We start from the raw sequence: 57456 nt of genomic DNA, 5'->3' as shown, positions 1-57456 counted from the left end.
ACCGGGCCGTGCGCGACTGGTTCGGCGCACCAGTGTTGACCGGCCGACTCGGCGCAGTGGAGGGGTTCTCGTGGCGAAGCAGGAACGCGCCGTCAGGACGCGCAGAGCGATCCTGGAAGCCGCCGGAGCGGTTTTCGACGAGCACGGATACACGTCCACCACCATCGCGATGGTGCTGGAGCGCGCCGATGTCACCAAGGGCGCCCTGTACTTCCACTTCCCGTCGAAGGAGTGCCTCGCCCAGGCGGTGCTGGACGAGCAGGTGCCGTTCGGGACGGTGCCGTCGCAGCCGAGCAAGCTGCAGGAGATCATCGACACCACGTTCGTCGTGGCCCACCGGCTCCTCGGCAACGCCCTGCTCCGCGGCAGTGTCCGGCTGACGGTCGACCAGTGCGCGCCTCCCGGAGTCGACCACACCGGGCCGTTCCTGCAGTGGGCCGAGCACCTCATGACCCTGATGGGAAAGGCCCGGGAGCAGGGCGAGTTGCTGCCCACCGTGGAACCGCGCGACACCGTGGAACTGCTGGTCGGCGCCTTCGCCGGGATCCAGCTGATGTCCCGGGCGCTGACCGGGCGGGACGACCTCGGGCACCGCGTCTCGGTGCTGTGGGGCCACATTCTGCCGGGTGTCGCGGTGCCGGGCCTGATCGGCGGCTTGGACGCCGCGCCCGACCGGGGGGCCCGCGTCCTGGCCACCATGGACGCGGACGGCCACTGACCCGTGATCCTGCTGACCGGAGGCACCGGCACGGTCGGACGGCTGGTCTCACGCCGGCTGTCCGGCACCGCACCGCTGCGGCTGCTGACCCGGGACCCCTCCCGTGTCGCACCCGGCCCCCGACTCGACGTCGTGGGCGGCGACTTCGCGGATCCGGCCGGCCTGGAACGGGCACTGACCGGGGTGCGCACGGCGCTGCTGGTCACCGCGGATCCGCTCGCCCCCGCCCATGACGAGAACTTCCTGACGGCCGCGCGGCGGGCCGGGGTCCGCCACGTGGTCAAGCTGTCGGCGCTGGCCGTGACGGACCCCGCCGCGGACGACCTGATCACCCGCTGGCAGCGCGGCAACGAGCGGCTCCTGCGCGCGTCGGGCATGTCGTGGACCCTGCTGCGCCCGCGTGCCTTCATGTCCAACACCCTGAGCTGGGCACGCTCGGTCCGCGAGGAGGGCGTGGTGCGGGCGCTCGGCGGCTCCACGGCCGGCGCGACGGTCGACCCCGGCGACATCGCCGAGGTGGCGGCGGCCGCGCTGCTGGACCCGGACGGGCATGCGGGGCGGACCCACGCGCTGACCGGCCCGGAGCCGATCAGCCCCACCGCGCAGACGGCGACACTGGCCCGGCTGCTCGGACGCCCCGTGGAGTTCGTGGAGTTGACCGTGGCGGAGGCTCGGGTCGCGCTGCGCTCCCGGTACCCGGCCCCCCTGGCCGACGCGCTGCTGGCGAGCGCGGAGCGCGGGCGGGCGGGGGCGAAGACCGACGTGCATCCCACGGTGCCGGCGCTGCTCGGCCGGCCCGCGCGCAGCTACCGGGACTGGGCGGCGGACCACCTGGCGGCGTTCGGCGGCTGAACCCGCACCGGGCCGCCGCGTCCGGGAAAGAGCGTATGGCGCCGTTTTGCGCCTCCCCGCACGATGCGGAGCAGGCGACCGGCCGTGCCCCGAAAAGACCGACGAGGAACTCGCGGACAAGTGACGCCACCCGGCAACAATGCCTCACCAAACCACGGAACGGGTGACTCGCATCACAGCACAACTGTCCGGCATATGCATACGCGTTCGGGCGCCGGGGTATGCAGGGCTCGCGATTATTCTGTGATCTTTCGAGAAGGAGTTGCCTTGGGTTCCCCCGTGACCGCCCCCATCGACCGACGCACGCTGGTGTCGCTGTTCGCCCGGCTGCGGACCGGCGGCGGCCAGGCGAACCCGCTTCCCGCCTACGACCGTCTCATGGCGATGGGCGAGGTCGTTCCGGCACCGTGGGGCGGACACCTGGTGACCTCCTACCGACTGTGCCGCCGCATTCTGGCGGACAAGTCGTGGAGGGTGCCGGATCACCAGTGGCGCAACAGCCGGAATGACGCGGCCCGATGGAGGACGCCCGCGTCGCAGCAGATAGGAAATTCCCTTCCGATGCTCAATGCGCCTCTGCACACACGTGTGCGGGGATCGGTGGGAAATCTCTTCCATCCGAATTCCATAGCAGCGCTGGAACCCTCCATAGAAAACACGGTCGAGACCTTACTCGATCAGTTCGCCGGCCAATTGCGCCAGGGGCCGGCGGATTTCTGCGCGCTCGTCAGTGAAGAACTCCCGGTCGTCACGATCGGCCGGTGGATGGGACTGCCCCCGTCCGACTACGCGCTCCTGCGCGACCTCACCCACGATCAGGTGCACACGCAGGAGCTCTTTCCCACCACCAGCCAGCTGGCACTCTCCGACGCCGCGACGGCCCGTCTCCGCCGGTACTTCTCCGACCTGATCCGGGAACGCCGGAGGAGGCCGGGGAACGACCCGGTCTCGATCTGGCTCCGCACGTGGGACGACCTGGAACCGGACCGCTCCGTCGCGGACGCGGCCGTCCACGCCCTCGCCCTCTTCATGATCCTGGCCGCGCTGGAGACGACCTCGCACGTCCTGTCGGACGCCGTGCGCCTGCTGCTGGAGAGCCCCGGTCAACTGGAGCTGCTCCGGAGGGACCCCGGCCTCGTCCCCGACGCGATCGAGGAGGTCCTGCGCTACGACGCGCCCATCCACATGATCAGCCGCGTGGCGGGCGCGGACACCGAACTCGGCGGGGTGTTCGTGCCGGCGGGTGAGATGGTGCAACTCATGGCCGGCGCGGCGCACCATGATCCGGCCCAGTACGCCGACCCCCACCGCTTCGACGTCCGGCGCCGGGCTCCCCACCTGAGCTTCGGTGCGGGCGCGCACTACTGCCTGGGCAGTGTCCTGGCCCGGCTGGAGGCGAAGGTGCTGCTCACCTCGCTGATCCGGCGCGGCATGCACCTGCGCATCAGCACTCCCCCGCAGTGGGCCCCGCGCGTCGCCTTCAGGCGCCTGGTGTCCCTGCACCTGACTCCTGCCTGACCCTCCCGGGCGCCTGAGAAACGAGACGGAACGCGACATGGCCAGTGACTACAAGACTCTTCGTGTCATCGACGAAGGGCCCCTGCTCAGAGTGGAGTTGAACCGGCCGGAGACCGGCAACGCCATATCCGGCGAGGTCCTCGGTGAGCTGCTCGACGTCCTGACCGCCCTGGAGGACGACGGCACCGTCCGCGTGATGGTGCTGTCCGGCGCGGGGGACCACTTCTGCCAGGGCGGGGATCGCAGCGAGTTCCCGGCGCTGCTCGCCGAGGACCCCTCCGGCGCCGCGCTGCGCGCGCTGGCCCACCGGGCCCAGCGTGTCTGCGAGGCGCTCTCGAGGCTGGGGGTGGTGACGATCGCGCGGCTGCAGGGCGACGTCATCGGGGCCGGCCTGGGGCTGGCCGTCTTCTGCGACCTGCGCGTCGGCGCGGACACCTGCCGCTTCCGGATGCCGGAGGTCGGCCTCGGGGTCCCGCCCGCCTGGGGCGGGGTGCTGCCCCGCCTCGTCGAGGAGGCGGGGCAGGCCCGGGTGCGCAGGCTGCTGCTGACGGCCGAGCAGTTCGACGCGGCCACGGCGGAGAGTCTGTCCCTCCTGCACGAGGTCGTCCCGCCGGACGGGCTCGACGCGGCCGTGACGCGCTGGGTGAAGCCGATGCTCCGCCGCGACCCCACCACCCTGCGCATCACGAAGACCATGCTGAACGCCCGGGCCAACGCGGCCCAGCTCTCGGTCGGTTCCTACTTCGACGCGGAACTGCTGACGTCGGCGGCCACCAGGAGGGAACTGACGCGCAAGCGGTGACGCCGCGCCAGGCCGGGCCGCCCGGGTCTCAGTTGACCGAGACGGGTGCGCCCGCATCGGTCACGGGGGCGTACCGGGCGGTGAAGTAGCCGGCGGCGAAGCACAGCGACGACCCGGACACCTTGGTGAACTGCTGGTTGGTGAAGGCGATGCTGCTGTCGGCGTTGTCGGCCCGGCCGGTCAGGCCGGGGGCCTGGTAGACGCAGGTGATGCTGCCCAGCAGGGTGCGCAGTCTGACCGTGGTCTGGACGGTGGAGCCGCTCGCCGGGGCCACCGCGAGGGTGCCGTCGGAGGCCACGGTGGCGGTGTACGGGAGGTGGTCGACGGTGATGCCGCTGACGCCGAGGACGCCCGTGACGTTGCTGGTGCAGTGGGTGCTGTCGAAGGTGTGCGCGGTGACCGCCTCGGTCGCGGTGCCGGGCGCGCCCGGGTTCGCGGTGACGGCGGCGGTGAACCGGGACGCGGTGCAGGAGACGCCGCTGGTACCGCTCGCGCTGGAGTAGAGGGTGGCCGTGGTGCCGCCGGCCAGCGGTGCGGTGAGCACGTCACCGGCCGCCACGGCGCTGCCGCCGGGCCCGCCGGTGGTCAGCACGGCGCCGTCGGCGACGGCGGTGCCGGCCGCGGGGAGCGTGAGGGCGGCGACCGCGGCGGCGAGGACGAGGAGGGAACGCGTAGGCATACGGGGGTACCTCGTTTCCGAAGGTGGGGGGTCGGGTGCTGCGGGCGGCGTCCGCCGGCGCCGGCCCGGCACGCCTTCTCCGTACGTGGCGGGCCGGCGACGACGGTCGGCCGGTGACCGGCCGGAGGCCCGGGGGAAGACCTCCGGCCGGGCCGGGCGGGACGGGCGCGCGACGCGGACCGGCCGAGGGGGCGGGGCGTTCCGTGCCGTACGCCCCGAGGGGGCGGGACAGGAGTGGGCTGCGTGCAGCGCACGCCGGAGCGGGACTGCACATGGGAGCGCGGGCGGTGCCGCGCGGCGGATCCGGCGCCACGGATCCGGGAGTGGTCAGGCAGAGTTGTAGCCCCGGGGTGCATCAACGTCAAGTAAATGAACGGGAGTTGACCGGAAGGTTCGGCCTTCGAGCGGCCATGCGCCGCCGTGACGACACTCGCACACCGGGACGGGCACGCATCGGCCGCACACCGTCGTCACCGTTCTTTCACACAAGCCTTGACCCGCGTTGTAACCATCGGTAACTTCCTCGGCGACTGCTGCGGCAGCACCGTAAGGCCCGTGCCCCCGCCGGCAAGACGGCGCCGGGGCACGCACCCGCAGCCGCCGTCCGCGCCAGGACGCACACGCTCTGACCTCCGACCGCACTGACCATGCCCACAGGAGCAGACCATGGCCTCGTCCCCGGACCCCACCCCCCACACGGACGGCACGCCCGCACGACCGGACAGCGGTTCCGCCGCCGGCACCCCGCAGGACGCCGCGGCGCCGGAGGGCGGGGAGCGGCGCGGCCGTGTCCGGCTGCGCCGTGCCGCCGTCCTGGCGGTGCCCGCCGCCCTGGTCGCCGCGGGCCTGGCGGTCCTCACCGCACAGGGCGCGTTGGGCGTGCAGTTCGCGATCTCCGGCATGCCGTTCACGGTGACCGCGACCGAGCTGGACGGCACCGGCTTCGAGCAGTTCGGCGGACTCGACGACATGGCCGAGGGCAGCCCCAACGCGGGGGACACCGGCGGGCAGGTCCTGGTGGTGACCTCCGCCATCAGGAACGCCACCCTGACCCGGCTGTGCCAGAGCGTCGACCTCGGCGGCACCAACCTGCTCATCACTGCGGGCTCCGGCACGGACAAGGTGTCCGCGACCGACCTGACGACCGACTCCAGCGAGCTGTCCGGCGACGCGGCCTTCCGGCACATCGAGATCGGCAACGACGCGAGCACGCTCACCGAGGCGGGCGTGCAGGGACCGAAGGGCGTCTTCAGCCAGCAGGCGGACACGGTCCGCATCGCCCATCTGCGGCAGACCAACTACGCCACCACCGCAGCCGTGTTCAGGCTTCCGGGGCTCAAGCTCCGGTTCAGCGGATCGGGTTGCTGAACCGGTGGCGGACGACGCGCCGCCGGGGACGCCGGACGGGCCCGCCCCGCGGGCGCCGCGAGCGGCGGTCCGGCGGCCGGGAGCGCGGCGGGCCCTCGGCCGCTGGCGGGGGCGCCGCCCCTTCTGGGGCGGGGTGCTGCTGACGCTGGGCGGGGCGGAGACCCTGCTCACCGAGAAGGCGTCCCTGAAGGTCGTCCTGCACATCGGCATGCAGGGACTGGCCGGGTACCTGCTGCCGGTGCTGATGGCACTGTGCGGCCTGCTGATCCTCTTCCACCCCGCCCAGCGCCTCTTCTACTCCCTGGTCGGCGTCCTCGTCTCCCTGGGCAGCTGGCTCACCTCGAACCTCGGCGGCTTCCTCGTCGGCCTGCTCCTCGGCGTGACCGGCAGCTGCCTCGCCTTCGGCTGGCTGCCGGACCAGGAGCCGCGCCGCCGCCACCGGCCGGGGGGACGGGTCCGGGAGCGGGACCCGGCCCCGGCGCCCACCTCGACTCCCCCACCGGCTCCCCCGGCCTCGGCGGGCTGACGCCCGCGGTCAGCCCGCGGTCAGCCCGCGGCGGCCGGCGGCTCCGCCGCGGCGCGGGGCTGCGACGTGTCGGCGGCGGTGCGCACGGCCGTCGGCTCGACCGGCGGCGTCGCGCCGTCGCCCTCGTCCTTCATGGCCTTGGCCTCGCTCTTCAGGATGCGCATCGACTTGCCCAGCGCCCGCGCGCTGTCCGGCAGCTTCTTCGAGCCGAACAGCACGATGACCACGATGGCCAGGACCAGCAGGTGCCAGGGTTCGAGTCCGTTGCGGAGCATGGCCCGCCCTCCCTTTCCTCACGTTCTTCGGCGTGCTTCCCTGCCGGCCCGAGCGGCGACAGTTGCTACCTTGCGCAACTGTACAACCCGCTTCGGGGCACCCGAAGACGCCGTACGGCGGCGACCAGGGCGAGGGCGTACGCGCCGAGGACCGCGGCGAGCAGCACGTAGTACGGCAGCGGCAGCGCGGTCATGCCGAGCGGTGGGCCCAGCGGGCCGACCGGCAGGAGCAGCCCGACGACGGCGAGGGCGGCGGCCGCCCACCCGACCGGCCCGGGCCCGCGCCGCCCCGCCCCGCCGCGCCCGGTGCGCAGCAGGACCATCACCAGGGCCTGGGTGAGCAGGTTCTCGGTGAACCACGCCGAGTGGAAGACGACCTCGTCGTTCAGGGCGTCGGGGCCGCGCAGCGCGGCGGCCAGGACGGCGAAGGTGGCGAGGTCGGCGACCGCGTTCAGCGCGCCGAAGCCGGCGATGAAGCGCAGGAAGGCGCGGGGCCGCAGCACCGTGGGGCGGCGCAGGGCCGCTCCGTCGGGACGGTCGGCGGCGAAGGCCGACTGGGCCGCGTCGAAGCAGAGGTTCTGCACGAGCACCTGCGCCGGGAGCATCGGCAGGAAGGGCAGCAGCAGGCCGGCGGCGAGCATCGCGATGACGTTGCCCAGGTTGGAGGAGAGGGTGACGCGCAGGTACGAGGCGATGTTGCCGCTGGCGTGCCGGCCCGCCGCGACGGCGTGCCCGATGGCGGTCAGGTCCTTGTCGGCGAGGACGACGTCGGCGGCCTCGCGGGCCACGTCGCGGGCGTCCCGCGGTGCGATGCCGACGTCGGCCGCGCGCAGGGCGGCCACGTCGTTGGCGCCGTCGCCGAGGAAGCCGACGGTGTGCCCGGCGTCCCGCAGGGCGGTGACGATGCGCGCCTTGTCCTCCGGGGTGCACCGGGCGAAGACGGTGGCCCGGAGAGCGGCCTCGCCCGGGCCGCCCTCGCCGTGGTGGCCCCGGCCCGCTCGGTGGGACTCGTCCTCGCGGGCCGCGCTCGTCCGTCCGTCCCCGTTTTCGTCCCCGTCCCCGGTGCCGGCCGCGCGGCCCATGACGTGCACCGCTCCGAAGGCGCCGGTCCCGGCGGCCACCGTCATCGGCACGCCGCTCGGAACCGACACGTCCGCGCCCGCGCCGGCCGGACGGGTCCCCGCGGCCTCGGTCCGGTCCGGACCGGCCGCCTCCCGGCCGTCACCGCCGGGCCCCGCCCCCCGGCCCTCTCCCGGCCCCGGGTCGAGGCCGAGGCCCAGATCGCGGCAGGCGCGGGCCGCCGTGCCCGGGTGGTCGCCGGTGAGGACCTTCACCGTGACGCCCGCGTCGGCCAGCCGGCGCAGCGCCTCCGCCGCCGTGGGCGCCAGAGCGTCCCGGAAGGTGACGAGGCCCCGGAAGGCGAGGCCGCGCTCGTCGGCCGGGGTGTAGGCGCCGGTGCGGGCCGGGCGCTCGGCGGTGGCGAGGGCGAGCACCCGCAGCCCGGCGTCCGCCTCGCGCGCGGCGAGCGCCCGCAGCCGCTCCCGCTGCGCCTCCTCCAGCACGCAGCGCTCCAGGACGTCCTCGACGGCGCCGCGCACCACGAGGAGGTGGGTGCCGACGCCGTCGCGCATCACGGCGGTGGCGAGCCGCCTGACCGGGTCGAAGGGCACGGCGTCGACCCCGTCGTACTCCTCACCGGCCCGGCCGGCCGCCTCCAGGAGCGCCTCGTCGAGCGCGTCGGGCGCGGGCAGTTCGGCGAGCTGGAGGGTCCACCAGGCGCCCGCGGCGGCCCGGCGCAGCACGTCGGGGTCGTCCCGGCCGTCCGCGTCGAGGGCGCGTTCCACCACGGGCCGGTCCTGGGTGAGGGTGCCGGTCTTGTCGACGCACAGCACGTCGACGGCGCCCAGGTCGTGCAGGGCGGGCAGCCGCTTCACGATGACGCCGTACGTCCGGGCCAGGTGCCGGGCCCCGCGGGCGAGCGAGGTGGTCACGAGGACGGGGAGCATCTCGGGGGTGAGGCCGACCGCGACCGCCACGGCGAACGGCAGGGTCTCCAGGCCGCGGCCACGCAGCGCCGCGTTCGCCATCAGCACCAGCGGCGGCGTCAGCAGCATGAACCGGATCAGCACCCAGGAGATGCCGTGCACCGACCGGTCGAAGGCGCTGGGTCCGGCACGCCCGGCCGCCCTGGACCGTCCGGCCGCCGGGCCGTGCGCGGCGGCGAGCCGGGTCCGCGCGCCGGTCGCGACCACGACCGCCGTGGCCGTGCCCGTGGCGACGGCGCTGCCCTGGAAGCACAGGTGGGGCTGGGCGAAGGGGCCCGGTGCGGGCCCGTCGGGCACCTCCGCGGCCGTCTTGGGGACGGGGGCGGACTCACCGGTGAGGGCGGCCTGGTGCACCGTCAGACCGCGGGCGCGCAGCAGCCGTACGTCCGCGGGGACGAGGTCGCCGGGGCCGAGCCGGAGGACGTCGCCGGGCACCAGCTCGGCGACCGGGACCTCGCGTTCCCGCGGCCGTTCCGGCCCGGTGGTGCGGCGGAGCACGGTGGCGGTGCCGGAGACCAGTTCGCGCAGCGCGGCCGAGGACCGGTCGGCGCGGTACTCGCCGGCGGCCCGCAGCACGCAGCTGACGGCGACCAGGCTGAGGATCACCGCGGCCGTCGCCCAGGAGGCGACGAGCGTGGAGACGCCGCCGAGGCAGAGCAGTACGGCGGTGAAGGGGTCGCGCAGGCCGTGGACGCAGCGGGCGGCCCAGGAGACGGTGCGGACCTCGGGGACGGTGTTGTCGCCGACCGCGGCGAGCCGTGCCTCGGCGTCGGCGTCGGTGAGCCCGCGCGGGCTGCTGTCGAGCTCGCGGAGCACCTGCAGGGGTGTGCCGTCGGGTGCGGCCGGGCGGGCCGCCGCGACCTCAGATGCCATGGAGGCGGCGCGCCGGGGCGTCGGCCCGCGCGGCGCGGTCGGTGAGCCGGGCGAGGGCGAGCCGGACGACGTCGACCACGTCGGGGTCGTCGACGAAGTAGACCTGGCGGCGGCCCTCGCGGCGGGAGCGGACGAGTCCGGCGAGCTTCAGCTTGGTCAGGTGCTGGCTGACGGCGGGCAGCGCGCCGCCGACCCGCTCCGCGAGTCCGGTCACGTCGCTCTCGCCGCCGGCCAGCGTCCACACGAGGTGCAGCCGGGCGGGCGAGGCGAGCAGGCCGAAGGCCGCGGCCGCGTCCGCGAGCACCTCGGCGGACGGTTCCTCGAAGCCACTGCCGGCTGTCGCCACCGTCGTCCTCCCTCTGCCTCTCCCCGCGGGTCCGCCGCCCGCCCGGGAACGCACCAGTCTAGGTCCTCCGGGCCGCCCGGCAGGGACCCTGGAGCGGTCCGGGGAAGGCCGCCCGGGCCGCCCCGGGGCCCGCGGAACTTGTCCGCGGGCCCGTGAGTTCCCACGGTGCTGCAGAGCGAATCCGGATCGCTCCGGCAACCGGCGACGACCGCCAGACACTTGGAGTGCACATGGCCCTGTGGGACCGCATCAGGGAATCCGCGTCGCAGATGCAGACCCAGCTCGTCGCCAGGAAGAACGACCTGAAGAGCGGCGCCTTCCGCGACGCGAGCATGGCCGTGTGCGCGCTCGTGGCCGCCGCCGACGGGACGGTCGACCCCTCGGAGCGGCAGCGTGTCGCCCAGCTGATCGCCACCAACGAGGTGTTGCAGAACTTCCCGGCCGACGACCTGCGCCGCCGCTTCGAGGAGAACCTCGGCCGGCTCACCACCGACTTCGGCTTCGGGAAGGTGAGCGTGCTGCAGGAGATCGCCAAGGCGAAGAAGAAGCCGGCCGAGGCCCGTGCCGTGATCCAGATCGGCATCGTCATCGGCGGGGCGGACGGCGACTTCGACAAGTCCGAGCAGGCGGTGGTCCGGGAGGCGTGCTACGCGCTGGACCTGCCGCCGCACGAGTTCGACCTCTGAGCCGTGCCACGGCCCCGGGTGCCGGCGGTGCGGGGCGCCCGGGGCCGTGCGCGCTGCGTCAGGCGAGGCCCTCGGACTTCAGCCAGGCCTTGGCCACCTCCAGCGGGTCCTTGTCCTGGGTCTGCACCTGGGTGTCCAGCTTCAGCAGGGCCGCGGTGTCGAGCTTGGCCGAGACGGCGTTGAGCGCGTCGGTGCCCTTCCGGTCCAGGCCCGGCTTGTGGACCAGCGGCTGGACGTTCTCGAAGCCGAAGAGGTTCTTCGGGTCCTGCAGGACGACGAACTTCTCCTTGGTGACGGTCGGGTCCGTGGTGAAGAGGTCGGCCGCCTGGACGAGGTTCTTCTTCAGGGCCGCCTGGGTCAGCGGGCCGCCCGCGTCCAGCGCCTTGAAGGACTTGAAGTGGAGTCCGTAGACCGACTTCAGGCCCTCCAGTCCCTGCTGCCGGGTCTGGAACTCGGGGGAGCCACCGATGACCAGGTCCTGGGCGGCGTCCTTGAGGTCCGCGATGGAGGACGAGGAGGTGAGGTGGTACTTCTGCGCCGTCGCGGCGTTGACCGTGACGGAGTCCTTGTCCTCGGCGGGCGAGGGGTTCAGCAGCGCCAGCTTGGGGGCGAGCTTCGCGGAGACGGCGGCCGTCGTGGCGGCGACCGACTTCGGGGCGGCCTTCTTGTCGAGGTAGGCGAGCAGTGCGCCGTTGTACTCGGGAAGGACCGTGATCGAGCCGTTCTTCAGCAGGCCGTACGTGGTCTCGCGGCTGCCGATGTTGGGCTTGTACTCGACCTTGACGCCCTTGGCCTTCAGCGCCTCGCCGTAGACGTCGGCGAGGAGGATGCTCTCGGGGAAGTTGTTGGAGCCGACGACGACCGTGCCGTCGCCGGCCTTGCCGCCGGACAGCGGGTCGTCGGTCTTGCCGCCGGAGGACGAACACCCCGCGAGCAGTGCCGCGGTGGCGGCGAGGGCGACGGCGGCCGCGCCGGAGCGCATCGTGCTTGACCTGGTGCTGTTCCGTCGAGGAGTCACGGTTCCCGTTCCGGGCTGAGGAGTTGGCATGGTCGTCGGTGTTCCAATCCAGAGGGTTCTCGGTGGTCGAGGGCGGCCGGGTCAGCGATCGGCCCCGACGCGGGCGATGCGGGTGGGCCGGACGGCTTCGGGGCGGGGCGTCCGGAGCGGAGCGCCCGGGTCAGCCACTGCGGCGCACCCCCGGCGAGACCGCCCACCGCGCGACCGCCCAGAACAGCGCGAGCGTCGCCAGCGCGAGGACCGCGACCAGGGTGGCGCCGCCCACCACCTTCTCGTAGTCGCGCTGGTAGAGGCCGTCGACGATGTAGCGGCCGAGGCCGCCGAGGCTGACGTAGGCGGCGATGGTGGCGGTGGACACGATCTGGATGGCGGCCGAGCGCAGGCCGCTGAGGATCAGCGGGAGCGCGACGGGCAGTTCGACCCGGAAGAGGACCCGGGACTCGGCCATGCCCATGCCCCGGGCGGCGTCCACCGGCGCGGGGTCGACCGAGCGCACCGCCTCGTAGGTGGTCACCAGGATCGGCGGCACGGCGAGGACGACCAGCGGGATCATCACGGGCACCAGGCCGAACCCGAGCAGGATGAACATCAGCACCAGCAGGCCGAAGCTGGGCAGCGCCCGGCCGGCGGTGGCGATCAGGGCGAGGGTGTTGCCGCCCCGCCCGTAGTGGCCGGTGAGCAGGCCGACCGGCAGCCCGATGGCGGCGGCCAGGGCGAGCGCGATCAGGGAGTAGCGCAGGTGCTCGGCCAGGCGGGCGGGGATCCCGTCGTAGCCGTGCCAGTGGGAGCCGTCGCCGAAGAAGGCGTTGACGAAGTGCAGTACGTTCACCGGGCTGCGTCCTCCAGGGCGGGCACGGCCGCGTCGGCGGGCGTGGCCGTGTCGGGCCGGGCGGCCTCGGCCACCCGCGCGGGGCGGCCGGTGCGGCGCGGCATCCAGGGGGTGAGCAGCAGGCGCAGCAGCACCAGGGCTCCGTCGGCGAGGATCGCGAGGACGGCCGTGGTGAGCACGGAGTTCACCGCGAGTTCGGGCCGGTGGTAGATGTTCGCGTCGTTGAGCAGGTTGCCCAGCGCGCCCTGGTTGCCGATCAGCATGCCGACGCTGACCAGGCTGATGCTGGAGACGGTGGCCACCCGCAGTCCGGCGATGATGGCGGGCACCGCGATCGGCAGTTGCACCTGGAGATAGCGCCGTACGGGCCCGAGGCCCATGGCGGTCGCGGCGGCGAGCGTCTCCTGCGGCACCGAGCGGACCCCGTCGACGATCGCCGGCACCAGGACGACCAGGCTGTAGACGGCGAGCGGGATCATCACGGTGAGCTCGGTCTGGCCGGTGTAGTCGATGAGGACCACGAAGAAGGCCAGGGAGGGGATCGCGTACAGCACTGTGGTCAGGCCCAGGACGGGCGGGTACAGCCAGCGGAACCGCACGCACAGCTGGGCGATCGGCAGGGCCGCCAGCAGTCCGGCGAGGACCGGCAGCAGGGCCTCGCGCAGGTGCAGCCCGATGAGGCCGAACCAGCTGTGCTGGAGGTCGCTGGGGAGGTCGAAGAAGCGGTTCATCCGGCGACCTTGGCGTCGGTGCGGTCCTCGGCGTGCGCGGCGCGGATCGCCTCGCCGACGGCCGCCTGGGAGACGACTCCGCTCACCTTGCCGGTGCCGTCCACGGCGACCGCCCAGCCGGTCGGGGACAGCACGGCCCCGTCGAGCGCGGCCCGCAGGGAGTCCCGGCCCTGCTCGAAGGGGCGTCCCGGCGACAGCAGCCGGTCGGGGTCGACCGCTCCGGCGGTCAGTTCGCCGGGCTCGCTCCAGCCGAGCGGCCTGCCGTCCCGGTCGGTGACCAGGAGGTACGGCGTGCCGGCGGCGGCAGCGGCGGCGATCTGCTCGGCGGTGGCGTCCACGTCGACCACGGGCTCCGAGGTGAGCTCCAGCCCCGCGGAGGTGAAGAAGGACAGCCGGCGGATTCCGCGGTCGGCGCCGAGGAAGTCCTCGACGAAGGGGTCCGCGGGGGCGGACAGCAGCTCGGCGGGCGGCGCGTACTGGGCGAGCCGGCCGCCGGTGCGCAGCACCGCGACCATGGTGCCCAGCTTGATCGCCTCGTCGATGTCGTGGGTGACGAAGACGATGGTCTTGCCCAACTCGCCCTGGATGCGCAGCAGTTCGTCCTGGAGGCCCTTGCGGACCACGGGGTCGACCGCGGAGAAGGGCTCGTCCATGAGGAGCACCGGCGGGTCGGCGGCGAGGGCGCGGGCCACGCCGACGCGCTGCTGCTGGCCGCCGGACAGCTGGTAGGGGTAGCGCTTCGCGAGGGCGGAGTCGAGTCCGACCCGCTCCATCAGCTCCGCCGCGCGGGCGCGGGCGCGCCGTTTGTCCCAGCCGAGCAGGCGGGGCACGGTCGCGATGTTGTCGAGGATCGTGCGGTGCTGGAAGAGGCCCGCGTTCTGGATGACGTAGCCCATGGACCGGCGCAGTGTGTTGACGGGCTGCTGCCGGACGTCGGCGCCGTCGAGGAGGATGGCGCCCTCGGTCGGCTCCACCATGCGGTTGATCATGCGCAGGGTCGTGGTCTTGCCGCAGCCGGACGGCCCGACGAGGACGGTGATCGAGCGGTCCGGGATCTCCAGCGAGAGCCGGTCGACCGCCACCGTGCCGTCCGGGTACCGCTTGGTGACTGAATCTATGCGTATCAAAACGCCGCATGCCCTTCGGATCTGGCAGAAGCTGCCCGCTCGCACCCACGGTCGCGCGGGCCGTCCGGGAGAGTCTAGACGCCGCCCCTGACGTCACCCCGGCGGTCGACGTGCCGGGATCCGGACGACGCCCGAACGACATCCGACCGTGATGGCGCAGGGGGTTTGAAATGGTTCGGACGGGTACGCCCCGGCGCCGGACCCGGGTCCCGCACGCGGACGCGACCGGGGGCGGGACCCTCGGGTCCCGCCCCCGGTCGTGCGGCCGGTGCGCCGGTCAGGTGGCGCCGGGGCCACCGCTGCCGAAGGAACCGCTGCCGCCCGGGGACCAGCGGTGGCGGTGCTGGTCGTGACTGCGCCGCGTGCCCGCGGCGTGGATCTCGTAGGGCATCAGCCGCGCGCCCTCGTCGCACGTGACCTCGTCGGGCTCGCGGAGTTCGCGGATCTCGTGGACCGCGCCGGTGACGGGGAGGTGGGGCTGCTCGGCCTCGCTGGGCCGGTCGGGCTCCCTGAGCATCACCCGGATGCCGAGCCACACGGCCCACACCAGGCCGCCGACCACGACGATGAGTCCGATGATGAAGGCGCCGAGCACGGCCCACTCGTGGGTCGTGGACGCGGCTACGACGCTGGAAGCTGTGACCATGGTGTCCCACCCGCCTCCGCCCGAGGAACGTGAAGAGTGCGGGTGACGCGGAGAACGTCACCTGTGTCACACAGTGTCCCACTGTCGCGGTGCGCCGCAAAGCGCGAGCCGCCCCCGGGAGCGGGTCGGTCCGCTTCCCGGGGGCGGTGCCGCCGGCCGGTCTCCCCGGCGGGCGGGGCCGCTCAGCCCTCGGCCGGTTCCAGCCGCAGGGAGATGCTGTTGATGCAGTACCGCTGGTCCGTCGGGGTGGGATACCCCTCACCCTCGAACACGTGCCCGAGATGCGATCCGCAGCGCGCGCACCGGACCTCGGTGCGCACCATCCCGTGGGAGCGGTCCTCCAGCACCTCGACCGCCTCGCTGTCCTTCGGGTCGAAGAAGGACGGCCAGCCGCAGTGCGACGCGAACTTGGTCTCCGAGGTGAACAGCTCCGCACCGCAGGCCCGGCAGGAGTAGACACCCCGGGTCGTGGTGTCGGTGTACTCACCGACGAAGGCGGGCTCCGTGCCGGCCTGCCGCAGCACGGCGTACTCGGCCGGGGTCAGCTCCGCACGCCACTGCTCGTCCGGCTTCTCGACGTCGTACGCCATGCGTCCTCAGCCCCTCACTTCGACAGTCGGTCCAGGATGCGCGGTCCGAGGTCGGTGACGTCGCCCGCGCCCATGGTGAGAACGAGGTCGCCCGCCTTCGCCATTCCCGCGATCACGTCCGGGACCTCGTCCTTGTCGGCCACGGCGGTCACGTCGGCGCCCGCCGCCCGCGCCGCCTCGACGATCAGGTCGCTGGTCACACCCGGGATCGGGTCCTCGCGGGCCGGGTAGATGTCGAGCACGACGGAGGCGTCCGCGAGGGACAGCGCCTGGCCCATCTCCTTGCCCAGCTCCTGGGTGCGGGAGAACAGGTGCGGCTGGAAGACGACGAGGATCCGGGCGTCACCCGCGGCGGAGCGCATGGCCTCCAGGTCGGCCGTCATCTCGGTGGGGTGGTGGGCGTAGGAGTCGATCACCTGGACGCCGGCCGCCTCGCCCTTGAGCTGCAGCCGCCGCTTGACGCCGGTGTACGCGGCGAGGGCGGGGGCGAGCTCCGCGGCCGGGATGCCGAGGGCCGCGCCGGCGGCCAGCGCGGCGACGGCGTTGTGCGCGTAGTGGCGGCCGGGGACGGAGACCGCGAAGGTGATCTGCTCGCCGTCCAGCAGGACGGTGACCTCGCTCTTCAGGCCCTGCGGCACGACGGACAGGATCCGCACGTCGGCGTCCTCGGACTCTCCGTACGTCACCGTCCGCACCGAGCCGTCCAGCCGGCGGGTGAACTCGCGGGCGCCGTCGTGGTCCGCGGCGACGACCAACGTGCCGCCGGGCACGACACGGCCCGCGAAGGTCTCGAAGGACTCGAAGATCTCGTCCATCGACGCGTAGTTGGCGTGGTGGTCCAGCTCCACGTTGAGGACGATGGCGACCTCGGGCGCGTACTTGTGGAAGCTGCGGTCCGACTCGTCCGCCTCGGCGACGAAGATCCCGCCGTCGCCGTGGCGCGCGTTGGAGCCGGGGGCGTCCAGGTCGCCGCCGATGGCGTACGACGGGTCGGCGCCCAGCTCGGTCAGCGAGACCGCCAGCATCGAGGTGGTGGTGGTCTTGCCGTGGGTGCCGGCGACGGCGATCGCGCGCAGGCCCTCCATCAGCGCGGCCAGCGCGTCGGAGCGGTGGACCACCGGGATGCCCAGCTCGGCGGCGCGGACCAGCTCGGGGTTGTCCTGGCGGATCGCCGAGGAGACGACGACGCAGGTGGCGTCGTCGGCGAGGTGTCCGGCCGCGTGCCCGACGTGCACGGTGGCGCCGAGCGCCCGCAGCGCCTCGGCGGTCGCCGACTCCTTGGCGTCGCTGCCGGCCACCTTCGCCCCGCGCTGGGCGAGGATCTTCGCGATGCCCGACATTCCGGCGCCGCCGATGCCGATGAAGTGCGGTCGGTCCATGGCGGTAGGAAGGCCGGGTGCCATGCGCGTTTCTCCCCAGATGGTGCGACGGGCGGTACGAGGACCGAGGACGGTGGGACGCCTCCGGGGACGGAGGCGCCGCCCCAGCCTATGCCTTGCTGTGCGAGAACAGTTTCAGGACCGGCACTCCCACCTTGTGGCGGGCCCGGGAGGCCCAGTCGCGGTGGAAGAACTCCTCCACGTAGTGCGGATCGGTCAGCACGATCACCTCGTCGGCCCCGGACTCCTCCACCAGGGACTTCAGGGCGTCCAGCGGATGGTCCTCGACGAGCCGGCCCACGGCCTGGGAGCCCGCCGCGCGCAGCGCCTTCAGGGACACGTCCAGGGCCTGCTCACCCGCGCTCCTGGCGTCGTCGCCCTCGGGCGTCTCCCGCTCGCGCGCCGCCTCGTCGAGTTCGCCGAGCGCGATGTCGTCGATGGCCCGCAGCAGGCGGTCGGCCTGGTCGCCGCGCGGCTGGAGCAGCACGTGGAAGGCGACCGCCTCGTCCCCGTGCAGGGTGGTGACGAACTCCACGTCGGCGGACGTCAGGGCCTTCTCGATCATCAGTACGCTTGTGAACACCGGGCGCCTCTTCTCCTTCGAGGGCCCGCGGGCCCTCTCTCCCCGTGGGCCGAAGCCCCTGCGGAAACCATCCTGCCCCGCGATCGCACGGGTACTGCCTGATTCAGTGTGCCCAGAGCCGATAGATCGGAATTGCAGATTCCGCCCGTGTCGGTCCGGGATGCCCGCCTTCGGCGCGACGGCAGGTCGCCCGCCGGGGAGAGCCGCGGGCCGAGGGTCGGGCCGGTCGGGCCGCCCGGAGCGGGTCGGGCCCACCGATGGCGGGCGGGCCGGGCCGCCCCCGAGGCGCCGGGGCCGGCAATGCGGGGTGCGTCCGCCCCGGACCGGCGTACCCGGGCCATCGGCGCGGACGGGTTCGGCACCGGAGTCCGCCGGGGCCGAGGGCAGCGGGCGGCCCGGCTCGTCCGAGCGCGTCAGGGGCGCCGGTAGCGGCTGAACAGGAAGCCGTCCTCCTCCAGCAGGGAGGCCAGGGCGAAGCGGCGGGGGACCTCGACGGACGGGCCGCCCGCGATGCGCTGGGCGTCGCCCGCCGTCAGCATCGGGGCGAGCGTCAGGCACAGCTCGTCGAGGACTCCGGCCGCCACGAACTGGCCCAGCAGCCGGGGGCCGCCCTCGGTGAGCAGCCGGGTGTGGCCGAGCCCGGCCAGCGCCCGCACGGCCCGCGCGGGGTCCACTCCGCCGCCGTCGCCCGCGACCACCACCGCGGCCCCCGCCCGCTCGGCCGCGGCGACCCGTCCGGCGGGGGCCGCGGCGCCCGTCAGGACCAGCGTCCGCACCGCGGGCGAGGTGAACAGCGGGAGGGAGAAGTCCAGGTCCAGCCCGGCACTGACCACCGCGATCGCCGGGGCGGGCCCCTGCCCGGCCGCGGCCCGCGCGGCGGCGAACTCCCGCCGGGCGCGCGCCGGGCGGTACTCCTCCCGGCGCGCCGTCTCCGCGCCGACGACCACCACGTCCGCCAGCGCCCGCAGGGTGCCGAAGATGCGCATGTCGGCGGCGCAGGAGAGGGGCTGGGAGCGCCCGTCGTGCTGGGCCGCGCCGTCGAGCGTGGACACCATGTTGGCCCGCAGCCACGGCACGCGCCCGGCGTGCGCGTCCTCGGGATAGGCGTAGGCGGCGGCCAGTTCGGCGAGGCTCCACTCCCGGTCCCTGGAGGCGCCCGTGGCGCCCGCCGCGCCGGCTCCGGGCTCTTCGGTGGAGGCCGGGGAGGCCGGCTGGTCGGGCACGGGGAACAGGCGTCGCATGACCTGCAGTGTTCCACGCGGCCCGGCACGCCGGCGGGACAGGCCCGGGTGGCCCGCCGCGCCCGTACGGCGCGCCCTTCCCGGCCGGACCCGCCGGTCGCAGCACTTAGCATGGGGAACCGTGTCGTCCTCCACCGCCGCCTCCGGCCTCCGTCCGATAGCCGACTCGGCTCCGCTGTCCCTGTGCGCGCGCGAGCCGCACGTCCCCGCGGACCGGCTCGTCGCCGAGATGGTGCCGCCGCCGCGCTTCGACGCGGTGCGCTTCGCCACGTACATCCCGGACCCCGAGCAGTCCAGCCAGTCCGAGGCCGTGGGCGTCCTGGAGGACTTCGCCGCCGGACTCGGCGGCGCGCACGCCTCCGGCTCCGGCCGGCGCGGCCTGTTCGGCTTCGGCAAGGGCCGCGGCAGGGCCGCCAAGGCGCCGTCCGGGCCGCGCGGGGTGTACCTCGACGGCGGCTACGGCGTCGGCAAGACCCACCTGCTCGCCTCCCTGTGGCACGCCACCCCGGCCGAGCCCGCGCTCAAGGCGTTCGGCACGTTCGTGGAGCTGACGAACCTGGTCGGCGCGCTCGGCTTCCAGAAGACGGTGGAGACGCTCTCCGGCCACCGGCTGCTGTGCATCGACGAGTTCGAGCTGGACGACCCGGGCGACACGGTCCTCGTGTCGACGCTGCTCGGCAAGCTCGTCGACGCGGGCGTGGCGCTCGCGGCGACCTCCAACACGCTGCCGGGCAAGCTCGGCGAGGGCCGCTTCGCGGCCGCGGACTTCCTGCGCGAGATCCAGGGCCTCGCGGCGCGCTTCCGCGCCCTGCGCATCGACGGCGAGGACTACCGCCACCGCGGCCTGCCCGAGGCCCCGGCCCCCTGCTCGCAGGAGCAGGTCACCCGGGCCGCGTACGCCACGGAGAACGCCACGCTGGACGACTTCCCGCACCTCCTGGACCACCTGGCCAAGGTGCATCCGAGCCGGTACGGCGCGCTCACCGACGGGATCGCGGCGGTGTGCCTGACGGAGGTCGGGCCGGTGCCGGACCAGTCGACGGCGCTGCGCCTGGTGGTGCTCGCGGACCGCCTGTACGACCGCGAGGTGCCCGTCCTCGCCTCCGGACTGCCCTTCGACCGGCTGTTCAGCGAGGAGATGCTGAACGGCGGCTACCGCAAGAAGTACTTCCGCGCGATATCCCGCCTCACCGCGCTCGCCCGGGACGCCAAGGGCCTCGTCGAGGACGCCGAGGGCCGCTGAGGATCGCCGGGGATCACTGACGACCCCTCAATACCCGAGCGGCGCGGGCTGATCAAGAGCCGGTTCGCGCCATCCCACCCTCACTTTTGAGGCTGCCTTCGGCCCGAAACGCGGAGTTCACCCTGCAAACAACTTTGCAGGGCTACCGTATCTCTTGACCAGTCATTGACCATTCATTGGCCTGCGCTAGAGATGCGAAACGCGCGAAGGGAGGCTCATGTTCCGAGGCAGGTCCGCCCGGACCGTGCTCGCCCTCCTCGCCGCCCTCCTGCTCTCCCTACCCTTCCTCGCGGCGACCCCGGCCTTCGCATCCGCGCACACACCCCGTCATGTCGAGGCCAGAACCGCGACCGGAACCCATCCCGCCGCCGCGACCCCGTGCGACGGGAAGCTGACTCCCCATGACTGCGGGCCCTCGGGGGCGCCCACCCATCCCCTGCGCACCCGCGAGCGGCAGCGCACCGCCGACTGCGCCCCGCAGGCGCCCGAGCGCAGCACCCGGACGGCCGGTCCCGCCGCCCACGAGGCGGCCGGCTCCGGCGCCCTCCCCTCCCGCACGCCCGGACCCCCGGCCGGCCGGACCCCGGCCGCACTCCAGGTCTTCCGCTGCTGACACGCACCGCCGCCCCCGCGGGCGGCACCGCACCCTGCCGTGCGGCAGGCACTCCCGCCGAGCGGCAGCCCAGTTCCCCCCACCCTGTCGTGCAAGCCCGACGCGCCCCCACGGCGCGCCAGGAGGAGACACCAGACATGCAGCCCCTCATCGACAACGCCCGTACGTTCGGCCGGCGCCCTGAGGAGTTCGCCCGGCTCGCCGAAGGCCAGTCGCCCCAGGTCCTGTTCATCACCTGCTCCGATTCCCGGGTCGTCCCGGCCCTGATCACGGGCGCCCGCCCCGGCGAGCTCTTCGAGCTGCGCACCGCGGGCAACATCGTCCCGCCCTACGCCCCGGACCGTCCTACCGGCGAGGCCGCCACGATCGAGTACGCGGTGGAGGTGCTCGGCGTCCGGGACGTCGTCGTCTGCGGCCACTCGCACTGCGGTGCCGTCGGCGCCCTCGTGCGGGGCGACGACCTCGACGCCGTGCCCGCCGTGCGGGACTGGCTGACCCGGGCCGCGCCCCGGCCGCAGGGCGGAGCCGGGGACCCGGCCGTCGCCGAGGGCGTCCAGGGCCACGTCCTGGCCCAGTTGCTGCGGCTGCGCTCGTACCCCTGCGTCGCCGCCAAGCTGGCCGACGGCCGGCTGACGCTGCACGGGTGGTACTACGAGGTGCACACCGGCGCCGTCCTGGCGCACCGCCCGCAGACCGACTCCTTCACGGCCCTGTGAGCGCCGCCGTGACCGGCCGTCTCCCCCATCTGCGGCAGGACGTCGCCGCCTCGCTCGTGGTCTTCCTGGTCGCCCTGCCGCTGTGCGTGGGCGTGGCCGTCGCCTCCGGCGTCCCGGCCGAACTCGGCCTGGTCACCGGCATCGTGGGCGGGGTCGTCACCGGACTGCTGCCGGGCAGCAGCCTCCAGGTGTCGGGGCCGGCCGCCGGTCTGACCGTGCTGGTGCTGGAGACGGTGCGCACCTTCGGCCTGCCCGCGCTCGGCATCGTCGTGCTGGCCACCGGCCTGATCCAGCTGGCCCTCGGCGCACTGAAGTGGGGGCGCTGGTTCCGGGCCATCTCGCTCTCGGTGGTCGAGGGCATGCTGGCCGGCATCGGCCTGGTGATCATCGCCGGCCAGCTCTACTCGGCGGCGGGCCTGAAGGCACCGGCCTCCGGCACGGAGAAGATCGCGGGCCTGCCGGGCGCCGTGGCCGACGTCCTCGGCAGCACCGGTGCCCTCGTCTCCCTGGCGGTCGGCGCGGGCACCGTCGCGGTGCTGGTGCTGTGGCGGCGGCTGCCGCGGCGGATCCGGGCCGTGCCGGGCGCCCTGGCCGCGGTGGTGCCGGCCTCGCTCGCCGCGCACGCCCTGGACCTGCCGGTGGCCACCGCGGAGGTGCGGGGCCTGTTCGACGCGGTCCGGCTCCCGGGGGGCGAGGCGTTCGGCGTCCTGGCCGATCCGGCGATCCTCGGCACGATCGTCGCCTTCGCCCTCATCGCCTCGGCGGAGAGCCTGTTCAGCGCGGCGGCCGTGGACCGGCTGCACGACGGTCCGCGCACCGCGTACGACAAGGAGCTGATGGCGCAGGGCGCGGGCAACACGCTGTGCGGTCTGCTCGGGGCGCTGCCGATGACGGCGGTGATCGTGCGCAGTTCCGCCAATGTGCAGGCCGGGGCGCGCACCAAGGCGTCACGGGTGCTGCACGGGGTGTGGCTGCTGCTCTTCGCGGCCCTGCTGCCCCAGGTCCTGGCCCTGATACCCCTGCCGGCCCTGGCCGGTGTCCTCGTCCACGCGGGCTGGAAGCTGATCCCCTTCCGGCAGATGGCGCAGCTGTGGCGGGAGCACCGGGGTGAAGCGCTGATCCTGGTGGCCACGGCCGTGTCCATCGTCGCGGTGAACATGTTCGAGGGGGTCCTGATCGGCCTCGCCCTGTCGGTCGCCAAGACCGCGTGGGAGGCCTCGCATCTGAAGCTGGAGATCGTCGACAGGGGGGCGGGCCCGATCCGGGCGCTCCTGTGGGGCAACGCGACCTTCCTGCGGCTGCCGAAGATCCTCGACAGCCTGGAGTCACTGCCCCGGGACCCCCCGTCGAGCTGGACCTGTCCGGACTGCACCACCTGGACCACGCCTGCCGCACCGCCCTGGAGAACTGGGCCGAGCGCCACGGCGCGACCGGCACCGCCGCGGTGCGGACGACCGCGCTCTGACCTCCTCCCCGCATCTGGCCGGCCTCGCCGGGCCCCCGTCACGCGGGGGCCCGGCGGGGGCCGCTCCGTGCAGCGCCACCCCGGCCTCGACCGCACTCTCGGACCGGGCATATCGTTTGAAAGAGGCGCAAAAGCGCGGAAGCGGCTGACGAGGGGTCGTCGTCATGCTTCAGGAATTGCTGACCGCGGTGATCGCCGCCGGGTGCGCGGGACTCGTGTACGCGGCAGCGGCGGTGCGGATCGTCAAACAGTACGAACGCGGGGTCGTCTTCCGGCTCGGCCGGCTGACCGGTGACGAGCGGCAGCCCGGCCTGGCGATGATCATTCCGTTCGCGGACCGGCTCTACAAGGTCAACATGCAGATCGTCACGCTCCCGATCCCCGCCCAGGAGGGCATCACCCGGGACAACGTGACGGTGCGGGTGGACGCGGTCGTCTACTTCCGGGTCGTCGACGCGGCGAACGCGCTGATCCGGGTGGAGGACTACAAGTTCGCGGTCTCCCAGATGGCACAGACGTCCCTGCGCTCGATCATCGGCAAGAGCGATCTGGACGACCTGCTGTCCAACCGGGAGAAGCTGAACCAGGGCCTGGAGCTGATGATCGACAGCCCGGCCGTCGGCTGGGGCGTGCAGATCGACCGCGTCGAGATCAAGGACGTGTCGCTGCCGGACACGATGAAGCGGTCCATGGCCCGGCAGGCCGAGGCGGACCGGGAGCGCCGTGCCCGGATCATCAACGCGGACGCCGAACTGCAGGCGTCGAGGAAGCTGGCCGAGGCGGCCCAGCAGATGGAGGACACCCCGGCTGCGCTGCAGCTGCGGCTGCTGCAGACGGTGGTCGCCGTCGCCGCGGAGAAGAACTCCACGCTGGTGCTGCCCTTCCCGGTCGAGCTGCTGCGCTTCCTGGAGAAGGCGCAGCAGCCGACGGAGCCGGAGGTGGCCCGGGCGGCCGCGCGGCGCGCGGCCGCCGCCTCCCGCGGCGCGGCGCAGCCCACGGCCGTCGAGCCGCCCCGCGCCGCCGGGCAGCCACCGTCGTCCGAGGCGGCCCCGGCCGGGAGCCTGCCGCCGAACGAGGCGGCCCGGGCCGGGACGCTGCCGCCACCGGAGGCGGCGCGGACCGGGACACCGCAACCGTCCGAGGCGCTCCAGGCCGGGAACCCGCCGCCGACCGGGGCGCCCGGTGACGGGACGGTGCCGCCGGGCGTGCCCCCGGTCACCGCCACGCCCCCGGTCACCGCCGCCTCCCCGACCGCCGCTGCTCCCCCGGTCGCCGCCACGCGCCGGGCGGACGCGGACGACCCGGGCGACGTGCCCGAGGCCGCGCCGCGGCCGACGGTCACCCACCTGACGTAGCGACCGCCACCCGCTGCGCCCCGGCGGCCGGTGCCCTGGGCCCGCCGGGGCACCGGGGCATCGGAGTGACGGCGGGAGGGAGCCGCACGCCCGGTGCCGCGAGGGCGGTCCGGGCTGCACGCGGTGTCGTACCCGGCCGGAGCAGCGAACGCGATGCGGAATGCCGGTCGCGGCCCGCGGCACAGGGGACGGGCTCGTCGGACTCTGCCCGTCCAGGGGCGATCCGGACGTCGGAGACGGGACGTGCGCGACCCCCGGCCGACCCCCGGAAAACAGCTTAGAGTGCCAGACATGCGCAGACGGGTTCTCGTCGCGGGCCTCGCCGCGACCGCGGTGACGGTGTTCGGGGTGGTCGCGTCGTGCGGCAGCGGGCAGGGCGGCGGAGGCGTGCCCACGCCCACCGCCTCCCGGCACATCGCCCTGTCCAGCACGGCCTTCCGCGACGGCGGCACGATCCCCCGCCGGTACACCTGCGACGGCGAGGACGTGTCACCGCCGCTGGCCCTCTCCGGCGTCCCCGCGCACACCGCCTCCCTGGTGCTGCTCGTGGAGGACCCCGACGCCGCACGCGGCCCGTTCGCGCACTGGCTGGTGTGGAACATGGACCCGCACACCACGCGCCTGCTCCCCGGCCAGGCCCCGCCGGGAGCCGTCCAGGGCCGCAACAGCTTCACGAAGGCCGGTTACAGCGGCCCCTGCCCGCCCATGGGCGCCCCGCACCACTACGTCTTCACGGTGTACGCCGTCGACCGGCGGCTCGCACCGCCCTCCGGCGCCACGGCGGACGACCTCCGCAGGGCCGTGAACGGCCACGCCCTGGCCCTGGGCACCCTGACGGGACGGTACGGCCGCTGAGACCGTTTCTGCCTGCCGGGCGGGTGACCGCGCGGCCATGCCGCCGTTCATATGACCGGCAGGGGTCCTAGATTCGTCCGGTGATCTCACCAGTAAGACACGTACGACTTGCTCGGGGCGCCGTCGCTGCGTGCATTCTCGGCGCCGCTCTCGCCGCCTGCGGCACCACGTCGGCCTCCCGTCCGGGGCGCCCGGCCCCGGCCCCCGCCCCGGCGTCCTCGGTCCCGGCGAGCCCGACGCCGTCCGGCACCCCCTCCCTGGCCCCGGGACCCGGCGGTCTCACGCCGGTCTTCAGCAACGGCCCCCGGACGAAGGGGAAGACGGTCGCGCTCACCTTCGACGCGGACATGACCGCGGACGAGGGCCCGCGGGCGGCGCGTGGTGAGCACTTCGACAATCCCGCCCTCATCGCGACCCTGCGTGAGCTGCGGGTGCCCGCCACCGTGTTCATGACCGGCCGGTGGGCCGACGAGTACCCGGACGAGGCCCGCTCCATCGGCAGCGACCCGCTCTTCGAACTCGCCAACCACTCCTACAGCCACTACGCCTTCACCGGCAACTGCTACGGGCTGCCGAGGGTGTCCGCCGGCCGCATGCGCTCCGACGTGGAGCGTGCGTACAGCGCGCTCCGCAAGGCGGGCGTCCCGCACCCGATGCCGTACTTCCGTTTCCCCGGCGGCTGTTACGACAAGGCCGCGCTGCGCGCGCTCGACGGCCTCCATGTCACGGCCGTGCAGTGGGACGTGATCAGCGGCGACGCGTTCGCGACCGACGCGGACGCCGTGGTGCGGCAGGTGCTCGACGGCGTGCGGCCCGGTTCGGTCGTGGTCATGCACTGCACGCGCAGCGCCGCCCCCACCACCGAACGGGTCGTGCGGACGGTCGTGCCGGAGCTGCGCAGGCGGGGCTACCGCCTGGTGAAGGTCTCCGACCTGATCAGCGAGACGAACGACCGGTCCTGACCGCCGGAGCAGGACGGACACCGCCGGCGACGGCGGTCTCCCGTCCGCCCCTTAGGGTGGGCTCCCGTGAGTCACCACCCCACGCCCCCCGGCGACAGCCCCTTCCGTTCCGAGCCCGGCCGCCGGGACGAGGCGCCGCAGTTCGTGCTGCCGCTGGTCGTGCGCATCGAGCGGGCCGCTCCCCCCGCCCGCACCGACGCGCTGGAGACCGCGGCCCGGGCGGTGCTGGTCCTGCTCGGCGACGACCGGGCGCTCGGCGACGGTGAATGGGCGCAGGCCGTGCGGGACTGGCAGGACGCCCGGATCCGGAAGGTGGTGCGGCGGGCCCGGGGCGCCGAGTGGCGGCGGGCCGAGGCGCTGCCCGGCATCACGGTCAGCGGCGCGTCCGCCGAGGTCCGGGTCTTCCCTCCGGTCCCCCTGGACGGCTGGCCGAAGGAACTGGCGAAGCTCCAGGTCTCCGGCACCGACCTCGACGACCCGGAGCCGCCCGCCCCGGCCGGCCCGGACACGCCCGTGCTCTGGATGAGCCCCGGCCTCGACATGTCCGCCGGGAAGGCGATGGCCCAGGCCGGGCACGCCGCGCAGCTCGCCTGGTGGGAGCTGTCGGACGAGGAGCGCGCCGACTGGCGCGACGCCGGTTTCCCGCTGGCCGTCCGCACCGCCGGGCGCGACCTCTGGGGCCGGCTGCGCGACAGCGGGCTGCCGCTGGTGCGCGACGCCGGCTTCACCGAGATCGCCCCCGGCTCCTGCACGGTGGTCGCCGACCATCCGGCCCTGCGCCACCGGAGCGGCTTCGCCTCCCGCTGACACGCCGGCCTCTTCGCCCGCCGCCTGAACGGCGGGCGGGACGCCCGCGTACCTCCTGGTGCCGACGGCACCCCACCGGGCCCCGCCCGGCCGCGGCGGCGCGGGCCGTCGGGGGCGGCGTCGCCACCACGTCAGGCCGTCCCCGGCGCGCCCCGGTCGCCGAGCACGCGGAGCCCGGGGAGCACGCGGGCCGCCGAAGGCCCGGGCCGCGAACCTCAAATGTTGCTCTGAAGGCGCACCGGCGGAGGTTCGGAGCCGGGCGGCGGGGCCATACCCCCGTCACACCGCACCGGCGAGGGCCGGGGAGGCGGGCGGGACGTCGCGGCGGTACGGCCGGACGGGTGCACGGTGGTCCGGCGGGGCGGGCCGGGACCGGCACGAGAGGCGAAGAGGCGGGCGGCAGCCCGGAGGAGGGGACCATGAGGCGACTGGGGACGGGGATCGGCTGGCGGCCGGAGATCGCCGACGCCGTGGAGCGGATGCCGGGCGTGGACTGGGTCGAGGTCGTGGCCGAGAACGTCTGCCCCGGCCGTCTCCCCGAGTCGCTGCAGCGGCTGAGGGCCCGCGGGGTGACCGTGGTGCCGCACGGCGTCTCGCTCGGCCTCGGCGGGGCCGAACCGCCCGACGGGGGCCGGCTGGCCGGTCTCGCCGAGCGGGCGGAGGCGCTGGGCTCGCCGCTGGTCACCGAGCACATCGCGTTCGTACGCGGCGGAGGCCCGCTGACCGCCTCCCCGCGGCTGGAGGCAGGGCATCTGCTGCCCGTGCCGCGGACCCGCGACGCGCTGGACGTGCTCTGCGCGAACGTCCACGCCGCCCAGGCGGCCCTGCCGGTGCCGCTCGCCGTGGAGAACATCGCCGCGCTGCTGGCCTGGCCCGCCGAGGAGATGACCGAGGGCCAGTTCCTCTACGAGCTGGCGGACCGGACGGGCGTCCGGCTGCTGATCGACGTGGCCAACCTGCACACCAACCACGTCAACCGCGGCGAGGACCCGGCCAAGGCGCTCGCCGAACTGCCCGTGGAGGCCATCGCCTACGTGCATGTCGCGGGCGGCTTCGAGCGGGACGGCGTCTGGCACGACAGCCACGCCCACCCGGTCCCGCAGCCGGTCCTCGACATCCTGACCGACCTCGCCTCCCGGGTCCGCCCGCCGGGCGTACTGCTCGAACGCGACGAGAACTTCCCCGAACCGGCCGAACTGGAGCGGGAGATGGCGGCGATCCGCACGACGCTGGAACCCGATCACGGCATCCCACGGGGAGCACCGGTCGAGGCCGCACCCCGGGCAGCGGACGCCCCGTCGCCCGGCACCCCGCCCCAGGCAGCGGACGCCCCGACGCCCGGCACCCCGCCCCGGGCGACGGACGGCCCGCCGGCCGTCGGCGGCGATCCCGAGGCGGACGCCGACAGCGTCGCGTCCGCCCGGCAGCGACTCGCGCTGGCGCAGACCGCGCTGCTGTCCGCGCTGGTCGCGGGGACGCCGGTGCCGGAGGGGTTCGACCGGGTGCGGCTCGGTGTGCAGGCGCGGGCGCTGGCGGGGAAGCGGGCCGACGTCGTCGCCAAGGTGGCACCGGAACTGCCGGTGATCCTCGGCGCGGGCTACCGGCCCTCCTTCCTCGCCTACGCGCACATGCACCCGATGGGCGGCGGATACCGCCGGGACGCGCTGGAGTTCGTGGACTCGCTGCTGCGCTCCGGGCGTCCGGCGGACGCGGCCGCCCGGCGGGCGCTGCGGGAGTGGTGGCTGGACCGGTCGGGCCCGGCCCCGCGGCCGCGCCGCCGCACGGACCGCCTCTCGCACGCGGCCCGGCGGGTCCTGACGCGCCGCTGACCGTGCCGGCGCTCCCCACGCGGCACCGGCACGGTCCGCCCCGCGCCGGCCGCTGGACCGCGCGCGGCAGCACCCCGGTGAGGCGGCCGCGGCGCTGGAGGGGGCCCGGCGCTTCCGGGCCGACCTGTACGCCTGCCTCACCGACACGCAGGACGGGCGCGCCTTCCGTGCGGTGGCGGCCGCGGCGCAGGACGCCGCCGGGTCCGCGGTGCTCGTCCGCGCCGAGGACGGTCGGGCCCACTGGCGCCTGCCCCCGGCGGCGGGGCTCCGCCTGCCGCTGCCGGCCACCGCGCGCGGCGCGGCCGAGCTGCTGGCGGAGCCGCGCCGCCTCACCGTCCGCGCCTGCCCGAGCGCGGAGTGCGGGTGGCTCCTCCTCGACGCGGGCGGGCGGCGCCGTTGGTGCACCGTGACCACCTGCGGCGGCCGCCGTCCGGCCATGGCCCGGGCGCCGGCGTGACGCCCCCGCAGGTGCGGTGCGGCGGGACCGTCACGGTGTGCCGGACCTAACACCTGCAGTTCAGCCACCGGATCGACTCACCCGCTTCGACGTCATTTACCGGCATACATCCGCCGCGCCGCCCGCGCCGGTCCGGCCGCACTCCGCACCACATGCCGGAATTGCGAGGTGCCGACACCGGGGCGACCGTCCCGTTTCCCGCAGTACGATGCCCACTCCGCCACCCCGAAACGCACTGACGTGCGGTGCCGTACACAGGAGGCACCATGCGACCCCGACCGCCCGTCCGGGGCAGAGGCGTCCTCAGCGGGACCGGGCTCCTCGTCTCGGCGCTGGGCGCGACCCTCGTGGCCCTGCTCCTCCCCCTCTGGTCCTACGCCCATCGGCCCGCGTCCCCCGTGGACGTGCTGAGCGCACAGACCGTGGAGACGCAGTACGGACCGCTCTCCGCCGCCGACCGCGACGTCCTCGTGGAGGTGCGGCTCGCCGGCCTGTGGGAGCTGCCGGCCGGACGGCAGGCGGAGCGCAAGGGCACCACGCAGGCCGTACGGGCCGCCGGACGGCACCTGGTGGAGGGGCACGCCTACCTCGACCAGCAGGTGCGCCACGTCAGCGCCGAGCTCGGGCTGGGCCTGCCCAACGAGCCCAGCCCGCAGCAGAAGCAGTGGCTGGCCACCCTGAGCGCCGCCCACGGCCGGGACTTCGACCGCAGCTTCGTCAACCTCGCGCGCGTGGCGCACGGCAGGATCCTCCCGCTGGTCGCGCGGGTCCGGGCGAGCACCCAGAACTCCCTGGTGCGCGACCTCGCCGACGACGCGGACACGACCGTGCTGGACCACATCCAGGCCCTGGAGGCCACCGGTCTGGTCGACTTCGCCGCGCTCGCCCGCGACCTGGCCGCGGGCGCGAGCCCCTCGCCGGCCGACCCCTCCGCCACCACCGCTCCGACGGTCCCACCGGGGCAGGTCGTGCCACTCACCCCTTCCGCGTCGCCGGTCTACGGGCTGCCGCCCGCAGCGTCCAGCCCGCCCCCGGCGGCCCGCTGACGCGATGCGCCGGGAGGGTCGTACCGCCCACGATCTCGTCAAAACGGAACGTCACGGACCGGCCACACTCCGTCCGGATACTGAAAGGGGCATGGCGCATCCCAGGCCACTGGCATAGAAACACGTCATGTTCTGGGTGCTCCTTCTGCTGCTGGCCTGGTCCGCCGCGGGCACCGCGTGCACACGGCTGTGCCTGGCCGCGGTCCGCGCGGCGGCCTCCGACGTGGGCACGGCCCGCGGACGCGATCTGACCCTCTACGAGGCGGCGTTCCTCTCGGGCGGCCCGGCCCGGGTCGCCGACGTGACCCTCGTCTCGATGGCGCGCCAGCGCCGGCTGCTGCTCGCACACACCGGCTGGGCCACGGTCGTCGACCCGTGCGGCCGGGACGAGATGGAGCTGTCGGTGATCGGCGCGATCGGGCCGGAGGGCCAGTCCCGGATCGCTCCGGTGCGTGCCGCGGCCGCGGGCGCGGAGGCGGTGCGCGGTCTGTCCGACCGTCTCGTGCGCGCGGGTCTCGCCGTGCCGGACGGGACGCGTACGACGGTGGCGGCCGGGGTCCGCGGGGTGCGGGCGGCCGCACTGGCCGTGGTGGCGCTCGGCGCGACCGCCCTGCTGATGCCCGGCCCGACCGGCATGTCCCGCGACCTGGTCGCCCTCTGGTTCGCGCTCCCCCTCACGCTCAGCCTGAGCTGCCTGGCCATCGCCCGTGTCGAGGTCCACCCGTACTCGCACTGGGCGTCCCCGGCGGGGCAGCGGCTGCTCGGCGCACTGGCCCGGCGCGTGAACGGCGCGGAGGACGGCGCCGGGGACGGCCGGACGTCGCTGGCCTCGATCGCGGTGCGCGGCATCCGGGCGATCGGCGAACCGGAGCTGCGCGCCGCCTTCGCCCACCGCGACCAGCCCCACCGCGACCCGCACGACCCGCACCGGCGCTGACCGCCCGCCCCGCAGCGTCCCGCCGGAAGACCTGCCGCGCACCGACCCGCCCGCCCCGCGCCGACCCGCTCGGCGGCCGCCCCGCGCCGCGGCGTATCGGGCGTATTGGCCCGACACCGCCGGACGGTGCTTGCCTTCGCCCCGGGACGGACGAAGCATCCCTTCTGTCGCTGCCGTGCGCCGAAGGGAAACGCGATGAGAGCTGCCGCCGTGTGGACGGCCGCCGGATCCTTGGTCCTGACCGCTCTCGCCGCCGTCCCGGCCGGGAGCACCGACCGCGCACCCGGCACCCGGGTCGGTGTCCCGGCCGCGGCGGCCGCCCTCGCGCAGGCGGCCGAGCAGCGGGGCACCGCCGTCGCCGCGGCCCGGGCGCGCGCCCGCGGCATCGCGTTCGGGCCCTGCGCCGGCGTCCAGGACGCGCCGCCCGGCATGGAGTGCGGCACGGTGTCCGTGCCGCTGGACTACGCGCACCCCGGCGGCCGGCAGATCGCCCTCACCGTCAGCCGGGTCACGGCGACCCACCGGGACCCCCGCAACAGCAAGCGCAAGGTGCCGCGCCTGGGCGCCCTGGTCTACGACCCCGGCGGTCCGGGCGCCTCCGGGATGTCCTTCCCGCTGGCCGGCGCGCTGCCCGCCTGGAGACGCATCGCCGCCGCGTACGACCTCGTCGGCTACGCGCCGCGCGGGGTGGGCCGTTCGGCGCCGCTGTCGTGCACGGATCCGAAGGGCTTCTTCAAGGGGCCCTCGGCGGCGCCGACGCACCCCTCGGCGGCGTACAAGAAGAAGCGCGTCGCCCAGGCGCGGGCGTACGCGAGCGGCTGCGCGCGCCGGACGGGCCGGGCGCTGCGCCACTACACCTCCCTCGCCAACGCCCGTGACCTGGACGTCCTGCGCGCGGCGCTCGGCGAGGACCGGCTCACCTTCCTGGGCGCCTCCTACGGCACCTACTTCGGCGCGCTGTACGCGACGCTGTTCCCCTCGCACGTGCGCCGGATGGTCTTCGACTCGGCGGTGAACCCGGACCCGGCGCGCATCTGGTACCGCAGCAACCTCGAGCAGTCGGCGGCGTTCGAGATCCGCTGGGCGGACTTCCGGGCGTGGACGGCACGCCACGACGACGTGTACCGGCTGGGCCGCACGGCCGGTGCGGTGCAGGCCGCCTACGACCGGGCGCGGGCCCGGCTGGCCGCACACCCGGCGGGCGGGAAGGTGGGCCCGGGCCAGGTGCAGGCCGTCTTCCTGACGGCCGGGTACTCCGACGGCTTCTGGCCGCGCAGTGCGCACGCGCTGGCGTCGTACCTCGCCGGCGACCCGAAGCCGCTCGTCGAACTGGCCTCGCCGGACCGGAGGGCGGCCGCCGCGGCGGAGAACAGCAGCGCCGTCTACACGGCGGTGGAGTGCAACGACGCTCCCTGGCCGACGGACTTCCGCGTCTGGGACCGGGACAGCACCCGGCTGGCGCGGGTGGCACCCTTCGAGACCTGGGACAACGTGTGGGCGAACCTGCCGTGCGCCTTCTGGCCGGCGCCCCGGCAGCGTCCCCTCGACGTCCGGACGGCCCCGGGCGAGTTGGCGCCGACGCTGATCCTCGCGGCCGAGCGGGACGCGGCCACTCCGTACGCCGGGGCGCTGGCACTGCAGCGGCGGCTGGCGGGATCGGTGCTGGTGACCGAGCGGGACGCGGGCACGCACGGCGTCGCGGGCGGCCGGAACCCGTGCATCGACGGCTATCTGGACGCCTACCTGCTGGAGGGGCGGCTCCCCGCGCGGGGGACGTCCTGCGCCCCGCACCCCGAGCCGCAGCCCGTCACCGCGCAGGACCCGTCCGGGCGGGACGCCCGCCCGGGTCGGGCCGGTCGCCCCGCCGGGGAGTGATCAGGCGAGCCCGGCGACCAGGTCGGCGACGTCCTTGCGCCGGCCGGTGTAGAACGGGACCTCCTCGCGGACGTGCCTGCGGGCCTCCGACGCCCGCAGATGGCGCATGAGGTCGACGATGCGGTACAGCTCGTCGGCCTCGAAGGCGAGGATCCACTCGTAGTCGCCGAGGGAGAAGGAGGCGACGGTGTTGGCGCGGACGTCCGGGTAGCCGCGGGCCATCTTGCCGTGGTCGGCGAGCATCCGGCGCCGGTCCTCGTCGGGCAGCAGGTACCAGTCGTAGGAGCGCACGAAGGGGTAGACGCTGACGTAGTCGCGGGGCGTCTCGTCGGCGAGGAACGCCGGGATGTGCGAGCGGTTGAACTCGGCCGGGCGGTGCAGCGCCATGTTCGACCACACCGGCTCCAGGGCGCGGCCCAGGCGCGTGCGGCGGAAGAGGTTGTACGCCTCCTGGAGCTGGTCGCTGGTCTCCGCGTGCCACCAGATCATGAGGTCGGCGTCGGCCCGCAGGCCCGAGACGTCGTACGTGCCGCGGACCGTGACGTCCTTCGCGGCGAGCTGGTCGAACAGCTCCTGGACCTCGTCGGCGTAACCGGAGCGGTCCTCGGGCAGCACGTCCTTCAGCCGGAAGACCGACCACAGGGTGTAGCGGATGACCTCGTTGAGGTCCTTGGCCAGCTTGCCCTTGTTCGGGATCCTGCCGGGCTCGGTGGTGGGGGCGTCGTCACTCATGGGGCTATTCTCCCGCTCCGCCGTGCAGGCTCTGCACCGGGTGGGCGGTGAGTTCCCGGACGGCACGCAGGTCCCCGCCGAGCTGGTCCACGGCCGCGTCGGCGCTCGCGATGCAGGCCGGGATGCCGACGCCGTCGTAGACCGCGCCGCACACCGCGAGTCCGGGGAGTGCGGCGACGTGGGCGCGGATGCGGGCCACGCGCGCGTGGTGGCCCACGGGGTACTGGGGCAGGCCGTCGTCCCAGCGGGTGACCCGGGCGGCGAGCGGAGCGGCGTCCAGTCCGGCCGCGGCGCGCAGGTCGTGCCGGGAGATCTCGACGAGGTCCGCGTCGTCGTGCCCCAGCACCTCGGTCTCGCGGTGCCGGCCGACCGAGGTGCGCACCACGACCACGTCCGGGTCCTCCGCCCCGACCCAGCCCCACTTGCGGGAGGCGAAGGTGGCCGCCTTGATGGTCCGGCCGTCGACGGGCGGCACCAGGAAGCCGCTGCCCTCCGGCAGGCCGGCGCCGGCGCGGCGGTAGGCCAGCGTCACCAGTGCCATGGAGGCGTACTCCACGGCGTCCAGTTCCGCGGCGGCCGCGGGGGCCTCGGGGCGCAGCAGCGCGGCGGCGGCGGGCGCGGGCACCGCGACGACGACGGCGTCGGCCCGCAGCACCCGCCCGCCGGCGGTGACCCGCCAGCCCGCGGGGCCCTCCCGGCGCAGCCCGGTCACCGCGGTGCCGGTGAGGATCTCGCCGCCGCGCGCCCGCACGGACTCCGCCGCGGCGAGCGGCAGGCGGCCCACGCCGCCCTCGATGCCCATGAAGACGGGGCCGCTCTGCTGCGCGGCGGCGGCCTTCGCCTGGATCTCCCGCACGCCCTCGGTGAGGGAGGCGTGGGCGCGGGCCGCGGCGAACAGCTGCGGGACGGCGGAGCGCATCGAGATGCGGTACGCGTCGCCCGCGTAGACCCCGCCGAGCAGGGGCTCGACGAGCCGGTCGACGACCTCGCGGCCGAGGCGGGCCGCGACGTACTCGCCCACGGCGACGTCCTCGCCGACCTCGGTGCGGGGCAGCCGCGTGTCCTCCTCGATGCGGCGCACGCCCTCCTCGGACAGCACCCCGGCGAGCGCCGACGCGGTGCCGGGGACCCCCATCACGTGCCCCTTGGGCATGGGGCGCAGGGCGCCGCGGGTCCAGATCGAGGCGGTGGTGGTGGCCGGGGTGCGCAGCGCGCCGGCCAGGCCCACCGAGCGGGCCAGGCCGACCGCCTCCGGCCGGCGGGCCAGCATCGACTCGGCGCCCAGGTCGACCCGGACGCCCTCGATCTCGCCGGGCAGCAGCTTGCCGCCCACCCGGCCGGCCGCCTCCAGCACGGTCACCCGCGCCCCGCGCTCCAGCAGCCGGTGCGCGGCCGCGAGTCCCGCGATCCCGGCCCCGATGACGACGACGTGCCCCGCGGCCGTGCCCGTTGTGCTCATGACCCCACTGTCTCAGACCCCGCCGCGCCGCCCGCCGGGAGCCGGGGGCCGCGCGTCCGTGCGGGAGAGGCCCGGCCGCGGGCGGGCGCCGGCGGCGGGCGGTCCCGGCCCGGTCCGGCGGGCGGCCGGGACCGAAGTCGCCGGAGGCCGTAGCGTGTTCGCATGAGCATGAGCCGTGAGCGGGGAGCCCGGGAACGACTGGTCGTGATCGGCGGGGACGCCGCGGGCATGTCCGCGGCCTCGCAGGCGCGCCGGATGCGCGGCCCGGACGAGCTGGAGATCGTCGCGTTCGAACGCGGCCGCTTCACGTCGTACTCGGCGTGCGGCATCCCCTACTGGGTGGGCGGCGCCGTCGGCGGGCGGGACGAGCTGATCGCCCGGTCGCCCGAGGAGCACCGCGCCCGGGGGATCGACCTGCGCATGCGCACCGAGGTGACGCGGATCGACGTCGCCGGGCGCCGGGTCCGCGCGCGGGACCTGGAGTCGGGCGCCGAGTCCTGGACCTCGTACGACCGGCTCGTGATCGCGACGGGCGCGCGCCCCGTCCGGCCCGAGCTGCCCGGCATCGACGCGACCGGCGTGCACGGCGTGCAGACCCTCGGCGACGGCGAGGCGCTGCTCGACACCCTGGACCGCACGCCGGGCCGCCGCGCGGTGGTGGTCGGCGCGGGCTACATCGGCGTGGAGATGGCGGAGGCGCTGATCCGCCGGGGCTACGGGGTGACGGTCGTCGACCGCGGGCGGGAGCCGATGTCGACCCTGGACCCGGACATGGGACGCCTGGTGCGCGAGGCGATGGAGGGCCTCGGCGTCACGGTGGCCGGGGGCTCCGAGGTGACGAAGATCCTGGCCGGTGACGACGGCCGGGTGCGGGCGGTGGCCACCTCGGACGCCGAGTACCCGGCGGACGTGGTGGTCCTCGGGATCGGGGTGCGCCCCGAGACCGCGCTGGCGCGGGAGGCGGGACTGCCGCTCGGGGCGCACGGCGGGCTGCTGACCGACCGGGCGATGCGGGTGCGCGGGCACGAGGACGTCTGGGCCGGCGGCGACTGCGTCGAGGTCCTCGACCTGGTTTCCGGGCAGTATCGGTACGTCCCGCTGGGCACGCACGCCAACAAGCACGGCCAGATCATCGGGACCAACGCCGGTGGCGGCTACGCCACCTTCCCGGGCGTCGTCGGCACCGCGGTCAGCAAGGTGTGCGACCTGGAGATCGCCCGCACCGGCCTGCGCGAGAAGGACGCCCACCGCGTGGGCCTGCGCTTCGAGGCGGTCACCGTCGAGTCGACGAGCCGCGCGGGCTACTACCCGGGCGCCGCCCCGATGACCGTCAAGATGCTGGCCGAGCACCGTACCGGCCGCCTGCTCGGGGTGCAGATCGTCGGCCGGGAGGGCGCCGCGAAGCGCGTCGATGTCGCGGCCGTGGCCCTCACCGCCGGGCTGACGGTGGAACGGATGACGTCACTGGACCTGGGATACGCGCCCCCGTTCTCACCGGTCTGGGACCCGGTCCTGGTCGCGGCCCGCAAGGCCGCGGCGAAGGTCCGCGCGACCACCTCGGCCTGACGGACCCGCCACCGGACCGGGTACCGATCGGGGCCCCTGCTCAGGCCGTGCCGTTGAGTCTGGGGAGGGACGACACCGAGCCGCTGGTGGAGGTCGCGGCCGGCTGTTCGCCCGCGGGCCTGGCGTGCGCCGCGGACGGGGCGGCCGCCCGCGCGGAGCGGAGCCGGTGGCCGACGGCCTCGTCCAGCGTCACCGGCCGCTGCATCTGGGCCGCCAGCCGCCCGGCCTCCTGGCCGAGCCTGGCCACGTCCTCCCAGGGCAGTCGGACCACGAGGGCGAGTTCGGCCTCGCCGTCGGGCGCGGCCTGGATCGCGGGTATGGCAGGGGTCACTCGCTCGCTCATCGGCTGGTCCTCACGTCGTTCCCGCGGCCCGCTCCCCGTGCCGCGGACGGTCGAGGAGACATACGCAGGCCCGCCGGGGCGCGTTCACCGGTTCGCCGCGCGCATCCGGGGCAGTACTTGCTTGTGGTCATCCCCGTCCATGACGTGAACCCCGTGCGGCGCACCCCCTGGGTGACGTACGCCCTGATCGTGGTCAATGTGGTCGTGTTCCTGGGCACGCCCGGGATAGCCGGCTCCGTGGCGGGCGGCAGCCCGCTGGCGCAGCTGTGCCATCTCCAGGCGTTCACCGAGCACTACGCGGCCGTGCCGAGGGAACTGATCCACCATCGGCTGCCGTCGCTGGTGGCGACGGGCGCGACCGGGATCGGCCCGCACGGTCCGGGCTGCGTGCTCGGCCCGCCGGGCTACCACAAGTCCCCGGCGCTCTCGGTCCTCACCGCGATGTTCCTGCACGGCAGTTGGCTGCACCTGCTGGGCAACATGCTGTTCCTGCTGATCTTCGGCAACAACGTCGAGGACCGCATGGGCCACGTGCGGTACCTGGTGTTCTACGTCGTCTGCGGCTACGCGGCCGGCTACGGCTTCGCGCTGTTCGACGCGGACTCCGCGGTGCCGCTGATCGGCGCCTCGGGCGCGATCGCCGGCGTACTCGGCGCGTATCTGGTGCTCTTTCCGAGGGCCAGGGTGTGGGTCCTGGTGCCGTTCCTGGTGTTCCTGCCGCTGCGGCTGCCGGCCTGGATCGTGCTCGGCTTCTGGTTCGTGCTGCAGGCGGTGTACTCGTCCGGCCGGGGCGTCTCGGACACCGGCACCGTCGCGTACGCGGCCCATGTCGTCGGCTTCCTCGCCGGCATGCTGATCGCGCTGCCGCTGCGCCCCGGCACCCCGCCGCCGCCCGAGCCGCGCCGCCTGCTCCTCGGCAGGCAGGCGCGGCCGCGGCACACGTGGTGAGGACCGCTCAGCGGGCGGTCTGCGTGTGGACGTACTCGACGAGCCGGGTGAGGGCGTCCGGGTCGGTGGTCGGCAGGACGCCGTGGCCGAGGTTGAAGACATGGCCCTCCAGGCCCGCGGCCGCGTCCAGCACCTCGCGGGTCCTGGCCTCGACGGCCTCCGGGGTGGAGAAGAGGACCGCCGGGTCGAGGTTGCCCTGGAGCGCCCGGCCCGGGCCCACCCGGCGGGCGGCCTCGTCCAGCGGGACGCGCCAGTCGACGCCGACGACGTCCGCGCCGGCCTCGCCCATCAGGCCGAGCAGCTCGCCGGTGCCGACACCGAAGTGGATGCGCGGGACGCCGTAGCCGGCGACGGCCTCGAAGACCTTGCGGGAGGCGGGCATGACGGAGCGGCGGTAGTCCGCGGGAGCGAGCGCGCCGACCCAGGAGTCGAAGAGCTGGACGGCGCTCGCGCCGGCCTCGATCTGGACCTTGAGGAAGGCGGAGGTGATCACGGCGAGGCGGTCGAGCAGGTCGGCCCACAGCTGCGGGTCGCCGTACATGAGCGCCTTGGTGTGCTCGTGGTTGCGGGACGGACCGCCCTCGACGAGGTAGCTCGCGAGGGTGAACGGCGCCCCGGCGAAGCCGATCAGCGGGGTGGCGCCGAGCTCGGCGGTGAGCAGGCCGATGGCCTCGGTGACGTAGGCGACGTCCTCGGGGGTGAGGTCGCGCAGCCGGTCCAGGTCGGCGCGGGTGCGGATCGGCTGCTCGACGACCGGGCCGACGCCGGGCTTGATGTCGAGGTCGATGCCGATGGCCTTCAGCGGGACGACGATGTCGCTGAAGTAGATCGCCGCGTCCACGCCGTGCCGGCGCACCGGCTGGAGGGTGATCTCGGTGACCAGCTCCGGATGCATGCACGACTCGAGCATCGGGATGCCCTCGCGCACCTTGCGGTACTCCGGCAGGGAGCGCCCGGCCTGCCGCATGAACCACACGGGCGTGTGCGGCACGGGCTCGCGCCGGCACGCCTTCAGGAAGGCGGAGTCGTAGGTGGCGGTCGGCGGCTGCGGCCGGGTCGGCTGCCCGCCTGCGGGGGTCTCGTTGGCACTCACGGTGGCAAGTCTCCCACGGCCCGGGCGGCGCCCCGTGCGCGGTGCCGGGCGGACCCGGGGGCGACGGGCCGCGGGTGCGGGCGGGCGCCCGGCTCGGGTGCGACGACCACCGGCGGGGTGTCTTGCCCTGCACGGGAGCCCCGTTCCCCTTACTCTTCCCCGCATGGCTGCGGCTCAGGGACGACTGTCGGACGGCGCTGGCGAAATGGACGACGCGAAGGACGGGAGGGAGGGCAGGGATGCGGACGCGGATGCGCGCAACACGGTCCCCGTGGCCTTCCGGGCCGCCGTGGACGCGCTGAAGACGGCACGGGTCCGCCCGCAGGTCGAGATCGAGCAGGTGCCCCCGCCGAAGCGGCTCGCCCCCTTCGCGTACGCCCTGGAGGCCGCGGTGGTCGACGGCGAGCAGGACCTCGCCGACGGGCGCCTGGTGCTGCTGCACGACCCGGCCGGGCACGACGCCTGGCAGGGCACCTTCCGGCTGGTGACCCTGGTGCGCGCGGAGCTGGAGCCCGAGATGGCCGCCGACCCGCTGCTGCCGGACGTGTGCTGGTCGTGGCTGACCGGGGCGCTGAAGGCACGGGGCCTGACCTACGGCGAGCCCAGCGGCACCGTCACCCGGGCGAGCTCGCACCACTTCGGCGGGCTGTCGGCGCGGCCGCCGGCCTCGCAGATCGAGATCCGGGCCTCCTGGACGCCCCGCGAGGGCCGGGCCGGGGCACCGGACACGGCCGCCCACCTGGCGTCCTGGTGCGACCTGCTGGCCCAGGTCGCGGGGCTGCCGCCGGCCGGGCCGGGGGACGCGTCGGTGGTCACGCTGCCGCAGCGCCGCGGCCCGAACTCCCGCTGAGCCGTCCCTTCCGCACGGACGCCGGACCCCGGGCGTCCGCCCTCCACCCCGGCGGCGTCCGCTCTCCGGCCCCGGGGGCTCCGGTCCCGGCGTCCGGCGCCCCACGTCCCCTGGCGGGCCCGGCCGTGCCGCCCTCCCGCGTCCGGCGCACGGCCCGCCGCGCGCCGCGGTCCGCACCCCTCCGCCCCGCCCCGCGCCGTTCCCGCTCGTCCTGCATCCGGGCGACCCCCGCCCGGTCATGCACGCCTTACCGACCTCTTGCCGTGTCTTTGTCGATACGGCCACATTCGAGCGCTTATCGCCGCCGAACGGCCCCGACCGGACCGATTCGACCTTCGGATGATCGATAGCATGTCCGAATTGCACGTATTGTTACTCACCAGATCGTGATCATTCCCTAAAGGACACCGGGTTCGATGCCGAAGACGACTGTGACCTTGAAAGCACGGTTGGTCCCGGCTGACCCCCACATGCCGGCCCCGTCCCCCACCCCCAGGAGGCCTGGTGTCCGTTCTCCTCGAGCAGCCCGCAAGCCTGGTCGCCTATCGCCCGAACAAGCCGACCGCCATGGTCGTCGTGGCGGACCCGCGCGTCCGGTCCACCGTCACCCGTCACCTGTGGGCGCTCGGAGTCCGGGACGTCATCGAGGCGTCGTCCGTCGCGGAGGCGCGTCCCCGTATCGGCAACCCCCGCGACATCTGCGTGGCCGACGTCCACCTGCCCGACGGCTCCGGGCTCACGCTGCTGTCCGAGACCCGCGCGGCCGGCTGGCCCAACGGTCTCGCCCTGTCCGCCGCCGACGACATCGGCGCCGTGCGCAACGCCCTGGCGGGCGGTGTGAAGGGCTACGTCGTCACCGGCACCCGCACCAATCTCGGCCTCCCCACCCGGCCCGGCGCCGCCCCGATCGGCGCGGCGGCCAACCGTCTCCACCGCCGCCCCCCGGGTGCCCCGAGCCACCCGGGCGGCTACCGCGAGCTGTCCGGCCGCGAGGTCGAGGTCCTGCGCCTCGTCGCCGAGGGCCAGTCGAACAAGGCGATCGGCGTGTCCATGGGCCTGTCCGCCCTGACCGTCAAGAGCCACCTCGCCCGCATCGCCCGCAAGCTCGGCACGGGCGACCGCGCCGGGATGGTCGCGGTCGCGCTGCGGACCGGCATCATCCACTGACGACCGCCCACCGACACCCGGCCGCGCCTCCCGCACACCGGTCCCGAGCCCTCCGCCCCTGCCACACCTCCTCCCCGAAGACCCCCTGCCGCCCCTCCTCCCCGAAGAGCTCGACTGCGCCTCCCCGCGCCGTCCCCGTCCCCCATTCCGCCCGCTTCCGTCCGCCCCATGGCGGAACCCGCACAGCACCGCCCGAACGGCGGCCTCCCCACCTCCCCCCACCCGTTCCGCGGAGCCGCCGACGCAGGGCGAACGCTCCCCCCACGCCCACCGGGACCGGCCGCAGGCCCCCGGCTCCCACGGCCGGTCGTGAACCGGACGCGTCGTCCGCCTGACCGGTTTGCGACCCCCCGGCGCCCGCCGACGGAACGTTCCGTCGGCGGGCGCCGTCCATCCACGGATACCCTTGACAGGTGACCGACGCCCAAAAGACCGCAGCAGACAGCCCACTGCGCACCACCGGAGGCGCCCCTCCGGACGACGGCGGATCTTCTGACACCGGGGCGCCGATCCCCCTCCTCGAACCGCGCGAGGGCATTCCGCCCGTGATCGCGGACGCGGACGCCCTCGCCGAGGTGGTCGCGGCCTTCGCCGCGGGCACCGGCCCGGTCGCCGTGGACGCCGAGCGCGCCTCCGGCTACCGCTACGGCCAGCGCGCCTATCTGGTGCAGCTGCGCCGGGAGGGCGCCGGCAGCGCGCTGATCGACCCCGCCGCCTGCCCCGACCTCTCCGCGCTCGGCGAGGCCCTGTCCGGCACGGAGTGGGTGCTGCACGCCGCCACGCAGGACCTGCCCTGTCTGCGCGAGATAGGCATGGTGCCCACCCGCCTGTTCGACACCGAGCTGGCCGGCCGGCTGGCCGGGTTCCCCCGGGTCGGGCTGGGCGCGATGGTCGAGGGCGTGCTGGGCTTCGTCCTGGAGAAGGGCCACTCCGCCGTCGACTGGTCGACCCGGCCGCTGCCCGATCCCTGGCTGCGCTACGCGGCCCTCGACGTGGAACTCCTGGTCGACCTGCGGGACGCCCTGGAGAAGGAGCTGGACCGGCAGGGCAAGCTGGAGTGGGCGCGGCAGGAGTTCGACGCCATCGCCTCCGCCCCGCCGCCCGAGCCCCGCAAGGACCCCTGGCGCCGTACGTCGGGGATGCACAAGGTGCGGCGCCGGCGGCAGCTCGCCGTGGTGCGCGAGCTGTGGCAGACCCGCGACCGGATCGCCCAGCGGCGCGACGTCTCCCCGGGCAAGGTGCTGCCCGACACGGCCATCGTCGAGGCCGCGCTGGGCCTGCCCGCCACCGTGCAGGCGCTGGCCGCGCTGAACGGTTTCGGCCACCGGACCGGCCGCCGTCAGCTGGAGCAGTGGCAGGCCGCGGTGGACCGCGCCCGGACGCTGCCGGAGGCGCAGCTGCCGCAGCCCGGCCAGCAGGTGGCCGGTCCCCCGCCGCCGCGCGCGTGGGCCGACAAGGACCCGGCGGCGGCCGCGCGGCTGGCGGCGGCGCGGGCGGGCGTCTCGGCGCTCGCGGAGCGGCTGACCATGCCCCAGGAGAACCTGATCGCCCCGGACACCGTGCGGCGGCTGTGCTGGGAGCCCCCGAGGACGGCCGACCCGGAGTCCGTCGCGGCCGTCCTGGCCGCGCACGGGGCGCGGCCCTGGCAGGTGGAGCAGGTCACGCCGCTCCTGGTGGACGCCCTGACGGCCACGGGCGCGGAGAACGGCGCCTGAGCGGATCGGCCACGCTCCGGACGGCAGGCCCCGGGCCTGCCGGTCCGGGTGCGCGGGGGGCGCGAGGCACAGGAGGGACGCGGCGGCGGAGTGCCGCCCCGCGTCCCTCTCGCATGCTCCGGCGCGTCGGTTCGCCGCGGGGCGCCGGGGCCGGGCCAGGATCGTCGGCGGCGGCCGGCGCGGATGTGACGTTCGCCGCTCCGCACGAGGGGACTGGGCAGCTACGTTACCCACAAGTAGCATGGGTCCTGAGCGCGCGCTCAGCGCAACGCAGCAGTGCCACCCCGCACCCTGGAGGAGAGCCATCGTGCCTCGTACCGTCAGGGACGTCGTCTTCGTAGACGGCGTCCGCACCCCGTTCGGCAAGGCGGGCCCGAAGGGCATCTACCACGAGACCCGCGCCGACGACCTCGTCGTGAAGGCGATCCGGGAGCTGCTGCGCCGCAACCCCGGTCTCGACCCCAAGAAGATCGACGAGGTCGCCATCGCCGCGACCACGCAGATCGGTGACCAGGGCCTGACCCTCGGCCGCACGGCCGGCATCCTCGCCGGCCTGCCGCAGTCGGTCCCCGGCTACTCCATCGACCGCATGTGCGCCGGTGCGCTGACCGCCGTGACGACGACCGCCGGCTCCATCGCCTTCGGCGCCTACGACGCCGTCATCGCCGGCGGCGTGGAGCACATGGGCCGCCACCCGATGGGCGAGGGCGTGGACCCGAACCCGCGGTTCGTGAGCGAGAAGCTGGTCGACCAGTCCGCCCTGTTCATGGGCATGACGGCGGAGAACCTGCACGACCGCTACCCGCAGATCACCAAGCTGCGCGCGGACGAGTACGCCGTGCGCTCGCAGGAGAAGGCCGCCAAGGCGTACGCCAACGGCAAGATCCAGCAGGACCTGGTGCCGGTCTCGGTGCGCCGCACCAGCCCCGAGGGCGGCGAGACGGGCTGGGGCCTGGTCACGGCCGACGAGCCGATGCGCCCGGGCACCACGCTGGAGAACCTCTCCGGTCTGAAGACCCCGTTCCGCGTCCACGGCCGGGTCACCGCGGGCAACGCGGCCGGTCTGAACGACGGCGCCACCGCCTCGATCATCGCCGCCGAGGACTTCGCCCGCGAGCACGAGCTGCCGGTGAAGATGCGTCTGGTCTCCTACGCCTTCACGGGCGTGGAGCCGGAGGTCATGGGCTACGGCCCGATCCCCGCCACCGAGAAGGCCCTCGCCAAGGCGGGCCTGTCCATCTCGGACATCGGCCTGTTCGAGATCAACGAGGCCTTCGCCGTCCAGGTCCTGGCCCTCCTCGACCACTACGGCATCGCGGACGACGACGCGCGCGTCAACCAGTACGGCGGCGCGATCGCCTACGGCCACCCGCTGGCCTCCTCCGGCGTCCGGCTGATGACGCAGCTGGCCCGCCAGTTCGAGGAGCAGCCGCACGTCCGCTACGGCCTGACCACCATGTGCGTCGGCTTCGGCATGGGCGCGACGGTCATCTGGGAGAACCCGCACTTCGACGGAGGCGACAAGTGAGCACCACCGCTGAACTCCTGAAGGGCGCGGCCGAGCTGTTCCCGGACGAGGTCGTCACGCAGGCGCACGTGCGCCACTTCGACCTGCCGCAGGGCGCCGGACGCTTCGCGCTCATCACGCTGGACAACGGCTTCGACCACACCAAGCCGACCACCTTCGGCCCGCAGTCGCTCGCGAACCTGAACACCGCGATCGACCAGGTCGAGAAGGAGGCCGCGGACGGCGACATCGTCGGCGCGGGCATCACCGGCAAGCCGTTCATCTTCGCGGTCGGCGCCGACCTCAAGGGCGTCGAGCTGCTGAAGGAGCACGAGCACGCGCTCGCCATCGGCAAGGGCGGCCACGAGGTCTTCAAGCGGCTGTCGCAGCTGGCCGTCCCGACCTTCGCCTACTACAACGGCGCGGCCATGGGCGGCGGCGTCGAGGTCGGCCTGCACTGCACCTACCGCACGGTGTCCGCGGCCCTCCCGGCGTTCTCCCTGCCCGAGGTCTTCCTCGGCCTGGTGCCCGGCTGGGGCGGCTGCACCCTGCTGCCGAACCTGATCGGTCCGGAGAAGGCCGTCTCGGTCGTCATCGAGAACTCGCTCAACCAGAACAAGCAGCTCAAGGGCACGCAGGTCCACGACCTCGGCATCGCGGACGCGATCTTCGAGGGCGCGGACTTCCTGGAGCAGTCGCTGATCTGGACGGCGGCCGTCCTCAAGGGCGAGATCGTCGTGGACCGCCCGGTGATCGACCGCGGCGAGGCCTGGGACCAGGCCGTCGCCAAGGGCCGGTTCATCGCGGACGGCAAGGTGCACGGTGCGGCCCCCGCCGCCTACCGCGCGCTGGACATCATCGCCGCCGCCAAGAACGGCGACCTGCAGCAGGGCTTCGACGCCGAGGACCAGGCGCTCGCCGACCTCATCATGGGCGGCGAACTGCGCTCCGGCATCTACGCGTTCAACCTGGTGCAGAAGCGCGGCAAGCGCCCGGCGGGCGCCCCGGACAAGAACCTGGCCCGCCCGGTCTCCAAGGTCGGCGTCGTCGGTGCCGGCCTGATGGCCTCGCAGCTCGCGCTGCTCTTCCTGCGCCGTCTGGAGGTGCCGGTCGTCCTGACCGACATCGACCAGGAGCGTGTCGACAAGGGCGTGGGCTACGTGCACGCCGAGATCGACAAGCTGCTCGGCAAGGGCCGGATCAACCAGGACAAGGCCAACCGCCTCAAGGCGCTGGTGACCGGTGTCCTGGACAAGGCCGAGGGCTTCGCGGACGCGGACTTCGTCATCGAGGCCGTGTTCGAGGAGATGGGAGTCAAGCAGAAGGTGTTCGCGGAGGTCGAGGCGGTCGCCCCGGCGCACGCGATCCTCGCCACCAACACCTCGTCCCTGTCGGTGACGGAGATGGCGTCGAAGCTGAAGAACCCCGAGCGGGTCGTCGGCTTCCACTTCTTCAACCCGGTCGCCGTGCTGCCGCTCCTCGAGATCGTGCGCGGTGAGCAGACCGACGACGCCTCGCTGGCCACGGCGTTCGGCGTCGCCAAGAAGCTGAAGAAGACCGCGGTCCTGGTCAAGGACGCCCCGGCGTTCGTCGTGAACCGCATCCTGACCCGCTTCATGGGCGAGATCCAGAACGTCATCGACGAGGGCACCCCGGTCGAGGTCGCCGAGAAGGCGATCGAGCCGCTCGGCCTGCCGATGTCCCCGCTGGTCCTGCTGGAGCTGGTCGGCCCCGCGATCGGTCTGCACGTCTCGGAGACCCTCAACCGGTCCTTCCCGGACCGCTTCACGGTCTCCCCGAACCTGAAGGCCGTCGTCGAGGCGGGCAAGCGCGGCTTCTACGTCTACGACAGCGGCAAGCCGGAGCTGGACCCGGAGGTCGCGGCGCTGCTGCGGCAGGGCGACACCGTCCTGACGGAGGAGCAGGTCCGCGCCCGTGTCCTGGACGCGGTGGCGCAGGAGATCGGCCTGATGCTCGACGAGGGCGTCGTCGCCGAGGCGCAGGACATCGACCTCTGCCTGATCACCGGCGCCGGCTGGCCCTTCCACCTGGGCGGCATCACGCCGTACCTGGACCGCGAGGGCGTGTCGGAGCGGGTCAACGGCAAGAAGTTCCTGGCCCCGGGCCTGGCGTCGGTCCCGGCCTGACCCCTCTGCCGGCCGGTCGTCGCGGCCGGCCGGCGGACCACCGGGCGACCGGACGAGGAGGGACCCCGCGGGTGCGCGGGGTCCCTCCTCGCATGTCCGGGGCGGCCCGGATCCAGATCCTGCTCCCGGCCGCGCCCCTACTGCCAGGGCGGAGGCGCCGTCGACCGGGGCCCACCCTGCGGACCGGACCGGGCGCATCACTCGGCGGTCACCAACAAGCCCGCTCGACAGCCGAGTTCGAAGCAGCACACACCGGCGCCCCGGCCCACCGGCGCCGCCCCCGACCCTCCCCCTCGGATCCCGCCGGGCTTCGCCGGACGGGCGTCTGCGGTCGCGCGCCCTCGTGCCCCCCGGCTCGACCTCGCGACCGTTCATCACGCGCCGCCCTCGCGGCCGGTGCGCTTCACGACAATAGTTTAAGCTTCACAGGCTCTCCACATCATCACCGCAGGTTCACAAACCTGTCAACTGCACGTACGGGGGCCCGAAGGCGCACGTCCCGGCGACGTGCTGCTGAACGACCGGTGAGCAGGAGCCTCGGCGGACGACCCGTCAGAGCCGGGTGAATCGGTCTATAGTTCGGGCACACCACGGCGCCCCGCGCCGTCCGGGCCCGGTCTCTCCCCCCACTCGTGCCCCGCCCCGCAAGGACCCAGGCACCGCACCCCGCGCTCACGAGCGGGAGAAGCGAGAGGGAGGACCGACCCATGACGCAGGCCCCGACGGAAACGGGCACCGCCAGACCCGGCGCGCAGGAACCGGACGGCACGACGCCCGCCGCGCCGCCCCGCGGGCGCCGCCGCGTGGGGCGCTGGATCGCCGGCGGCACCGCGGTCCTGCTGCTGGCCGCCGGCGGCACGGGCTACTGGCTCTACCGCGGCCTCGACTCCAACATCAAGGGCGTCGACATCGACCACGCCATCGGCGACGACCGGCCCCAGCGGCTGCCGACGTCCGGGCAGAACATCCTGGTCCTCGGCTCCGACTCACGCGCCGGGGCGAACGCGGCCCTGCACGCGGGGAAAGTGGCCGGCGCGCGCTCGGACACCGCGCTCGTGATCCACATACCCGAGGGGCGCCGCAGGGCCGTCGCGGTCAGCATCCCGCGCGACACCCTCGTGACCCGCCCCGCCTGCACCACCTCCACCGGCCGGAAGCTGCCCGCCGCGCACCGCGTGATGTTCAACTCCGTGTACTCGCTGGCCGGTCCGGCCTGCGTGGTCCAGACGGTCGAGCAGATGTCCGGGGTGCGGATGGACCATTACGTGGAGGTCGACTTCGCCGGCTTCAAGGACCTCGTGGACGCCATAGGCGGGGTGACCCTCACCGTCGACCAGGACATCCACGACGGCGCCAGCGGGCTCAACCTGTCCGCCGGCACGCACCGGCTCGACGGCACCCAGGCCCTGCAGTTCGTACGCACCCGGCACGGCATCGGGGACGGCAGCGACCTCGGGCGCATCGGACTCCAGCAGAAGTTCCTGACGGCCCTGCTCGCCGAGATCAAGAAGCAGGACCTGCTGGGCAGCCCGGCCAAGGCGTACGCCGTCGCCGACCAGCTCACCGCGTGCCTGACCACCGACTCCGGCCTCGCCTCGCTGACCCGGCTCGCCGAGTTCGGCCGCAGCGTGCGCGGCGTGGACCCGTCCACCATGGAGACGATCATGCTCCCGGTGCGGTACGACACCCAGGACCCCAACCGGGTGGTCGCCGCCCGCCCCCAGGCCGGCGAACTCTGGCAGGCCCTGCGCCACGACTCCCCCGTCCCCGAGGCGGCGAAGCACTCCCCGGCGCAGGGCGGCCCCACTCCCTGAGCGCCCGGCGCAGTTCCGCGCGCCGGGCGCACGTCGAGCGGCTGATCCGTCCACTCCGTCGGTCGGCGTACGGCGCCTCAAGCCCGCTCCCCGGATCACCGACGCCCCCGGCAGGAACGGTGACGTGGGGAAAGGGCCGGTTGTGGTGACGTCAGCATCGGTGCCGCCGGCTGCGGGACTGGACACGGTGGAGGCCGCCGTCGACGCGCTGCGGGCGGGGGCCCGTCGTGGTCGTCGACGACGCGGACCGGGAGAACGAGGGCGACCTCGTGCCGGCCGCCGAGTTCGCGACGACGGACCAGTCGGTCCGGGCGGACTCGCACCCCGCCCCCTCGTCGGCGAGGCCACGGCCTGACGCACCGGGTGCGGTGCCCGGCGGCCCGTGCGGTGCCGGGCATCCGGGAGGTGCCGCGGTGTGCGGCGGTCACGGGCGGTGCGGCGGTCACGGCCGGTGCGGCGGTCACGGCCGGTGCGGCGGTCACGGCCGGTGCGGCGGTCACGGCCGGTGCGGCGGTCACGGCCGGTGCGGCGGTCACGGCCGGTGCGGCGGTCACGGCCGGTGCGGCGGTCACGGGAGGTGCGGCGGTCACGGGAGGACTGATCGGGCCGGCGGCGCGGGCCCGATCAGACCTCCCGCCACGCCTCCAGCGCGAGCCCCGGTTCGTGCTTGCGGCGGGTCGGGCGGAGGCGGCCGGTGGCGGGGGACGCCGTCGCCGCGGCCACCCGGCCGTCCTCGTCGGCTGCCAGGGCGACCGCGGCGTCGGCGGGCAGTACGGGGCCGGACTCGGTCCACCAGGCGCCGGCCGTCTCGTCCTGCGTGGGATGGGCGGCGAACGCGACGCGGCCGCCCGACGAGCGCTGCGCGAGCGGCGTGCAGTCGTGGCCGTCGAGGGTGCAGCGGACGGCGGCCACCGGCCCGGGCCCGGCGGCGGGCAGCAGGCGCACCGGCCGGCCTCCGGGGCGCCGGGCGTACAGGTCGTCCGCCTCGTCGGTGTAGAAGAGGGTCGGGCCGGCGGCCGAGGTGGCCAGGGCGCGCAGCGTGCCCGGGCGCACCGGGACCTCCACCGCCTCCCGGAGGGCGAGCGGGCCGCCCGGCTCCCGCTGCTGCCGGAACAGCAGGCCGCCGGGTACGGCCGCGTACAGCTCGACGCAGCCCGACTCGGCGGTGACGGCGGCCGGTTCGGGGTGGACCTCACGGCCCTTCAGGTCGGTCCAGGAGCCCCGGCCGCCCTGCTCCTGCTGCGCGAGGAGGCTCATACCGCCACCGCGGTTGCGGACCAGGACGTGGGCGCGTCCGGTGCCGTCGACCACCACCGCCGGGGTGCCCGTGCGGCCGCCGCCGCCATCGGGGTGGCCGACCGGGTGCCAGTCCGGGGCGGCGGGCCGGGGCCGGTGGTGGGCGCAGTGCACGAGCCCGGCCTCCTCGCCGAGGCTGGGCCGCCAGGAGACCAGGTGGGCGTGGCGGTCGGCGCCCTGCCCGACGGCGGGGCCGGTGTGCCGCCGCTGATCGCCGCCCACCCGGTGGGGCCCGTCCCAGGGGCCGCCGGGCCACCGCTCCGCCCGGCACAGGTCGAAGCCCCCCGACGGCAGGTACGCGCCGAGCCGGCCGTCGCGGCCGCGCAGGAGCCAGTCGCCGTTCACGGGGTCACGGTAGCCGGGCGGGGGGCGGCGCGGGGCCGGGATCCGGCCGCCCGGGCCCGCCGGTCACAGGCGCTTGGCGCTGCGGAACAGCTGGGCGTAGAAGCCGTTGCCGTCGATGCGGGAGACGCCTCCCTTGTCGCCCATCGTGGGGCCGTTCTGCTCCTTGCGGCTGGAGACGAAGACGCGGTGGCCCTCGGTGTCCGGGCCCAGGTAGAGGGCGACGTGGTCGATGTGGTTGCCGGTGCGGTGGTCCATCTTGAAGAACAGCAGGTCCCCGGGCTGGAGCACGTCGATGTTGCCCGGCCGCCGGTACCAGGGCGCCGGCCCCTGGATCCTGATGATGTCGACGCCGGCCTTCGAGCGGGCGATGCCGTCCGCGGTCCGGGGCAGTCCGTCGCCGGCGGTGTTCGACGCCATCAGCGGATAGCGGGCGCGGTACCCCCACACCATCCGCATGAAGCCGGAGCAGTCCAGCGCGCGGTAGCGCTCCTTGCGCGGGTAGAGGGTGGTGCCGCTGCGGAAGGTGTACGGGATGCCCAGGTAGTCGTAGAAGTCGTTCTGCTCCAGGCGGTCGACGCCGTCCTCCTTGAACGGGCCGAACACCGCGTCGCCGGCGTACGGGACGCCCGAGGAGTCCTTCTTCACCGGGGCGCCCTGCACGTACTGGAAGGCGAACGCGAAGATGTCGTCCTCCTGGCTCCCGTTGTACTTCTTGAACCAGTCCTTGAACCACTGCTGCTTCTCGGCGCCCTTGGTCCAGGGTTCGGGCATCAGGCGCACCCAGTCGTCGGTGACGACGCGGGAGGTGGTGGCGGCCGGTTCGGCGAAGGTCCGCGAGGGGCCCTTGAGGGTGGCGGTGCGGGCGCCGTCGGTGAAGGTGGCGACGACCGCTCCCCCGGCGTCGCGCAGGACCGAGCGGGCCGGGTTGTTCAGGCGCTCCCAGGCCTGCTTGCCGGTGGTCCGGCCGCCGCCGTTCTGCAGGGCCGCGTTGTCGGTGACGGTCTGCGCGGCCGGGACCTTCGCCTGTTCGTCCTGGCGCAGCTCGTAGGTGAAGTACGCGCTGCCCGCGAGCAGTGCCAGCACCGTCGCCGCGTGGACGGCGGGACGGCCTTTGCGCTTCGGCATGGTGGGGGCTCCAGGTGTGCGGGAGGACGGGGTGGTCAGGCGGACGGCAGCGCGCCGAGGAGGATGCCGGCGGTCAGCACCACGTAGGTGGCGAGGGTGACCGTGCCGGTGGACAGCAGCGTGGCGCCCTTGGGCTGGCGCACCAGCTGGTAGCCGATCAGGCCGGGCACGATGAAGCCGAGGGTCTGGTTGGCGTACAGCAGCGGGAACTCCATCTGGAGCACGATGATCACGGTGGCCTGGATGAGCACGCCGGAGAGCACCACGGCCGCGAACAGCCGCTTGCCGTACAGGATCACGAAGCGCTGCAGCAGGAGCGTGGTGACGTAGGTGAGGACGGTGACGCCGACCACGAGGGCGGCCCGCTGGAGGTCCTCGATCAGGGTGAGGGCGAGCCAGCCCGGGGTGATCATGCCGCCCGGCGACAGGTTGGTCGTCAGATAGCACATCAGCGAGAACATCAGGCCCAGGCCGATGCCGATCGCGGCGATCTCGGGGGTGAGGACGGAGGGGATCAACGCTGCTCTCCTGGGCTGTGCCACTGCTGGTGGTCGTCTGCGGGGTACGTGGGCACGCGGGGTTCGAACAGGCCCCGGGGCTGTTCGCGGTCCTGGCCCCGGGGGTGGTCCGCGCCGTCCTGCGGGGCGTGCGCACGGGCCGGGCGGGGGTGCGCGGTCTCGCGCTGCTGGGGGATCTGCGGGGCCTGGCGGGCGGGCGCGTACCGCGACTCGTACGCCTCCGGGTAGCCCTGGTAGGGGTCGATGCGCGGGGCGTACAGCTGCATCGTCTCGACGTGTTCGGGGTGCCCGGAGCGCCCGGGCTGCCCGGCCGGGCCGGTGCCCCGGGCCGGGGCCGCGGAGGTGTCGGGGGTGACGGGGGTCTCGTCGGGGCTGTCGTCGGGCGGGAGTTCGGCGAGGTGCTCCAGGAGGACCTCGCCCTGGCCGTGGATGTTGCCGATGGCGACGAGGGAGCTGTCCGGGCCGAGCCGGCGGAGGAGTTCGGCCATGAACTCCTCGGGGTCGCGGCGGTCGCCGCCGAGGTCGACGGCCCGCCCGCGGTACTCGGCGGGGATGGCGTCGATCGCGGACTTGGCGGGGTGGCCGATGACGAAGACCTGCTCGGGGTCGAGGTCCGGGACGATCTCGCCCATCTGCCCGTTGCGCTCGACGCGGTCGGGGCGGCAGTTGATGACGACGTTGAGCGGGCGGTGCACGGCGCCGAGGTCGAGCAGCTGGTTGATGTTCATCAGCGTCGACTCGGGGTCGTTGGCGGCGAAGACGTTGGCGAAGCGCAGCTTGCGGCCGTCGGGGGTGAGGTAGCGCTCCACGGAGAGCACGCCCGGGTCCGGCGGCGCGTCGTACATGCCCTGCAGGGCCGTCTCCCGGTCCACTCCGAGGAGTTCGGCGACCGTGAGGGCGATGGCGACGTTCTCCTTGAAGGTGAACCAGCTGAAGCCGCGCAGCTCCTCGTCGGTGACGGTCTCGGGGTCGGCGTAGACGAGCCGGCAGTTCCGGGCGTGGGCCTCCTCCTGGAGGATGTGGAAGCGGTCCTTCTCGGCGGTGACGCAGATGCCGTCCTCGGGCATCGACCGGCACAGCGAGCGGGCCACGTCGTCGAGGGTGGGGCCCATCTCCGCGAGGTGGTCCTCGCGCACGTTGCACAGCACGCCGATGGTGGAGCGGATCAGCTTGGACTGGTTGATCTCCTGCAGCGCCGGCATCACGGCCATGCACTCGATGACGAGCGCGTCCGGCCGGTACGCGGCCGCGCGCCGCACGATGCCGATCTGCTCGACGACGTTGGCGATGCCGAACTTGCGGTAGACCGGCTCCTCGGTGGCGTCGGGGTGGATGAACCGGGCGGCGGTGCCGGTGGTCTTGGCGACCGTCGTCAGGCCGCCGCCGCGCAGGGCGCCCGCACACAGCCGGGTGATGGAGGACTTGCCGCGGATGCCGTTGACGAGCACCCGGGTGGGGAGGCTGTCCAGGTTGGTGAAGTGCCGCCGCTGCTCCACGATGCCCGCCACGAGGAGGATCGCGCAGCACACCAGCAGCACGGTGTAGAGGAAGAGCACGGGTGATCAGTTCCTTACGTACTGCTGGTCCTGCGGACCGTGGGGATCGTGCGGACCGGACACGGGCCGCACCGGGTCGGGCGCGCCGTCCCGGGCCCGCGGGGCGCCCGGGTGCGGCTGCTGCCGGCGCTGGTCCTGGAGCTGCTGGCGGACGAGTTCCAGGGAGCGGGTGACCGCTCCCACCTCGTCGTGGTGCTGCGGGAAGAGCACCGTGCGGCGGTCGCCGCCGGCCAGGGCCTCGGCCCGGTCGGCCAGCGTCCGCAGCGGCCGGGCCACCACGATGTGCATCCAGCCGAGGCAGGCGACGGCCGCGGCGGCGCCGAGCAGGCCGGCCAGGACGGTGCGGTTCTGGGCGTCGTACTCCGGGATGGCGAGGCGGTCGGCGGGCTGCCAGCTGACCACGCTCCAGCCGAGCGACTCGGCGGGGCCGCTGCCCGCGAAGGGCGCGGCGGCGGCGATGCGCACCCCGTGGTCGCGGTAGAGCACGCCGCCCGCGCGGGCCTTCCTGCCCAGGCGCTGGCCGGTGGCGGCGACCAGGTCCTCCAGCCGGCGGTCGGGCAGCGACTGGAAGGCGAGGAAGCCGGTGTTCCCGGCGATGACCCGGCTCCGGTCGTCCACGAGACGCACCACGCCGAGGCCCGGCCGCATCAGCAGCGCGTTGAGGAACTCCACCCGGAACTCGCCGACCAGCGCCGCGCCCTGCCGCCCGGGGATCTCGGCGGAGCCGACGACGACGGGCTCCTTGCCACCGCGGCCCAGCAACCGGATCGAGGTCTCGGCGGCGCGCCGGGACTGGACCACGCGGGGCTCCTTGCCCTCTCGGGCCAGGATCGCGCCGCCGGCGTCGACGACGTAGAGCGAGCGGTAGCGCTGGTTCTCGTGGTAGGTGCGCTCCAGCACCTTGTCCATGTCCGCGGGCTCGGTCCGGTTGCCGATGAGGGAGGCGACCGACTGGAGGTCGACCTCGCCCTCGTTGAGGGCGCGGCGGACGCGGTCGCTGAGGGTGTCGGTGCGCTCGCGCTGGTCGTTGACGAGCTGCTGCGGGACCACGGCGGTGCCGTCCGCGCGGTTGAGGAGCAGCATCAGCGGCGCGGCCCAGGCGAGCAGGACCACCGCGCAGACCACGAGCAGCGCCCTGGTGCCGGCGCGCCGCGCGCCGCGCGGACGGGCGGGCGCGGCGGAGGGGCCGGCGGGCTCGCCGAGCAGCTGCCGCCGCAGCCGTTCGAGGGCGGTGCCGATGCGACGGGCCTCGCCGTAACCGGGGACGGTGACGGGCCGGGTCAGGTCGCCGCGGGTGAGCCGGCGGGACTCCAGGAACAACCGGATCAGCGGCCGTTGCACGGTGCCGAGCAGCACGCCCACGGCGAGGCCGCCGACGAGCAGGAGCGCGGCGCCGGCGAGCAGGCCGAAGACGGGCGAGGTGGTGGTGCGGGTCGGGTCGTCGCCGGCCCGGACCATGGCGACCACGGACAGGCCGAGGCCGGTGGCGGTGGTGATCTCGCCGGGGGCGGGGGCGGCCAGGGTGGCGTACCCGGCGACGGTCGGGTCGCCGAGCACCGGCCCGCCGACCAGGCTGCCGCTGACGCCCTGGTAGCCGCCCATGCCGGGTTCCCTGCTGCGGCGCGGATCCTGTCCGGCCGCGCGGGCGACGCGCCGGGCGAAGTCCTTCAGCTGCCGGTGGGAGGCGGTGATCTCCTGGTGGTCGAGGCTGGTGCGGACCTGCTCCGGCTCGGCGATGCCGTCGCTGCTGAGGATCGCTCCGCTGCGGTCCACGACCGCGATGGCCCGGAACTGACCGAGGCTGATCCCGGGGAACTTCAGGTTGTTGGAGGCCACGAGCAGCAGCTGCGGCCGGTCCGGCCAGGACAGCAGGGCGAAGGACACCAGCCGCACCTCGCCGTTCCTCAGCTTCACCATGCGCGGCGCGAGGCCGCCCTGGTCGCCGAGGGTGGCGGTGTCCACGGACGTCAGCGGCACGGTCTCGCCGCGCGCGGCGAGCAGCTTCCCGCTGCGCACCTCGACGACGGCGGTGCCCATCCACTTCTGGTAGGTGCTGCCGAGCTTGTCCAGGGCGGCGTCCGCCGAGACCGGCCGGCCGGCGCTGAAGAGCGCGGCGGACCGGGTCAGGTCGGTGACCGACTCGTCGATGGAGGCCCGCAGCGCGATGGCGCCGTCCTCGGCGAAGTGCTGCTGGGAGGTGAGCACCGCCCTGGGCACGCCGGCGTTGTCCGCGCGGCCCAGCACGAGGGCCGTGACACCGGCGAGCGACAGCAGCAGCACCGACAGGACCGCGATCGGGGGGCGGATCCCCCCGATGAGTGACATGTCGGCTCGTCGGCGGGCTCGGTGCTGCCGCGCCGGGGGCACAGACGCCAAGGGACGGTCCTCTCGGGCTCGTGCGAGCGGTCGGTCCCCCGCGGGTGGCAGGAGTGATGCTCGGGCAGGATGCGTTCCGGGGGCACCGGTGGGACTGGTGCACCCGGAATCCTGAGACACGTAAGGACCAGGTGAAGTTGCGGTAAGGGCGACGTGATCTGCGCAACATTCATGTTTTGCCCGATCAAGACCGGGCAGAAGGCGTCGCTATTCAGGCAACCGGGTCAGCGGCTGGAGCCCGTCCTCGGCCGCGCCGCGGTTCAGCAGGGTGCCCTCGGTGCGCTCGAAGGCGAGGCGCAGCCGGGCGCGCTGACGGCCGGTGAGGGTCTTGTCGTCGCGGAGCGCGACCGGCACGTCCAGCAGCCGGTAGTCCCGGGCGTCGTCGTCCGTCGCGGTGGTCGTGCCGCCGCCCGCGGTGTTCTCGGTGTCCGGCGGGATCTCCAGCAGCGTCGGCTCGAAGCGGGGCCGCACGTCCCAGTCGCCGGGGCCGCGTTCGGTGAAGGTGAACCAGGCGATCACGCCCTCCTCGGTCAGGCCGGTCGGCACCTCGTGCCGGGCGATCTGGTTGCCCAGGCCGTACGCGATCCAGGTGCCGTCGACCTTCTCCATCGGCTGCACGACGTGCGCGTGGTGCCCGATGACCAGGTTGACGCCGGTCTCCCGGGCGATCTGCCGGGCGAAGTCGAGCTGCCCCGCGGAGGGGTTCGGGTAGTGCTCCCGGCCCCAGTGCAGCGAGAGGATCACCACCTCGGCCCCGGCCTTGCGGGCCCGCTGCTCGGCCGCCTTGATCCGGCCCAGGTCCATCCGGTTGGCCAGCCACGGCTTGTCCTTGGGCAGCCGGTGCGGCTCGTTGAACCCGTAGGCGAAGGAGATCTGCGCGACCTTGACGCCCTTGACGTCCATGACCAGCGGGGTGAGCGACTCCTGCTCGGTCCGGAAGGAGCCGGTGTGCTTCACCTTGGCGGCGTCGAGGGCGTCCAGGGTGCGCTTCACGCCGTCGTAGCCGTGGTCGAGGGTGTGGTTGGAGGCGGTGGAGCAGGTGTCGTAGCCGAGGTCCTTGATCGTCTGCGCGGTCTGCGGTGGCACCCGGAAGTCCGGGAAACCCTCGAAGGGGCCGTTCGGCCCGCCCATCACCGGCTCGTAGTGGCAGATCGCCAGGTCCGCCTTGCTGATCACCGGCTTGATGCCGGCCATCATCGGGCCGAAGTCCAGTCCGCCCACGCCGCGGCCCGTCCGCCGGGCGTCCTTGCGCGCCTGGTCGACGAGCTCGGGGTGCATCAGGATGTCCCCCGCCGCGGCGACGGTGAAGGTGCGTCCGCCGCCCTTGTCGTCGGTCGCGCCGGAGACGAGGCCGCAGCCCGCGACGGCGGCCACGAGCAGGAGCGGGAGCGGGAGGATCAGGGAACGGCTACGGGGTCTGGTCACCGGGATATCTTGATACAACCATGAGAGCCAACCGCTCGCGCATCATAACGATCGCAACAATTCTGCTGGTCATCGCCGGTCTCGCCGGGGCGGCCACCGCGCTGATCCGCACGTCCCGCAGCACGGGCGGGGCCACCGCCGGCCGGGCCGGCGACCGCCCGGGGAGCATCGACCTGGCGCGTTCCGTCGCCGACTGGACGAGCCGGTTCGGTCCCGGGCACGGCTACCAGCCTCCCCGGCGGGCCGACCGGGAGGGCGTCGCGCAGGCGGTCGGGCTGCTCCTGGACGGCCATCGCGGCCAGGCGGAACAGCTGCTCTCCCAAAGGGACTTCACCTTGCGGACCGTGGTCGACCAGGTGTCGGGGCGCGCCTTCGCCGAGATCGCCGACCGCACCGAGGAGGCCGCCACACCGCGCGGCTGGGGGCGGATCTACCTCGACCTCGGCCACGGCCGGCACTGGTCGGTCCAGGTGCCGCACCCG

Annotated in this window: 51 protein-coding genes and 2 pseudogenes (1 of these 53 only partly in view); 30 read left to right on the top strand and 23 right to left on the bottom strand. The window is 74.4% G+C overall.

Annotated elements, in window-relative coordinates; translation table 11 throughout:
- The first annotated feature begins 70 nt into the window (after positions 1-70).
- From P3H78_RS07605 to P3H78_RS07590, 4 genes are all read left to right on the top strand, one after another.
- Positions 71-718 (top strand): ScbR family autoregulator-binding transcription factor, encoded by a 648-nt coding sequence (locus P3H78_RS07605; RefSeq protein ID WP_276108051.1) that lies wholly within the window; start codon positions 71-73, stop codon positions 716-718.
- 3 nt (positions 719-721) lie between these two features.
- Positions 722-1570 (top strand): NAD(P)H-binding protein, encoded by an 849-nt coding sequence (locus tag P3H78_RS07600; RefSeq protein WP_276108050.1) that lies wholly within the window; start codon positions 722-724, stop codon positions 1568-1570.
- Between the two features lie 267 nt (positions 1571-1837).
- Positions 1838-3088: a cytochrome P450 gene (locus tag P3H78_RS07595; RefSeq protein WP_276108049.1), complete on the top strand. Its 1251-nt coding sequence runs from the start codon at positions 1838-1840 to the stop codon at positions 3086-3088.
- Between the two features lie 37 nt (positions 3089-3125).
- A complete protein-coding gene (locus P3H78_RS07590; protein ID WP_276108048.1) occupies positions 3126-3890 on the top strand; it encodes an enoyl-CoA hydratase/isomerase family protein in 765 nt (254 codons plus the stop codon).
- 28 nt (positions 3891-3918) lie between these two features.
- Here the strand turns inward: P3H78_RS07590 and P3H78_RS07585 are convergent, their stop codons facing one another.
- Positions 3919-4569 (bottom strand): Tat pathway signal sequence domain protein, encoded by a 651-nt coding sequence (locus tag P3H78_RS07585; RefSeq protein ID WP_276108047.1) that lies wholly within the window; start codon positions 4567-4569, stop codon positions 3919-3921.
- Between the two features lie 666 nt (positions 4570-5235).
- Here P3H78_RS07585 and P3H78_RS07580 point away from each other — a divergent pair.
- Entirely contained in the window at positions 5236-5937 is a 702-nt protein-coding gene (locus P3H78_RS07580) for a DUF6230 family protein (RefSeq protein ID WP_276108046.1), read from the top strand.
- Between the two features lie 4 nt (positions 5938-5941).
- On the top strand, positions 5942-6463 hold the full coding sequence (locus P3H78_RS07575; RefSeq protein ID WP_276108045.1) for a DUF6114 domain-containing protein: 522 nt from the start codon (positions 5942-5944) through the stop codon (positions 6461-6463).
- Between the two features lie 20 nt (positions 6464-6483).
- On the opposite strand, the gene tatA is transcribed toward P3H78_RS07575, so the two are convergent.
- The 3 genes from tatA to P3H78_RS07560 all read right to left on the bottom strand — a co-directional run bounded on the left by tatA (position 6484) and on the right by P3H78_RS07560 (position 10002).
- Complete coding sequence (tatA, locus tag P3H78_RS07570; RefSeq protein ID WP_276108044.1) at positions 6484-6738, bottom strand: Sec-independent protein translocase subunit TatA; 255 nt, start codon at positions 6736-6738, stop codon at positions 6484-6486.
- Between the two features lie 65 nt (positions 6739-6803).
- The gene (locus P3H78_RS07565) at positions 6804-9656 is read right to left on the bottom strand and encodes an HAD-IC family P-type ATPase (protein WP_276108043.1); all 2853 of its coding nucleotides are present in this window, start codon (positions 9654-9656) and stop codon (positions 6804-6806) included.
- On the bottom strand, positions 9646-10002 hold the full coding sequence (locus tag P3H78_RS07560; RefSeq protein WP_276108042.1) for an ArsR/SmtB family transcription factor: 357 nt from the start codon (positions 10000-10002) through the stop codon (positions 9646-9648). The genes P3H78_RS07565 and P3H78_RS07560 overlap by 11 nt, the downstream gene beginning before the upstream one ends.
- A gap of 230 nt (positions 10003-10232) precedes the next feature.
- Here P3H78_RS07560 and P3H78_RS07555 point away from each other — a divergent pair, with 230 nt between their 5' ends.
- On the top strand, positions 10233-10688 hold the full coding sequence (locus P3H78_RS07555) for a tellurite resistance TerB family protein (protein ID WP_276108041.1): 456 nt from the start codon (positions 10233-10235) through the stop codon (positions 10686-10688).
- Positions 10689-10746: 58 nt separating this feature from the next.
- Here P3H78_RS07555 and P3H78_RS07550 read toward each other — a convergent pair whose 3' ends face one another.
- From P3H78_RS07550 to P3H78_RS07510, 9 genes are all read right to left on the bottom strand, one after another.
- Positions 10747-11670, bottom strand: coding sequence for an ABC transporter substrate-binding protein (locus P3H78_RS07550; protein WP_276108040.1), 924 nt, complete (start codon positions 11668-11670; stop codon positions 10747-10749).
- 196 nt (positions 11671-11866) lie between these two features.
- The gene (locus tag P3H78_RS07545; RefSeq protein ID WP_276108038.1) at positions 11867-12535 is read right to left on the bottom strand and encodes an ABC transporter permease; all 669 of its coding nucleotides are present in this window, start codon (positions 12533-12535) and stop codon (positions 11867-11869) included.
- Positions 12532-13266, bottom strand: a complete 735-nt coding sequence (locus tag P3H78_RS07540) for an ABC transporter permease (protein ID WP_276108037.1) — start codon at positions 13264-13266, stop codon at positions 12532-12534. Before P3H78_RS07540 ends, P3H78_RS07545 begins: the two co-directional genes overlap by 4 nt.
- Positions 13263-14393 (bottom strand): ABC transporter ATP-binding protein, encoded by a 1131-nt coding sequence (locus P3H78_RS07535; RefSeq protein WP_276108036.1) that lies wholly within the window; start codon positions 14391-14393, stop codon positions 13263-13265. Before P3H78_RS07535 ends, P3H78_RS07540 begins: the two co-directional genes overlap by 4 nt.
- Positions 14394-14670: 277 nt before the next feature.
- Positions 14671-15039, bottom strand: coding sequence for a DUF6479 family protein (locus P3H78_RS07530; protein WP_276108035.1), 369 nt, complete (start codon positions 15037-15039; stop codon positions 14671-14673).
- Between the two features lie 182 nt (positions 15040-15221).
- Positions 15222-15629: a peptide-methionine (R)-S-oxide reductase MsrB gene (gene msrB / locus P3H78_RS07525; protein WP_276108034.1), complete on the bottom strand. Its 408-nt coding sequence runs from the start codon at positions 15627-15629 to the stop codon at positions 15222-15224.
- 14 nt (positions 15630-15643) lie between these two features.
- Complete coding sequence (gene murC, locus P3H78_RS07520) at positions 15644-17032, bottom strand: UDP-N-acetylmuramate--L-alanine ligase (protein WP_276108033.1); 1389 nt, start codon at positions 17030-17032, stop codon at positions 15644-15646.
- An 85-nt stretch (positions 17033-17117) separates the two neighbouring features.
- Positions 17118-17591, bottom strand: coding sequence for an indole-3-glycerol phosphate synthase (locus tag P3H78_RS07515; protein ID WP_276108032.1), 474 nt, complete (start codon positions 17589-17591; stop codon positions 17118-17120).
- Positions 17592-18004: 413 nt separating this feature from the next.
- On the bottom strand, positions 18005-18832 hold the full coding sequence (locus tag P3H78_RS07510) for a pyrimidine reductase family protein (RefSeq protein ID WP_276108031.1): 828 nt from the start codon (positions 18830-18832) through the stop codon (positions 18005-18007).
- Positions 18833-18953: 121 nt separating this feature from the next.
- Here P3H78_RS07510 and zapE point away from each other — a divergent pair, with 121 nt between their 5' ends.
- From zapE to P3H78_RS07445, 13 genes and pseudogenes are all read left to right on the top strand, one after another.
- The gene (gene zapE / locus P3H78_RS07505; protein WP_276108030.1) at positions 18954-20075 is read left to right on the top strand and encodes a cell division protein ZapE; all 1122 of its coding nucleotides are present in this window, start codon (positions 18954-18956) and stop codon (positions 20073-20075) included.
- 217 nt (positions 20076-20292) lie between these two features.
- Entirely contained in the window at positions 20293-20688 is a 396-nt protein-coding gene (locus P3H78_RS07500; RefSeq protein WP_276108029.1) for a hypothetical protein, read from the top strand.
- Positions 20689-20825: 137 nt separating this feature from the next.
- Positions 20826-21404: a carbonic anhydrase gene (locus P3H78_RS07495; protein WP_276108028.1), complete on the top strand. Its 579-nt coding sequence runs from the start codon at positions 20826-20828 to the stop codon at positions 21402-21404.
- Positions 21401-22869 (top strand): annotated as a pseudogene (locus P3H78_RS07490) (SulP family inorganic anion transporter). The gene P3H78_RS07495 and the pseudogene P3H78_RS07490 overlap by 4 nt, the downstream one beginning before the upstream one ends.
- A gap of 164 nt (positions 22870-23033) precedes the next feature.
- Complete coding sequence (locus P3H78_RS07485) at positions 23034-24224, top strand: slipin family protein (protein ID WP_276108027.1); 1191 nt, start codon at positions 23034-23036, stop codon at positions 24222-24224.
- A gap of 291 nt (positions 24225-24515) precedes the next feature.
- On the top strand, positions 24516-25079 hold the full coding sequence (locus P3H78_RS07480) for a YbhB/YbcL family Raf kinase inhibitor-like protein (protein WP_276108025.1): 564 nt from the start codon (positions 24516-24518) through the stop codon (positions 25077-25079).
- Between the two features lie 80 nt (positions 25080-25159).
- Entirely contained in the window at positions 25160-26041 is an 882-nt protein-coding gene (locus tag P3H78_RS07475) for a polysaccharide deacetylase family protein (RefSeq protein ID WP_276108024.1), read from the top strand.
- 66 nt (positions 26042-26107) lie between these two features.
- A complete protein-coding gene (locus P3H78_RS07470; protein WP_276108023.1) occupies positions 26108-26848 on the top strand; it encodes an aminoacyl-tRNA hydrolase in 741 nt (246 codons plus the stop codon).
- Between the two features lie 419 nt (positions 26849-27267).
- On the top strand, positions 27268-28677 hold the full coding sequence (locus tag P3H78_RS07465; RefSeq protein WP_276108022.1) for an MbnB/TglH/ChrH family RiPP precursor modification enzyme: 1410 nt from the start codon (positions 27268-27270) through the stop codon (positions 28675-28677).
- A gap of 172 nt (positions 28678-28849) precedes the next feature.
- A complete protein-coding gene (locus P3H78_RS07460; RefSeq protein ID WP_276108021.1) occupies positions 28850-29134 on the top strand; it encodes a CGNR zinc finger domain-containing protein in 285 nt (94 codons plus the stop codon).
- A gap of 266 nt (positions 29135-29400) precedes the next feature.
- Positions 29401-30180, top strand: a complete 780-nt coding sequence (locus P3H78_RS07455; RefSeq protein WP_276108020.1) for a DUF4142 domain-containing protein — start codon at positions 29401-29403, stop codon at positions 30178-30180.
- Positions 30181-30307: 127 nt separating this feature from the next.
- The gene (locus P3H78_RS07450; protein ID WP_276108019.1) at positions 30308-31117 is read left to right on the top strand and encodes a TIGR04222 domain-containing membrane protein; all 810 of its coding nucleotides are present in this window, start codon (positions 30308-30310) and stop codon (positions 31115-31117) included.
- 195 nt (positions 31118-31312) lie between these two features.
- Complete coding sequence (locus P3H78_RS07445; protein ID WP_276108018.1) at positions 31313-32992, top strand: alpha/beta hydrolase; 1680 nt, start codon at positions 31313-31315, stop codon at positions 32990-32992.
- Here P3H78_RS07445 and hemQ read toward each other — a convergent pair whose 3' ends face one another.
- Together hemQ and hemG are read right to left on the bottom strand one after the other, a co-directional pair.
- Positions 32993-33724, bottom strand: coding sequence for a hydrogen peroxide-dependent heme synthase (hemQ, locus tag P3H78_RS07440; protein ID WP_276108017.1), 732 nt, complete (start codon positions 33722-33724; stop codon positions 32993-32995).
- Between the two features lie 4 nt (positions 33725-33728).
- Positions 33729-35183, bottom strand: a complete 1455-nt coding sequence (gene hemG, locus P3H78_RS07435) for a protoporphyrinogen oxidase (protein ID WP_276108016.1) — start codon at positions 35181-35183, stop codon at positions 33729-33731.
- Between the two features lie 162 nt (positions 35184-35345).
- Here hemG and P3H78_RS07430 point away from each other — a divergent pair, with 162 nt between their 5' ends.
- Positions 35346-36749: an FAD-dependent oxidoreductase gene (locus P3H78_RS07430; RefSeq protein ID WP_276108015.1), complete on the top strand. Its 1404-nt coding sequence runs from the start codon at positions 35346-35348 to the stop codon at positions 36747-36749.
- Between the two features lie 40 nt (positions 36750-36789).
- Here the strand turns inward: P3H78_RS07430 and P3H78_RS07425 are convergent, their stop codons facing one another.
- Complete coding sequence (locus P3H78_RS07425) at positions 36790-37092, bottom strand: hypothetical protein (protein WP_276108014.1); 303 nt, start codon at positions 37090-37092, stop codon at positions 36790-36792.
- Positions 37093-37215: 123 nt separating this feature from the next.
- Here P3H78_RS07425 and P3H78_RS07420 point away from each other — a divergent pair, with 123 nt between their 5' ends.
- Positions 37216-38040, top strand: a complete 825-nt coding sequence (locus P3H78_RS07420; RefSeq protein ID WP_276108013.1) for a rhomboid family intramembrane serine protease — start codon at positions 37216-37218, stop codon at positions 38038-38040.
- A gap of 7 nt (positions 38041-38047) precedes the next feature.
- Here P3H78_RS07420 and hemE read toward each other — a convergent pair whose 3' ends face one another.
- Positions 38048-39133, bottom strand: coding sequence for a uroporphyrinogen decarboxylase (gene hemE, locus P3H78_RS07415; RefSeq protein ID WP_276108012.1), 1086 nt, complete (start codon positions 39131-39133; stop codon positions 38048-38050).
- Positions 39134-39296: 163 nt separating this feature from the next.
- On the opposite strand from hemE, the gene P3H78_RS07410 reads away from it, so the two are divergent.
- The 7 genes and pseudogenes from P3H78_RS07410 to P3H78_RS33370 form a co-directional block, all read left to right on the top strand.
- Positions 39297-39983 (top strand): DUF3000 domain-containing protein, encoded by a 687-nt coding sequence (locus P3H78_RS07410; protein ID WP_276108011.1) that lies wholly within the window; start codon positions 39297-39299, stop codon positions 39981-39983.
- A gap of 504 nt (positions 39984-40487) precedes the next feature.
- A complete protein-coding gene (locus tag P3H78_RS07405; RefSeq protein ID WP_276108010.1) occupies positions 40488-41150 on the top strand; it encodes a response regulator transcription factor in 663 nt (220 codons plus the stop codon).
- 413 nt (positions 41151-41563) lie between these two features.
- The gene (locus P3H78_RS07400) at positions 41564-42865 is read left to right on the top strand and encodes a ribonuclease D (RefSeq protein ID WP_276108009.1); all 1302 of its coding nucleotides are present in this window, start codon (positions 41564-41566) and stop codon (positions 42863-42865) included.
- Positions 42866-43172: 307 nt separating this feature from the next.
- Positions 43173-44393: a thiolase family protein gene (locus P3H78_RS07395; RefSeq protein WP_276108008.1), complete on the top strand. Its 1221-nt coding sequence runs from the start codon at positions 43173-43175 to the stop codon at positions 44391-44393.
- On the top strand, positions 44390-46519 hold the full coding sequence (locus tag P3H78_RS07390; protein WP_276108007.1) for a 3-hydroxyacyl-CoA dehydrogenase NAD-binding domain-containing protein: 2130 nt from the start codon (positions 44390-44392) through the stop codon (positions 46517-46519). Before P3H78_RS07395 ends, P3H78_RS07390 begins: the two co-directional genes overlap by 4 nt.
- A gap of 707 nt (positions 46520-47226) precedes the next feature.
- Positions 47227-48333 (top strand): LCP family protein, encoded by a 1107-nt coding sequence (locus tag P3H78_RS07385; RefSeq protein WP_276108006.1) that lies wholly within the window; start codon positions 47227-47229, stop codon positions 48331-48333.
- A 227-nt stretch (positions 48334-48560) separates the two neighbouring features.
- A pseudogene (locus P3H78_RS33370) lies at positions 48561-48623 on the top strand (hypothetical protein); the annotation flags it as partial.
- A 334-nt stretch (positions 48624-48957) separates the two neighbouring features.
- Here P3H78_RS33370 and P3H78_RS07380 read toward each other — a convergent pair.
- The 6 genes from P3H78_RS07380 to P3H78_RS07355 all read right to left on the bottom strand — a co-directional run bounded on the left by P3H78_RS07380 (position 48958) and on the right by P3H78_RS07355 (position 56974).
- A complete protein-coding gene (locus P3H78_RS07380) occupies positions 48958-49974 on the bottom strand; it encodes a hypothetical protein (protein WP_276108005.1) in 1017 nt (338 codons plus the stop codon).
- A gap of 63 nt (positions 49975-50037) precedes the next feature.
- A complete protein-coding gene (locus P3H78_RS07375; RefSeq protein WP_276108004.1) occupies positions 50038-51099 on the bottom strand; it encodes an NlpC/P60 family protein in 1062 nt (353 codons plus the stop codon).
- A 35-nt stretch (positions 51100-51134) separates the two neighbouring features.
- Positions 51135-51617, bottom strand: coding sequence for a poly-gamma-glutamate biosynthesis protein PgsC/CapC (locus tag P3H78_RS07370; protein WP_276108003.1), 483 nt, complete (start codon positions 51615-51617; stop codon positions 51135-51137).
- Positions 51614-53173, bottom strand: a complete 1560-nt coding sequence (gene pgsB / locus P3H78_RS07365; RefSeq protein WP_276108002.1) for a poly-gamma-glutamate synthase PgsB — start codon at positions 53171-53173, stop codon at positions 51614-51616. The genes P3H78_RS07370 and pgsB overlap by 4 nt, the downstream gene beginning before the upstream one ends.
- A 6-nt stretch (positions 53174-53179) precedes the next feature.
- The gene (locus tag P3H78_RS07360) at positions 53180-55498 is read right to left on the bottom strand and encodes a HAMP domain-containing protein (RefSeq protein ID WP_276108001.1); all 2319 of its coding nucleotides are present in this window, start codon (positions 55496-55498) and stop codon (positions 53180-53182) included.
- A 258-nt stretch (positions 55499-55756) separates the two neighbouring features.
- Positions 55757-56974 carry a CapA family protein gene (locus P3H78_RS07355; RefSeq protein ID WP_276107999.1) on the bottom strand — a complete coding sequence of 406 codons (1218 nt, stop codon included), beginning with the start codon at positions 56972-56974 and terminating at the stop codon, positions 55757-55759.
- A gap of 20 nt (positions 56975-56994) precedes the next feature.
- Between P3H78_RS07355 and P3H78_RS07350 the strand changes: the two genes are divergently transcribed.
- Positions 56995-57456, top strand: the 5' end (the start) of a protein-coding gene (locus P3H78_RS07350) for a hypothetical protein (RefSeq protein ID WP_276107998.1). Its footprint extends 504 nt past the window's final position; the window shows 462 of its 966 coding nt (coding positions 1-462); it begins with the start codon at positions 56995-56997; its stop codon lies off the right edge, out of view.

The organism is Streptomyces tropicalis, from assembly GCF_029269835.1.
Taxonomy (GTDB): domain Bacteria; phylum Actinomycetota; class Actinomycetes; order Streptomycetales; family Streptomycetaceae; genus Streptomyces; species Streptomyces tropicalis.
This window is presented reverse-complemented; position numbering and strand designations above follow the sequence as displayed.

Bases quoted from the DNA above. Each gene is read 5' to 3' on its own strand.
- P3H78_RS07590 (WP_276108048.1), top strand. From the start codon at position 3,126: ATGGCCAGTGACTACAAGACTCTTCGTGTCATCGACGAAGGGCCCCTG.
- P3H78_RS07585 (WP_276108047.1), bottom strand. From the start codon at position 4,569: ATGCCTACGCGTTCCCTCCTCGTCCTCGCCGCCGCGGTCGCCGCCCTC.
- P3H78_RS07580 (WP_276108046.1), top strand. From the start codon at position 5,236: ATGGCCTCGTCCCCGGACCCCACCCCCCACACGGACGGCACGCCCGCA.
- tatA (WP_276108044.1), bottom strand. From the start codon at position 6,738: ATGCTCCGCAACGGACTCGAACCCTGGCACCTGCTGGTCCTGGCCATC.
- P3H78_RS07565 (WP_276108043.1), bottom strand. From the start codon at position 9,656: ATGGCATCTGAGGTCGCGGCGGCCCGCCCGGCCGCACCCGACGGCACA.
- P3H78_RS07555 (WP_276108041.1), top strand. From the start codon at position 10,233: ATGGCCCTGTGGGACCGCATCAGGGAATCCGCGTCGCAGATGCAGACC.
- P3H78_RS07550 (WP_276108040.1), bottom strand. From the start codon at position 11,670: ATGCGCTCCGGCGCGGCCGCCGTCGCCCTCGCCGCCACCGCGGCACTG.
- P3H78_RS07540 (WP_276108037.1), bottom strand. From the start codon at position 13,266: ATGAACCGCTTCTTCGACCTCCCCAGCGACCTCCAGCACAGCTGGTTC.
- P3H78_RS07530 (WP_276108035.1), bottom strand. From the start codon at position 15,039: ATGGTCACAGCTTCCAGCGTCGTAGCCGCGTCCACGACCCACGAGTGG.
- msrB (WP_276108034.1), bottom strand. From the start codon at position 15,629: ATGGCGTACGACGTCGAGAAGCCGGACGAGCAGTGGCGTGCGGAGCTG.
- murC (WP_276108033.1), bottom strand. From the start codon at position 17,032: ATGGCACCCGGCCTTCCTACCGCCATGGACCGACCGCACTTCATCGGC.
- P3H78_RS07510 (WP_276108031.1), bottom strand. From the start codon at position 18,832: ATGCGACGCCTGTTCCCCGTGCCCGACCAGCCGGCCTCCCCGGCCTCC.
- P3H78_RS07500 (WP_276108029.1), top strand. From the start codon at position 20,293: ATGTTCCGAGGCAGGTCCGCCCGGACCGTGCTCGCCCTCCTCGCCGCC.
- P3H78_RS07495 (WP_276108028.1), top strand. From the start codon at position 20,826: ATGCAGCCCCTCATCGACAACGCCCGTACGTTCGGCCGGCGCCCTGAG.
- P3H78_RS07485 (WP_276108027.1), top strand. From the start codon at position 23,034: ATGCTTCAGGAATTGCTGACCGCGGTGATCGCCGCCGGGTGCGCGGGA.
- P3H78_RS07480 (WP_276108025.1), top strand. From the start codon at position 24,516: ATGCGCAGACGGGTTCTCGTCGCGGGCCTCGCCGCGACCGCGGTGACG.
- P3H78_RS07465 (WP_276108022.1), top strand. From the start codon at position 27,268: ATGAGGCGACTGGGGACGGGGATCGGCTGGCGGCCGGAGATCGCCGAC.
- P3H78_RS07455 (WP_276108020.1), top strand. From the start codon at position 29,401: ATGCGACCCCGACCGCCCGTCCGGGGCAGAGGCGTCCTCAGCGGGACC.
- P3H78_RS07450 (WP_276108019.1), top strand. From the start codon at position 30,308: ATGTTCTGGGTGCTCCTTCTGCTGCTGGCCTGGTCCGCCGCGGGCACC.
- P3H78_RS07445 (WP_276108018.1), top strand. From the start codon at position 31,313: ATGAGAGCTGCCGCCGTGTGGACGGCCGCCGGATCCTTGGTCCTGACC.
- hemQ (WP_276108017.1), bottom strand. From the start codon at position 33,724: ATGAGTGACGACGCCCCCACCACCGAGCCCGGCAGGATCCCGAACAAG.
- hemG (WP_276108016.1), bottom strand. From the start codon at position 35,183: ATGAGCACAACGGGCACGGCCGCGGGGCACGTCGTCGTCATCGGGGCC.
- P3H78_RS07430 (WP_276108015.1), top strand. From the start codon at position 35,346: ATGAGCATGAGCCGTGAGCGGGGAGCCCGGGAACGACTGGTCGTGATC.
- P3H78_RS07425 (WP_276108014.1), bottom strand. From the start codon at position 37,092: ATGAGCGAGCGAGTGACCCCTGCCATACCCGCGATCCAGGCCGCGCCC.
- P3H78_RS07410 (WP_276108011.1), top strand. From the start codon at position 39,297: ATGGCTGCGGCTCAGGGACGACTGTCGGACGGCGCTGGCGAAATGGAC.
- P3H78_RS07385 (WP_276108006.1), top strand. From the start codon at position 47,227: ATGACGCAGGCCCCGACGGAAACGGGCACCGCCAGACCCGGCGCGCAG.
- P3H78_RS07375 (WP_276108004.1), bottom strand. From the start codon at position 51,099: ATGCCGAAGCGCAAAGGCCGTCCCGCCGTCCACGCGGCGACGGTGCTG.
- P3H78_RS07360 (WP_276108001.1), bottom strand. From the start codon at position 55,498: ATGTCACTCATCGGGGGGATCCGCCCCCCGATCGCGGTCCTGTCGGTG.